The organism is Cellulophaga fucicola, from assembly GCF_900119145.1.
Lineage (GTDB): Bacteria > Bacteroidota > Bacteroidia > Flavobacteriales > Flavobacteriaceae > Cellulophaga > Cellulophaga fucicola.
In genome coordinates this window covers 1-57,671 of sequence record NZ_FPIY01000004.1, presented here as the reverse complement: position 1 = coordinate 57,671, position 57,671 = coordinate 1, and the positions used below count along the sequence as shown (strand labels likewise).

Here is a 57,671-nt window from a genome sequence, read left to right as displayed (position 1 = left end):
CAGTAGTCTCAGAACCAACACCAAATAAAGATAAGCCGTTAAACTCTTTAGAGTTTGTAAAAGTTGCGCCAGTGTACTCTAAACGTAAGTAAGTAATAGAACCAGAATTATCATCTGCAACAGTACCACCATAAGTTAAATCTGCAACTTCAGAAGTAACAGCAGTACCTTTGTTTGTTGGAGCTTTACCACAAACAACTAAACCACCCCAATCACCAGGAGCAGGAGAAGCCTCACCAGAAGTCATAACTACTGGCTCTGTAGCAGTACCATTTACAAATATTTTACCACCTTGTGCAACTGCAATGTAAGAGCTAGTTTGTCCTGTAGCTTCAATAACAGTACCAGCAGGTATAGTTAACTCACCACCATCTAATATTTCTAATTTACTAGTAAGTAAGTATTTTACGTCTGCTTGTAAAGAAACAGCAGAAGTAATTGTACCTTCTAAGTTAGATTCTGTAACACCGCTGTTATCTAAACCTCTTGTCCAACCAGCAGCCCAATCAGGAGCAGCAGCACCATTACCAGCACCAGTTGCAATACCTTCAGATATAAAAGATTGGTTAGCGCCAGTGTAATCTGTTTTTTCAAACCCATCTGCTACACTTGCAAACTGCATGTTAGTAATTTTTAAAGCTTCAGCTTCAATTCTTGTTGCTGCAGGAGTATCTGTACTTTTAACTTTAACACCTAAGTCTGTACCAGCAGTGTAAAAGTTATCTATTGTGAAGTTTCCGCCACCTTCTTTGTAGTAAAGAGCACCTTCTGTAACAGGACCAACAACAGTAATGTTGCTTAATGTAGTTGTAGTTACAGGATCTACACCAGCAGGCTCTTCTGCAAGGTTAGAACCTTCTATACCAGCAAAAGCAGCTCCAGAGATATACCAGAAATCTCCATTACCATTCCAGCCATCAGCAAAGTCAATACCGTCATCACCAGAGTTTGTAGACACTAAGTATTTACCTGTTACAGTACCACCAAAGAATTCAATACCGTCATCACCACCGTTATAAGACTGTACATACTCTACAGTAGTACCAGAACCAACACCAAATAAAGATAAACCGTTAAATTCTTTATCATTAGTAAAAGTTGCACCTGTGTATTCTATACGTAGGTATTTTATAACACCAGAATTATCATCACTAACAGTACCACCATAAGTTAAATCTGCAACTTCAGAAGTAACAGCAGTACCTTTGTTTGTTGGCGCTTTACCACAAACAACTAAACCACCCCAGTTACCAGGAGCAGGAGAAGCTTCACCAGAAGTCATAACTACTGGATCACTAGCTGTACCATTTACAAATATTTGACCTCCTTGAGCAACAGCTATATATGATGCTGTACCACCAGTAGCTTTAATTACAGTACCTGCAGGTATTGTTAATTTACCACCATCTAATATTTCTAATTTACCTTTTAATTCGTATTCTAATGAAGCATCTAAGGTTAATTCATCGCTAATTTCTCCTTCTAATGCTGTAGAAGCACATGGTTGACAAGAAGATCCTCCACAGTCAACTCCTGTTTCATCTCCATTTTGTATGCCGTCAGAGCAAGTATTTTTGTCGCCAGAGTCGTCATCACTACTACATGATACCATTACAGTTCCAAGAACTGAAGCGATCATCATAAATTTTAAGAAAGTTTTTTTCATTTTTCCGTTTGTTTAATAATTTAATGCGAATTAAGACTTTGGTTGTTAACCAGTTGTTAACTCAGTTTTATATAAGTGTAACTATACTATTAATTAAAAGTTATATGACAAAGAAAGTTTTACGTTAGCACCTCTTTTGTAAGATAGTACTGTAACATCTTGTTCGTCTTGGAATCTTTCTACAGATGGGTTTAATATATTTTTAGCAGAAAGTCCAATTCTAATGTTTTCATTTAGTTGTGCTTTTGCTATAAAATCTAAAGAACCAAAACCTTTATCAACCAAGTTGCCTTTTCCTTGTACTCCTAAAGCGTATATTCTGTCTGAAAAATAGTTGTAAGCAATTGTAGTTGTAATGTTTTTGTTTTTACTGTAGTCTTTAGAAAAGCTAATGTCTCCGTTTAGTAACAAATCAGACGCTCCAGTTAAGCCGTCTTCCTCATTAGAAAAGTTTACGCTTAATGGAAAGCCAGCAGCGGTAGTTTCTTCAATTATCTTATCAGGGTTTAGCTCTTGATTTGTATTCATGTAAGATGCATTAAAGCCTGCAGATAATACAGTTTTTAATACGCTGTCTTCAGTATCTTTTTCTGTAGCAAAAAGATCTTTTCTTACTTCTAGTTCTACACCGTATGCTTTTGCCCAGTCACCAGAGTTTACGTAGCTAATTACGTTAGATGCAGAGTTAATTGTAATTTCATTAATAGGGTTTTCAATATATTTACCAAAAACACCTAATGAAATAATTTCACTAGAGTTAGGGAACATTTCCCATTTTAAGTCAAAGTTGTAATCTGTAGAAGCGTATAAACTTGGGTTACCAGTGTAAGTTGTTGTAACATCTTCAAATAAGAATAATGCTCTTTCTTTAAATTGTGGTAAGGTATATGTTTTACTAGCTGCAAACTTTAAGTTTTGCTTATCGTTTAGTTCATATTTTAAAGATAAAGCAGGTAAAAATTCTGTTTTTTCAAATTCATTAGAATCTCCCGCTGGGTCTATAGATGTACTCCAATCTATACTTTGATTAATTTGCTCTACGCGTAAACCTGCAATTAATGTAAATTTAGGATTAAAAGCATACTCTAAATTAGTATAAGCGGCGTGTATATCTTGGTTACCATTATAAGTTTGTGGTTGTAATGCAATTGGGTTATTGGCATTACCTCTAAAGGTACTTAAGCTAAATAAGCCTGCATTTAAGTTCTCTTGAGTAAAATAAGCATCTAAATTGTAAGGGTCAGTAATAATAGGTTGTGGTATTGTAGACCCATCATTATTTCTTGTATTTATATTAAAGTTAAATTGAGTAGCTTCAAAATCAACTTCTTTAAATCTTCCGCTATAACCAACAGTTAATTTACCGTCATATAAATCATCCTCATTTTTCTTAAACTTATAAGTTGCAGATAAATTAGCAGCTAATTCATCTTCAGTTAAGTCTTGATAAAACCTGTGGTTATCAGAGTTACTAATAGATCTACGGAAAGATTTTGGTCCGTTTGGCTCATCCCAATCATCAGGAGATAGTGTAGTTTGTTTTCTGTTAGGAATACTACTTTCTACAGTGTTGTATGATGCTCCCCAATTAACCTCTAATTGTTCTCCAATTTTATGATCTCCTAATAATTGATTTACAAAAAGAGAAGTTCTTTCAAAAGTTCCTCTTTGTATTAAACCACCGCCTTCTGGCGCGTAATCAAAAACATTAATAACACCATTGTATTCTTGTTGTTTTTGAGTAGAAGTGTTTACGTATAAAGAGTTATATTTAATTGATGATCTACCTATTGTATAACCAATATTAGCCATTAATGTAGAGTTTGTGCTATACTCGTAACTAGTATAGTCAAAATCTTTAGCAATTAAGCCACTAGGAGAAGTGCTACCTCTTGCAACACCTTCTTTATATTTGTAGTCGTTATCAAAAGTACCAACAGCAAAAAAGCTTAATTTACTTTGCTCACCTAAGGTATAAGAATCGCCACCAGATAAAGATAGGCTAGTAACTATAGGTGTAGGAGCAGATTCTCTGTCCCAGCTGGTTGTGTAGTTGTAATTGTTTAATGGAAAATCTGGATAGTCATTAGTATAAAAACCATATACATCTGGGCCATCGTTTAAATAAAAATCACTTTCGCCAATAGCTTCAGTGTTAATACCAGTACCAACTCCTAGTTGTAAAAATCCAGATCCTTTATAGTTTTTTGAAGAAATATCAATATTTGCACCTGCAAAGTCACCGTAGTTTTTGGCGTTATATGTTTTATCAATACCAATATACTCAACAATATCAGTAGAAAAAATATCTAAATCAATGTTTTTTCTAGAAGGATTATTGGTTGGTAAAGGCAATCCATTCATTGTAGTAACGTTGTAACGATCTCCTAAACCACGTACAAAAACACTACCAGAACCTTCTTGTTTAGAAATACCAGTTGTTTTGGTAACAGCAGTAGCAACATCACTAACACCTTTACGTGCTAATTCTTGTGCGCCAATTGCAGTTTTCATTTCTACAGCTTTCTTTTGATCTAGTAATAAAGCTGTTTCAGAATCTTTTCTTGTAACTGTTGTAATAACAATTTCATCTAACATCATTCCTTCGTTAGCTGCCATTGGTACATTTATTGTAGTAACCTTGCCCGCAAGAACTGCTACATTTGGTATTTCTACTGTTTCATAACCAACATAACTAAATTGTATAGTGTATGTTCCTGGCTCTAAATTTGCAATCTCATATAGCCCATCAAAATCAGATGTAGCTCCTTTAGTTGTTCCTTTAATTAATACGTTAGCAAATGCCAACGGGTCGTCATTCATTTCCTTGTCTGTTAGTTTCCCAACAATACTTCCGGTTTCTTGTGCCCTTGATAATAAGCATGTTAAAAGGCAAAAAGTCAATAATAAAAGTCTCATTAATTTCGTTTAATAGTTGCGGCAAAGAACGTGTCAACCTGTAAACGTGATGTTACCTACGTGTTAAGAATTTAATTCTTAATTGTTATTTAAATGTTACGATATTAAATGAATGTTAACCGGCTTTGAAGTATAAGTATTATCTTTACTTTTGGCGAAATAACCAATAAGATTTAAAAATGAAAAAGAAGGATATTAAGATACTTTTAGTAGACGACGAACCGGACATTTTGGAAATTGTAAGCTATAATCTATCTGCAGAAGGATACGAGGTTTTTACAGCAAAGAATGGGGTTGAGGCTGTTGCTAAAGCAAAGAAAAAACATCCTCATTTAATTATTTTAGATGTAATGATGCCAGAAATGGATGGTATTGAAGCGTGTGAAATTATTAGAAGTACACCTGGTTTACAAAACACCATTATTACCTTTTTAACGGCTAGAGGAGAAGATTATTCTCAGGTTGCAGGCTTTGATGCTGGTGCAGATGATTATATTACTAAGCCAATTAAACCAAAAGTTTTGGTTAGTAAAGTAAAGGCTTTGTTAAGAAGAATTAAGGAAGACGATGCTGCAGAGCAAGAAGATATAGTACAAGTTGGTAACATTATTATTAACAGAGAAGAGTACAAGGTTATTAATGACGGTCAGGAAATTGTATTGCCTAGAAAAGAGTTTGAGCTTTTAGCATTACTAACCTCTAAGCCTAATAAAGTGTACAAAAGAGAGGTTATTTTAGATAAAGTTTGGGGTAATGAGGTTGTTGTTGGTGGTAGAACCATAGATGTGCACATTAGAAAACTTAGAGAAAAAATAGGAGACGACCATTTTAAAACCGTAAAAGGTGTAGGTTATAAGTTTGTTTTATAATGGCAAAAAGACTAAAAAAGTCATATAAATTCGCTTTTCGTTCATCACTATTTATTGTACTAACACTAACACTGTTTTTAGGATTATATATGCATTACGCAGCTACTATAGAGTGGCTGTTTTTAGTGTGTTTTGCAATAGTAAGTTTTGGCGTATCATTTTTAATAATACAGCATAGAGTAGAGCGCTTCATATATAGAAGAATTAAAAAAATATATGATGACGTTTCTCTGTTAGAGTCTACCTCTTTTTCTTCGGCACCAATTACTACAGATATAAAAACCTTAACAGAGGAAATTGAAAAATTTGCTAAAGGAAAAAAAATTGAAATAGATACTCTTAAGATTAGAGAAGAGTATAGAAAAGATTTTCTTGGTAATGTATCTCACGAGCTTAAAACTCCATTATTTACTGTACAGGGTTATATTTTAACCTTGTTAGATGGTGCTATGGACGATAAAAAAGTAAGAGAGAAATACTTAGAACGTGCTAATAAAGGTGTAGAACGATTAATTTACATTGTTAAAGATTTAGATATGATTACCAAGTTAGAGGCTGGTGGTCTTAGTATGGAGTTTGAAGATTTTGATATTGTAGAATTAATACAAAACGTTTTTGATTTGCTAGAAATGCGTGCTGCTAAAAAGCAAATTACTCTAACTTTTGATATGGAGTACAAAGAGCCAATACTAGTTAGGGCAGATAAGGAGCGTATGCAACAGGTGGTGTCTAATTTATTGGTAAACTCTATTAAATACGGACACATTAATGGTACAACAGAAGTTAGCGTAGAAAACCTTATAAAAAATAAAGTAATTGTACGTGTTACAGATAATGGCGAGGGTATTTCTAAAGAACACTTGTCTAGACTTTTTGAGCGTTTTTACCGTGTAGAAAAAAGTAGAAATAGAGAAGTTGGTGGTTCTGGTTTAGGATTATCTATTGTAAAACATATTATAGAGGCGCACAACGAAAAAATTTACGTAGAAAGTGTTGTAGATGTAGGGTCAGAGTTTTCTTTTACTTTAGAAAAAACAGTAAACAAAGTTGAGTAATCTACCTCGGCTTTAATCTTTTTTAATCCTTGGTAACCCTTAATTTTCTTTAGTAATTCTAAGGTAAAATCTTCTTGGTTGCAGGTTGGTGCAATCCCTTTTTTATCTAAGCGTTGAGCAAGGTATTCTTGCTCAAACTGGCCAGGAGTAGGTATAAAAAAAGCTTTCTTTTCTAGTTTAGCTAAATCCATTATGGTTGTGTAACCAGATCTACATAGGATATACTTACTCTCGTTAATAGCACGTTCTAGTGCTTTAGAGCTCATATAATTGTAAATAATAGTATTACCTCTTAAAGAAGATATTTTTTGCTCATCTTCTATAATTCCTTTTACAAATAAAACATCATCTGGATAACCAATAAGCTCGTCAAATATTTTTTCTTCAAGCATAGATCGTTGTGGCTCTGGGCCAGAGAGAAGCACCATTAAATCGTACTTTTTAGGGGTATCTGTTTTGGTAAATCTGCTTAAAGGCCCTAAGTATTTAATTTTAAGTTTAGTGTTTTTTAAATGTCCCAGCTTGCCCGAAAGATTGGGTTGCTTTTTTGTGTCTGGAACCCAGCACTCATCAAACTTTTTAATAATATTTTGGTGCAACTTAGTCGTCATCCAAGTTGTATTTCCTGTAAGCACGTTTAGTTGATGTGTTATAAAAACACTAGGCACTTTTTTGTAGCATACACCAAGTCGGTTATCAGAAATAATACCATCTATATTAAATTCTTTTACGAGTTTTTTAGTCTGCTTTTTTTCTTTTTGTATTGCTTTTAGCATTTTTGGAGAATCCCAAAGTAGTTTTATTTTAAAGTTCTTACCATTTTTGGCGTATTTTATTTTATACGATGGTAACTCGTGAAATTCTAAGCCTGGAAATTCCTTTTTTAAAAGGTTAAGCGCATCACCATCAGATGCAATTACGGGTGTAAAACCCTCAGACAACAAAGCATTAATTATTGGAATGCACCTAGTGGCGTGCCCTAAGCCCCAATTTAGAGGAGCAACCAGTATACGTTTGCTTTTATTCATAAGCATAAAGAAACTACTATAAAAACATAAATAGATTTCCTTAGCTTTGCCAAATCATTAAATTTATGTTGTGGGAAGTAAAAACAAACTAAAGAGGTTTAAGGAGAATGAAACGTTTGCAAACGTAATTCAGCCAACAAGAGAAGAAATTGTGGACCAAACATTTGCATTAAAAGGCAAGTGGAATACTTTTTTTAAGAACGATAATCCAATTGTATTAGAATTGGGTTGTGGTAAAGGAGAGTACACTGTTGGTTTGGCAAAACAAAGTCCTGACAAAAATTTTATTGGTGTAGATATTAAAGGTGCTCGTTTTTGGAGAGGTGCTAAAACTGCTATCGAGGAGGAGATGAACAATACTGCTTTTATAAGAACGCAGATAGAGTTAATAGATCAGCTTTTTGCAGAAGGTGAAGTTTCTGAAATTTGGATTACTTTTCCTGACCCGCAAATAAAATACAAGAGAACAAAACATAGGTTAACTAACGAGGCTTTTTTAGCTAAGTACAGGCAAATATTAAAGCCAGATGGTGTGGTTAATTTAAAAACCGATAGTGAATTTATGCACGGTTACACATTAGGTTTGTTGCACGGTAAAGGTCTAGAGGTAATTTACGCCAACCATGATGTATATAAAAACGAAGGAAGTCCAAAAGAAGTGTTAGAAATACAAACTTTCTACGAAAATCAGTATCTTGAAAAAGGAAAACCAATAACCTATATTAAATTTAGAGTCAATTAACCAATGACACACTTACTTATTCTTTTTTTTGCTACGTTTTCTGGAGCCTTTATGGCTACAGTGCCCCCTGGCTTGCTAAATATGAACGCTGCAAAAATTAGTGTAGAAAAAGGCAAGTTAAACGGTATTATTTTTAGCATTGGTGTTTCTGTAACAGTAATTTTACAAGCCTACATAGCTGTTGTAATATCTAAGTTTTTACATAATAACCCAGATTTTGTGGGGGTATTGTTAAAAGTAGCTTTGGCAGTTTTTGCACTTTTAGGAATCTATTTTTTTGCAATGGCAAGAGAATGGATAAAACCTAAAAAGAAGGTAAAACCAAAAATTAGTAAACGTAATAGCTTTTTTAAAGGGGTATTTTTAGCAGCAATAAACCTACTTACAATTCCGTATTACAGTGGAATGAACGCAATGTGGAAAGCCTCTGGTTGGATTAAGTTTCAGGTTTGGGATATACTTGTATTTATTTTTGCTGCAGGTTGTGGTACGTTTGCTGTGTTGTATTTATACACTGTTTACTTTAATAAACTAGAGAAAAAATCTAATGGGTTTTCTAAAAACTCTAATTACATTATAAGCGCTTTAATGCTGTTGCTTTTTATTATAACTTTAGTAAGAGTTTACAATCACTAAAAATGGCAGCAGATAATCAGAATTTTTTTGAAAGAGTATATGCTGTTGCAGAGCAAATACCATTTGGCAAAGTAACCTCTTACGGTGCTATAGCAAAGTACTTAGGTGCAGCTCGTAGTGCTCGTATGGTAGGTTGGGCAATGAATGCTTCTCATTTAAAAGACGAAATACCTGCGCATAGAGTTGTAAACCGTAAAGGATTGTTAACAGGTAAACATCATTTTGATGGAACCAATTTAATGCAACAATTACTAGAGAACGAGGGTATTGTTGTTATAGATAGCCAAATACAAGAGTTAGATAAGCACTTTTGGGATCCGTTTATAGAACTAGAATAAAGGACCTGTTATTTTCTAAATAATTAAAAATTAAGGCTTATTAAAGTATAGAGTAAACTGATAAAAGTATGTTATATTTCAATTCTGCGGCTTCATAATCTCACACCTATACACTATCTTTGCAATTTAGAATCAGTTTAAGTAAAAAGCTGAAAAAGAAAGTACTATACATGAAGCTAAATAAACAAGATGTCTATAAGGCATTAGAGAAGATTACGGTTCCTGGTGAAGGTAAGAATATGGTAGAAAGCGGAGCTGTAACTAACGTTATGGTTTTTGGAGATGAGGTAGTTGTAGATGTAACTATTAACAATCCAAGTCTACAAGCACGTAAAAAGACAGAGGTTGAGATTTTAAAAACAATACACGCAGAAGTGTATGAGAAGGCTAAAATTACAATTAATGTAAAAGTTGGTGCTGCAGCCGTTAGTGAAAAACCAAAAGCAAACGAAATAAAAGGGAAGCCACTTCCTGGAATAAAAAATATAATAGCTGTAGCTTCTGGTAAAGGAGGAGTAGGTAAATCTACAGTAACAGCTAACCTAGCAGTAACTTTAGCTAAAATGGGCTTTAAAGTTGGGTTATTAGATGCAGATATCTATGGGCCATCTATGCCAATTATGTTTGATGTTGCTCAGGAAAAACCTTTAGCAGTGAACATAGACGGTAAGTCTAAAATGAAACCTGTAGAAAGCTACGGAGTTAAATTACTTTCTATTGGCTTTTTTACACAACCTAACCAAGCAGTTATTTGGAGAGGACCAATGGCGTCTAAAGCATTAAACCAAATGATTTTTGATGCACACTGGGGAGAAATAGACTTTATGCTAATAGATTTACCTCCGGGAACAGGAGATATTCATTTAAGTATAATGCAAGCAATGCCAGTTACTGGTGCTGTTGTTGTAAGTACACCACAAGAAATTGCTTTGGCAGATGCACGTAAAGGTGTAGCAATGTTTCAGCAAGATTCTATAAACGTTCCTGTTTTAGGAGTTGTAGAAAATATGGCGTATTTTACTCCAGAGGAGTTGCCAAATAATAAATATTATATTTTTGGTAAAGAAGGAGCTAAGCATTTATCTGAAGATTTAAAAGTACCTTTCTTAGGAGAAATTCCTTTGGTACAAAGTATAAGAGAAGCAGGTGATGTAGGTAGACCAGCAGCAATGCAAGAAGGTACGCCAATAGAAGCAGCTTTTGAGGCTCTTACAAAAAATGTAGTGCAAGAAGTAGTAAATAGAAATACAGATTTACCACCTACAGAAGCTATTAAAATAACAACTATGGCGGGTTGCTCGCCTGTTAATAAGCAGTAATAGAGATGACAACAGAAGAGGTAAGAACTAACGTAGAGAAAGCATTAGAAGAAATTCGTCCATTTTTACAGAGTGATGGTGGCGATATTTCTCTAATTTCAATAGATAATGACACTTCTGTAAAAGTAAGGTTGGAGGGTGCTTGTGTTGGTTGTAGTGTTAACCAGATGACACTTAAGAGTGGTGTAGAAATGACTATTAAAAAGTATGTGCCACAAATAGAAGAAGTAATAAACGTAGGTTAATTAAGGCTGATAAATATCATATTATTAGCATAACAACTTCTGTAATTTTACATTTATTTTTTAAGAATATTTTTACATGATTAAGACAGATATACTAATTATAGGTGCTGGGCCAACAGGACTTTTTGCTGTTTTTGAAGCAGGATTATTACAATTAAAATGTCATTTAATAGATGCTTTGCCACAAGCAGGCGGACAATGTTCAGAGATTTATCCTAAGAAACCAATTTATGATATTCCTGGTTTTCCAGAAGTATTGGCTGGTGATTTGGTAGATAATCTAATGGAGCAAATAAAAGCATTTCAGCCAGGATTTACATTAGGAGAACGTGCAGAAACTATAGAGAAACAAGAAGACGGATCTTTTATAGTAACCACAAATAAAGGTACTAAACACCACGCGCCAATTATTGCAATAGCGGGTGGCTTGGGTAGTTTTGAGCCAAGAAAACCATTGTTAGAAAACTTAACTAAGTTTGAAGATAATGGTGTTGCCTATATGATAAAAGATCCAGAGGTTTATCGTGATAAAAAAGTAGTTATTGCTGGCGGTGGAGATTCTGCTTTAGATTGGAGTATCTTTTTGGCTGATGTAGCTGCTGAGGTTACTTTGGTACATAGAAGAAATGAATTTAGAGGAGCTTTAGACTCGGTTGAAAAAGTGCAGCAACTTAAAAATGCAGGTAAAATTAACCTTGTAACACCAGCAGAAATTGTTGGCTTAAGAGGTGGTGATACGCTTACAGCTGTGGAAATTAAAAAAACTGGAGAAGACGAAAATATTATTTTAGAGGTCGACAGTTTTATAGCCTTGTTTGGTTTGTCTCCAAAATTAGGACCAATAGGAGATTGGGGTCTAGAAATAGAGAAAAATGCCATTAAGGTAGATAATGCATTAGATTACCAAACTAACATACCAGGTATTTACGCTATAGGCGATGTTAATACGTATCCAGGGAAATTAAAACTAATATTATGTGGTTTTCATGAAGCTACATTAATGTGTCAAAGTGCATATCAAAAAATATACCCAGACAAAAAATATGTAATGAAATATACTACCGTTGGTGGCGTTACAGGTTTTGATGGAACTAAAAAAGAGTCGCCAAAAGCAGTTGTTAAAGCAATAGAATAATGAGTGATATTAAATTAAAAATAACAGACAGAGAAGGTGTTTTACACGAAGTAGATGCACCAACTGATATGAATATGAATTTAATGGAGGTTGTACGTTCTTATGAACTTGCTCCAGAGGGTACAATTGGTATTTGTGGTGGTATGGCTATGTGTGCTTCTTGTCAATGTTATGTTACATCTAGTCACGATTTACCAGAAATGTCTGATGATGAAGATGCAATGTTAGCGGAAGCCTTTAATGTAAAAGATAATAGTAGGCTGGGTTGTCAATTACATATGACACCAGAACTAGACGGATTAGAAGTTGAGTTGGCTCCAGAGAGTTAATCAATTTAATTTAAAATATAAAAAAAGCTCAAATTCTAGAAATTAAGAATTTGAGCTTTTTTGATTTATATAAAGGCAAGAAATTTAAATTATATTCTTGCTTGGTATGTAAATAAATTAAAATAACGACCTTCTTTTGCTATAAGCTCATCGTGAGTTCCACGTTCTGCAATTTCTCCATTTTCTATAACTAATATCTTATCAGCTTTACGTATGGTGCTAAGTCTATGCGCAATAACAAATGTGGTTCTTCCTTCTGTTAAAGTAGCTAAACTTTTTTGTATTAAAGCTTCACTCTCAGTATCTAAGTTAGAAGTAGCTTCATCTAAAATTAATATTTTAGGATTGGCTAAAATAGCTCTAGCAATTGCAATACGTTGGCGTTGTCCGCCAGATAGCTTAACACCACGTTCGCCAATTAGTGTTTCTAAACCATCATCAAACCTATCTGTAAATTCGTTTACGTAGGCAGCATTAACGGCATTTAATAATTCTTCTTCACTAGCATTTGGTCTAGGAAAAAGTATGTTGTTACGTATGGTTCCTTCAAACAGAAAATCGTCTTGTAAAACAACACCCAAATGTTGTCTAAAACTGTTTAAATCAACCTTAGATAAATCGTTGTCATCTATTGTAATGCTACCATCGGCCGGATTTAAAAAACTAGCAGCCAAACCAGCAATAGTAGATTTTCCTGAGCCCGAACTACCAACAAGAGCAACTACTTGCCCAGAGCTAACTGTAAAGTTTACATTTGTTAGAACTTCTTTGTCTTCTTCGTAAGCAAAGGATACATTGTTAAACGCAACATCACCCTTAATATCTTCTAAAATAATAGTACGGTCTTTTTCGTCTGCCTCAGCGGTCATATTCATAAGTTCCTCTGTACGGTCTAAACCTGAAAGGGCTTCTGTAAGCTGACTACCAACGTTACTCATCTGTACAATTGGCGCTACCATTAAGGCTAATAAAAACGTAAACTGAAAATACTCACCCGTTGTTAAGTCGCCCGTGATTAGTAAATAACCACCATATCCCATCATAATACCAGTTGTGGCAAGTCCTAATAAAAAAGTAGAAGAGCTTGTCATTACAGCAGTTGCGGTTAAGCTCTTTTTTACATTTTCATACAATTTAGCAACACCGTCTTCAAAAATTTTATTTTCTTGTTCCTCTGCATTAAATCCTTTTATAACTCTAACTCCGCTTAATGTTTCTGTTAGCCTACCTTTTACTTCTGCATTTATTTTTCCTCTTTCTCTAAACACAGGACGTATAATTTTAAATGCTTTTAAAGAAATAAAAGCAAACAGAATTAAAGGAATAAAAGCCATAACCGTCATTTGTAAACTAATTTGTACTAGTAAAACAACAGAAACTACAGCGGTAATTGTACCGCCAACTAATTGTACTAGACCAGTACCTATTAGGTTACGTACACCTTCTACATCGCTCATTATTCTAGAAACTAAACTTCCAGATTTATTATTGTCAAAAAAGCTAATAGGTAAAGACAAAACCTTTTTTTGTACTTGTGCGCGCAATTCAGATATTAAATATTGTGCCTGTATGCTTAGTACTTTTGTGAGTAGAAAAGAGGTAACTGCTTGTATAAAAAACGCAGCAATTACAACTGCAACTATAGTTTTTAAAAAGTCAATATCTTTATTTGGTACAATATCATCCATTAAATATTTAAGAGATATTGGAGCAACAAAACTTGCGGCCTTACTTATTACAATTAATAAAAGTCCTATAAAAACAAGTTTGCGTCTTGGCCAAATAATAGTTTTAAATGCGGTTAAAATGCTTACTTTTTTCTCTGCCATCTTTGTATTTTCAATTTATATGCAAGGTAATTTAATTCTGTGTCAATTATAGGGTAGTGCTTTATTAATGCTTTATCAATCTAAAAAAACCATTAAAATTTAGTTTTTAAAACAGAAGTCTAGTATTTTCACACAAACCGTTTTAATAGCTCCATCAAAATGAAAATTTTTCTATCTACTCTGTTTATTCTTTGCTTATTAATTAGTTGTAAAGAAGCTCCTGAAAAAAATAAAAATTTAGATCGTTGGCAAGTACATGCAGATAATACAACTATAATTAGAGATGCTTACGGTGTGCCACATATTTATGGTAAAACAGACGCAGATGCAGTTTTTGGATTGTTATATGCACAATGCGAGGACGATTTTAACCGTGTAGAGCAAAATTACATATGGGCGACTGGTAGGCTGGCAGAGGTAGATGGCGAGGAGGCTTTGTATAGCGATTTGCGAGCTAAGTTATTTATGACAGAAGAACAGGCAATTGCAAATTATAATAAGAGTCCGCAATGGTTAAAAGAGTTATGTAATGCATTTGCAGATGGTGTAAATTATTATTTGCATACACACCCAGAGGTTACACCTAGATTGTTAACTAAGTTTGAGCCTTGGATGCCAATGTGCTTTAGTGAAGGCTCTATTGGTGGAGATATAGAACGAATTTCTACGCGTAAAATAAAGGCTTTTTATGAGGGTGATATGGAAATCCCTGAAGCGACAGAATTAAAAATTGAAGAAGAAAAAGCAGAGTTAGAACCGCAAGGATCTAACGGAATTGCAATTTCGGGCGACTTAACACAATCTGGAAATGCAATGCTTTTAATTAATCCGCATACCTCATTTTTCTTTAGAGGAGAAGTGCACGTGGTTAGTGAAGAAGGCTTAAATGCATATGGAGCTGTTACTTGGGGTCAGTTTTTTGTGTATCAGGGATTTAATGAAAAAACTGGTTGGATGCATACCTCTACTTATACAGACGTTATGGATGAGTTTAAAGAAACTATTCTTAATCTAGACGGCAAATTAAAATACCAATACGGAGAAGAACTTAGAGATGTAGTTGAAGATTCGGTTGCATTAAAATACAAATTGGGAGATAGCATTCATCAAAAAATATTTAAAACATATAGAACACATCACGGACCAATTACACATAAAGCAGATGGGCAATGGACGGCCTCTGCAATGATGTGGGAACCCGTAAAAGCGTTAGAACAATCTTACATTAGAACAAAACAAGATAGTTATAAAGGTTTTAGAAAAATGATGGACATACGCACAAACTCATCTAACAATACAGTGTACGCAGATGCAGAAGGTAACATAGCTTATTTTCACGGAAATTTTGTTCCAGTTCGCGATACTGTTTTTGATTATACCAAACCTGTAGATGGGAGCAACCCACAAACAGACTGGAAAGGTTTACATACCGTAGATGAAAATATTTTGTTGTTAAACCCAGAAAATGGTTGGTTTCAGAATTGTAACTCCACACCTTATACTGCAGCATTAGAGTACAGTCCTAAAAAAGAAAACTATCCTAACTATATGTCTAAAGACCAAGAAAACTTTAGAGGTGTACACGCAATAGCTTTGTTAAAAGACAGAAAAAATTATACACTAGACAGTCTTATAAAGTTAGCACATGATCCCTATTTGCCAGCGTTTGAAAAACTAATTCCTGGATTAGTAGAGGCGTATGATAAAACTGATAGAACAAAATTACTTGGTGCTCCTATAGAAGCTTTGCGTAACTGGGATTTTAAAACCTCAAAAGAATCTGTAGCAATGACACTGGCTCATTATTATGGCACTATGTATGGTAAAAACGGAAAAAGACCAGGTAAAATGACAGATATGGAAGCAATGACTTATTTTGGAACAGCGTCTCCAATGTCTGAACGTTTGTCAATTTTTAGAGCGGTTATAGAAAGATTAGAGTCGGACTTTGGAACTTGGAATATTCCTTGGGGAGAAGTAAACAGGTACCAACGTTTAAATGGTAATATAAAACAAGCTTTTAATGATGATAAACCAAGCGTACCTGTAGGTTATGCTTCTGGTCGTTGGGGAGCTTTAGCAGCTTATGGCGTAAGTTATACCAACAACACAAAAAAAATATATGGTACGCGTGGCAATAGTTTTGTAGCTGCGGTTGAGTTTGGAGATACAATAAAAGCAAAAACTATTTTGGCAGGCGGGCAAAGTGGAGATCCTACTTCGCCACATTTTAACGACCAAACTGATGCGTACATAAATATGCAATTTAAAACCGTAGCTTTTTATAAGGATGATGTTTTAAAACAAGCAGAAAAAACATACCACCCAGGAGAAGTAAAGTAATTAAGTATGATTAGAAAAATAGTTTTTTTAGTTCTTGTTTGTTTTACTGCTATTGGTTTTGCACAAGGCTATGAGTATCCTGTAATTAAAGATATAGTAACTGATAATGCAGTTGTTTTTAGTGCTGAAGAAGCAGCATCTTTACGTGAAAAACTAACCAATTTTGAAACGGAAACTACAACGCAGTTGGTGGTGCTTACTATTAGTTCGCTTAACGGACAAACCATAGAAGATTTTGCAAATAAGACATTTAATAAAAATAAGTTAGGACAAGAAAAAGAAGACAATGGCATTTTAATTCTCTTTTCTAGTTTTGATAGGGAAGTTAGAATTGAAGTTGGTTATGGTTTAGAACCTTATATAACAGATATAGTAGCAAAGTAGATTATAGAAGACACTATGATTCCTGAGTTTAAAGAAGGATCATATTTTACCGGAATAGACAAAGCTACAGACCAATTAATAAACTTTATTAAAAATCCCGAAGCACTAGAGAAATTTAAAGAGCTTATAAAAGAGAGAGATAGTAAACAAGATAGAATAGCAAACATAGTATTATCTATTTTTGGTTTTTTCTTTTTAATTGCAGGTGTATTTGTTATTTATCAGTCTGTAAAAATAGCACTTAAAATTTTTAAAAAGTTTTTTACGGCAGAGATTGGACTTATCTTTTTTACAATAAATATACTAGTATATACACTGTATTTTTGTTTTGGCTTTGGATTGCTCGCAGTTGTTATTTTTGGAATATTGCAAAAATCAGGTTTTAATGTTAAGCCATTTATAGCATCTAATACAGTACTACTTTTGTGTATTTCTGTTGGTGTATTTATTTTAACTTCTACAATAAAAACAGTGGTGAATCTTGTTGTAAAAAATAAAACTAAATTATCTTTTTCGTTATTTAAAAGCGATTATAATTCTTTTATTACAGCAATAAAAAGTATTGGTTCTACAAATGGTAGAAGTGGAGGTTCTTCAAGCAGTACATATAGCAGTAGCGGATCTAGTAGTAGTTCTAGTAGTTTTTCTGGTGGAGGAGGAAGCTCTGGAGGTGGCGGTGCTAGTGGAAGTTGGTAGTTTAACTTACTCAAAATTGTTATCGACTAAAAAACATTAAGGAATTAGCACTCTAATTTTTATATATTAAAATTTATAATGATCTTGTGAATTGGAATAATATCAAGGTTATTCTACATAATACACAAACCATTGCAACAAGAAAAAGCATTAGCATTATTAAAATCTGGTAAAAATGTATTTTTAACAGGTTCTGCGGGTACAGGAAAAACATACGTTTTAAACCAATATATTACCTATTTAAAAAAGAGAAGAATACCAGTTGCTATAACCGCATCTACAGGTATTGCGGCTACGCATATGAATGGAATGACTATACATTCTTGGGCTGGTTTTGGTATAAAAGAACAACTTACCAGAGCTAATCTAAATTCTATGAAGGAGAAAAAATACCTGAAAGAACATTTAGAAAATGCTAAGATTTTAATTATTGATGAAATATCTATGCTGCATAAAAAACAGTTAGATATGGTAGATACTGTTTTGCAATTTTTTAAAGAGAACGATGAGCCTTTTGGAGGTATACAAGTTGTGGTCTGTGGAGATTTTTTTCAGTTACCACCTATTGGTAATCAAAATGAAAAAAGTAAAGACAAGTTTGCTTTTATGTCTAATGCTTGGGTACATGCTAAGTTTAATGTGTGTTATTTAACAGAACAATATAGACAGGCAAATGAGGATGTTTTAAATACCATTTTAAATGAAATTAGAATAGGGAAGATATCTAAACAAAGTATAGAAGAACTTAAAAAAGCAGAACAAAATACGTTTAATAAGGACGATGAGCCTACAAAGTTATTTACTCACAATTATGATGTAGACCAGATAAATAGTGAGCATTTAAAGCAACTAAAAGGAAAAGTAAAAAAATACAAAGCTTCTTTTAAAGGAAACAAGAAACTGGTTGAAACATTGAAAAAATCGGTTTTAGCCAAAGAAGAATTAGAGCTAAAAATGCATACTAAAGTTATGTTTGTGCGTAACAACCAAGAACAAGGATATGTAAATGGTACTTTGGGTACTATTGTTAGTTTTAATAATGATGGGTTTCCGGTAGTAAAAACAGTACAAGGTAAGCGCATAGAGGTAAAACAAGAAAATTGGGGTATACAAGATGATACAGGTAAAGTACTGGCTAGTTTAGATCAGATTCCGTTGCGTTTGGCTTGGGCAATTACAGTACATAAATGTCAGGGTATGACGTTAGATGGTGCACTTATAGATTTGTCTAAAACCTTTGAAAAAGGACAAGGTTATGTGGCACTTTCTAGATTAAAAAATATTGAAAATTTAAAGCTTCTAGGTTTTAATGAAATGGCTTTGCAAGTAGATGGCTTGGCGCATAAAGCAGATAAAAGATTTTTAGAATTATCTAGTGAGGGAGACAAACAGTATGCTATAGACAAGTTAGAAGAAGAGGCAATTAAATTTGTGGTAGACTGTGGTGGGCTAACCAATTTAAAGGCAATAGAAAAGCACGCTAAAAAAATTATAGATAAAAAAGTACAAAGAGATTCTACATATGATGTTACCTTAGATTATTTTAGAAAGAAGCTAACTCTAGAAGAAATTGCAGATCAAAGAGGTTTGTCTACTGGTACAATTGCTGGACATTTAATAAAGTTGTGTTTAGATTATCCTGATGAAGACTTTAGTTTTTATAAGCCAAAAGAACAAATTTTAAACGATGTTAAAAAAGCAAAAAATAAACAGCCAAAAGGAGAGCCAATTAGTTTAAAGGCAATTTACGAGGCACTAAATAAAAAAGTAGATTATAACGATATTAAGTTTGCGTTAGCATTTATTGGTAGAGAATAACTTATTCCTGTATCACAATAATAGTAGCTTTAGATCCTGTAGAAAGTAACCATTTTTTAGAAGAGATTACTTTTCCGTTTTCATCATAAATATTTACTTGGGCAGTATTTGGTCCAGATGTACCTTGGTTTAAAGCTTCAAAATCTATACGGTTAAAGCCTTTTTTTAATGTATGGTTTACTCCTTTAAAAGCACCGCCAAGCATTAAATTGTGCTCTATTACTTTGCCGTCTGCATAAATTTTTACTCGGTCGCCGTCTACATATTCGTGGTCTCTACATACAATACCAACAAACTTGCCAGTTGTTTTTACATCTCCTAAATATTGGTCTCCGTGAAACGATTTAGAATCCTTTTTTTCTTCAAAACCTAAACGCGGATTTAATTTTACATCTCGTCCTGGTTTAACCAGTCTGTTATCTGGAGTCATATCAATTCTAGGTTTCATCATAGAATCTAAAAAATTGACATTCGGCTGTTTCTTTATTTCTGGAATAATGTAAACAGCAGGCGGTGCTGTTTTACTTTCTTTCTTTGCTTCAATTTTTAAAGGTATCACTGTTGTTTCTTGCGCAACAATTGGAGCGGCAAAAAATAGAATAACCAATATTGTAAGTAATGTATATCGCATTAAAAATTGTAAAAATTATAATATAAAGATAGCAAATACCTTGCCACGCCATAAAAAAATGTTGTTAAAAAAACAGTTTAGAGCTGTTTATTAGATAAACTACAGGTCTATTTTAAAGTCCTCATTTTTAATACTAATTTTCTATAGAAGTAGTTTTTTAGTAACGTTTTTATTTTAGCTTAGCCAGCTAATTGTACGCGTATGAAAAAGGCAAGAATTGCTTTGGCTGTGGGAGTGTTATGTATTTCTGTATTCCCTATTTTGGTAAAATTAAACTTAACACCAGGTGTAATTTCTGCTTTTTATAGAATGGCAGTGGCATCTGTATGTATTTTGCCATATGTTTTACTAACAAAACAGTTTAAGATTACGGCAAAGAAACCATTTTTTTACGCTATACTTTGTGGTGTTATTTTTGGTTTAGATGTTGCTGTTTGGAATATTGCAATACAAGAGTCTACAGCAACACAAGCTACACTTTTAACTAACTTATCTCCTGTTTGGGTTGGTATTGGGGCATTTTTATTTTTAAAAGATAAACCTACTAAAAACTTTTGGATAGGCACTATTGTTGCTATTTTAGGGATGATGATGCTTGTAGGCTTTAAGACCTTTATAAACTTAGATTTTAATTTAGCATTTGGCTTTGCGGTACTTTCAGGTATGTTATATGCCGTTTATATGTTATTAAGTAAAAATATTTTAAACCAGATGAATGTGCTTACGTTTATGACCACAAGTGTTGTAGCATCTACTGTATTTTTAGGAGTATTAAGTTATTCTATAAACGAGCCATTTGCAGGTTTTTCTAACGCAGGTTGGTTTGTGTTAGTTGTGCAAGGTTTGGTATGTCAGCTTTTAGCGTGGTTGCTTATAAGTTATGCAACAAAACATATGAGAGCAACAAGAGTATCTGTTAGTTTACTAGGACAAGCTATATTGGCTTCTTTTTTAGCTTGGTTGTTTTTAGACGAAGCTATTTCTTTACAAATGGTAATAGGCGGATTAGTCTTGCTTTTTGGAATACGAATTACGTTTTACCAAAAAGAAGTTTTTGCTAAAAAGAGAATTTTAAAACGAAAATTTTCTTAGTATTTAAACTGCGGTTAAAGCGAGTCTATTAGTTTCAATTAAATTACTAATAGCATCCCACAAATAAATACGTTGTTGTAAAGATTCTTTAGCTACCGTTAAAGTTTCTTGCCATTTGGTATCGTCATCGCCACATAATTCAGAAATCATCTGTAAAGATAGAGGTCCGTGTTCATCTCCATCTAGTTCTATATGTCTTTCTAAGTAATAGGTTAGTTTGTTGTATCGTTTATTTTCTGAATCGGCATTTTTAAGAATTTCAACAAACATATCTGGTATAAGATCCTCTCTACCAAAAGTAAATGCAGATGCAATTAAATGAGGCTTGTTGGTTGCAATAATTTTAAAGCTATAGTTTACAAAATTTGCAACATTTTTATCTAGTTTAGTTTTTTCTAAGGCAGAAGCAACTGGTTCTTTTTCTGTTATAAGTTTGATGAAAGATTCTATGCTAGCAGTATTGGCTTTTATTTGATGCATTGCATCTAAGTACATTGTAAAATGACTCTTAGGCTCTCCAATTTCGTTAATATCGCTTTCTTCTCCGTGTACAATTTCATTGATAAAACGAGCAAGAGTTGGGTTACTAGCAGGAATCCAAGGAATTTCTGTGCACGTTAAATTTCTTTGTAATGCTTTTAAGAGCGACATAAAATCCCACACAGCATATACGTGATTTTCCATAAAAACTTTAATGTCGTTTACGTCTTTTAAACTTGCATAAAGCTTGTGGTTTTGAAGCGCTTGTCTTAATTCAGAAATTTCATTTTCTATGTGTTCAATTCTGTTCATTCTTTCTAAAATTATTTCTAACAATTGGTATTGTACTTTGTATACGCAAAAACAATAGTATTGGTTTTGCGCTGCAAAATTAAGACATAGGTGTTATTTTAGATGAATTTTTAAACAAAAAAAACTCTATTCTTCATCTAGAATAGAGTTTCCTGTAGATTTGTCTCCAGAGGTCCATTGCCATTTTTCATGCAATCGTATTTTTCCGTTTGGTAAAATTTCTGGTGTAGATGTGCATCTTCCGGTCATGAATTGGTTGTCTGTATTTACCTGGTGGTATCTCATCTCTATACAACCATTATCATCAACCAAACCAATTAAATGTCCTTTTTTTATTTTTCCGCCGGCATAATCTGAAGTTAAAATAGCACCATCTTGCTTGTATATAAAAATAGTTTTATTTGTAGTTTCAGAATTAGTAGAACCAGTAACAGGCCTAAATATTTTGCCGTTATAGTTTATCATTTATATTATTTACGACTAAGTTTTTTCATTACAACCCATTGTTTTAGCATATCTCTAGAGTCTTGTGCTGGGTAACCCAAAACAGTTTTGCCTGCTTCTATATTCCCCATTACTCCAGATCCTGCGCCAACTATAGCACCAGAACCAATGGTGGTGTGGTCTTTAATAGATGCGCTACCGCCAATAATAACACCATCTCCTAAGGTAACAGAGCCTGCCAAACCACTATGGCCGGCCATAATACAAGATCTGCCCATAACACAGTTATGAGCTATTTGTACTAGATTGTCTATTTTACAACCATCGCCAACAATTGTAGAACTAAATTTACCACGATCTACACAAGAATTAGCACCAATTTCTACATCATTACCAATAATTACGTTTCCTATTTGCGGTATTTTAACTAGACCTCTACCATCATCACTAGGTCTATATCCAAAGCCATCTGCACCAATACTTACGTTTATATGAAAAGTACAACGACTCCCAATTTCACTGCGTTCTCTAACAACAGTTCCAGACCATAATACGGTTTGGTTGCCAATAGTTGTATCGTCTAATACAGTAACATTTGGGTAAAGTATAACTTGGTCTCCTAAAATTACATTTTTACCAACATAACAACCGGCGCCTATTATAGTGCCGGCACCAACATTAGCAGTACTATCTACAACTGCAGTTGGGTGTATGTCTACATCAAAAACAGGTTTTCCAGGATCGTACGCTTCTAATAATTTGGCTAAAGAAATATCAGCATTTTTAACCTTAATAAGAGCTTTGTTTTCTCCTGGTTCTATTTTTAAATTGTCATTTACAATGGCAACACTTGCGTTAGAATTTTTCCAAAGGCGAACATATTTTACACTACCAATAAATGTAATTTGATTTTTATTGGCTTTTTCAATTTGTTCTGCTCCTTCTATTCTGCTTGTAGTATTGCCTACTAATTCTCCTCCTAATAGGTCGCAAATTTCTTGTACTGTAAATGATTTCATTCTTAAATTATAAGATATTAATGGTTAAGATTATTTATTGTGATAGCTTTAAAAGTACTTATAAAAAGTAATTAAAGTTTAAAATTTTATACTATTTGTTATAAAAACTACAGTTTTTTAGATTTTATTGCATCGTAGATTACAATACTAACTGCATTTGCCAAGTTTAGGCTTCTTATGTGCTCGCTAAAAAGAGGTATTTTGTAAAGGCTGTCTTTGTTGTTTTCTACAACGCTTTTAGGTAGACCTTTAGATTCTTTACCAAATACAAAAAACATATTATCCTCATAGTCAATTTCATAGTAGTTTTTTTCTGCTTTTGCAGATAAAAACGCGAACTTTTTATCAGAATGAATTTCAAAAAAATGAGTTATACTATCGTAAATTTTTAGATCTAAATGTTGCCAGTAATCTAAACCAGCACGTTTAACTCTTTTATCATTTAACTCAAAACCAAATGGTTTAACCAAATGCAGTGTGGAACCAGAAGCAAGACTAAGTCTGCCAATATTACCAGTGTTGTTTGGTATTTCTGGTTCAAATAAAACAATGTTAAAGCTCATATATAGTTTTGTGTTTATAACAAAGAAACGGATTAGATATAGAAAATAAAAAGGTTTGGTTAAAAACAGATAAGGCTTATTTAACCTGTACTTTATTTATACGTTTTTTTATAGACACTAGGAGATTTGCCAAATTCATCTTTAAAACATTTAGTAAAGTATTTTGTGTCCTTATAACCAACCATATATGCTGCTTCTGAGATGTTGTAACCTTGTTCGCAAATTAAAATGGCAGCTTTTTTAAGACGTAGCGAGCGTAAGAATTCAACTAATGTTTTTCCTGTAATGTCTTGGCATTTTCTATAAATTACAGAGTAACTCATATTTAAACTGCTTGGCAAATCTTCTAATTTAAAGTCGGTATTGTCTAGTTGTTTATTTAATTCGTTAACTAATTCTTTAATAAATAGATCGTCTTTAGATGTAGTGTTAATGCTATTAGGAGTGCTTATAGCATCTGTTTTATACTTGGATATTATTTTTTCTCTTGAAGAAATTATGTTATTTACTTTTAAAATTAGCTCGTGTAAATTAAAAGGTTTCTCAATATAAACTACGGCACCAGATTTTAACCCGTCTAATTTAGATTTAGAAGAGTTTTTAGCCGTAAGTAAAATTATAGGGATATGCTGTGTTTTTTTGTTTTTCTGAAGTGTTTTACACATTTCTAAGCCATTCATAACAGGCATCATAATATCACTAATTATTAAATCTGGATTGTTTTTTTCTGCTAATAATATCCCTTCTTTACCATTTTCAGCCAATAAAAGATGATAGTTGTTTTTAAGAATATCCTTTAAGAATATTTGCATTTCTATATTATCTTCAACAAGTAATAAGGTGTGTTTTTTTATGGTAGATTTTGAAGAAACAGGATGTAAATCTAATTCTGAGTTTTTAAGCGTGATAAGTGTATTTTTTTGGTCTTTTGAAATTACATCTGGTGCTAGTTTTTCTTCTTTTGATAATACATTTTCTTGTATTGGTAATTTTACAATAAAGCTAGTTCCTTTTTTTGCAGATGATTTTACATTTATTTTTCCGTGATGTAACGATATTAATTCTTTTGTAAGCGCTAGACCAACACCTAATCCTTTTTGATTTTTTCCCAATTCAGATTGATAAAATAATTTAAAGATATCATCTAATTCATCTTTAGGAATTCCGGGTCCAGAATCTGAAACTAGAATTTTTATACATTCATTTTTTTTAGCGCTTATTTCTAGAGTAATATTGCCTTCTTTTGGTGTAAACTTAAAAGCGTTAGATAATAAGTTGTATAGTATATGTTCTATCTTATCCCTATCATACCAAAAGGTAATATTTGTATCTGAGTAGTGCTGCGTAAAATTAATATTCTTAAAACGAGCTTGTTCTGTAAATGACAATGCAATTTCTTTAGCGTGATCAATAATGTTATTTTTAGAGGCAAGGACTTTTAAAATTCCAAGTTCTCTGTTTCTAACCGTCATTAATTCATTTGCTATTCTAGAAAGTCTTTTAGCATTGTTTTTAAGTATAAATAAACGTTGTTTTAGTAAGCCATTTCCGTTGGAGTCTGCTCTACGTAACATATCGTCTATAGGTCCAAGAATTAAAGTCAAGGGTGTTTGTATTTCGTGAGACATTTTTGCGAAAAAGTTCATTTTTACAGCGTACAACTCTTTTTCTTTCTCGTTTTGCCATGTTTCTTTTACAATTCGTTTTTTTAATCTTAACCAATAAAAAATGCCAATTATAAAAAGTATACCTAAAATAAGATAGGCCAAGTAGGCCCAATATGTATTCCAAATAGGAGGTTTAATGTATATATCTATACTTTTAGGAGTAATGTCCCATTCTCCTTTTTTTGTTCCTGCTTTTACTATAAATGTGTAGTTCCCCGAAGGTATATTGGTGTATGTGGCTGTTCTATCTTTTTTAGCTGTAATCCAATCATTATCAAACCCTTTTAATTTATATGCGTAGTGATAATTAGAATTTAAAACATTTTCTATTGCTGAAAACTGAAATGAAAGCGAAGAATGTTTAGCGTCTAAGTTTAGTTCTTTAATCTCTTCTATAGGTTCTTGCAAGGAGTTTTCAAGAATGGTATGTGCTGGTTTATTTAAAATATCTATAGCATTAATATATACTTTTGCATTTCCTTTACTTTTTTGCATTTGAGAAGGACTAAAAGAATTAAGTCCGTCTTCGCCCCCAAAATATAAGTTTCCGTTTTTGTCTTTATGCGCACTTCTTTTTAAATAAGAATTACCTTGAAAACCGTCTGACTTGTAATAAGATTTTATGTCGTTGTTATAGACCAAATAGTTATGAATTCCGTTTTTACTACTTAACCACAAACTATTAGAGTTTTCTAGTAGCAAAGCAGAAATATCTATATCTTCTAGATTAGGATTGTTTAAGTAAGAAGTAGCTAGTTTAGTCTCTGTATTATATTTTAGTAGAAAACCTGAGTTAGTTAATATCCATAAACTACCATTGTAATCTGGTTGAATCATAATAATATCGAAATTAGTATGATTTGGATTTTCTTTTAAATTATATGAATGCTTTTTAAAGGTAGAATTTTTAAAATCGTTTTTGTTTTCAATAAGTTCATAAAGGCCACCACTATCAAGACCAATCCAAATAGTACCATTTTTATCTTGGTTTATGGCTTGGGAAATAGAACCAATAAAATTATTTTTATTGTAGTCAAAAGTAGCAAGTAAACTATCTGAAGCGTTATAAACGTTTATTGCTGCGCCAGAAGAAACCCAAATTCTGTTTTTGTTATCTTTAAACAAGTGTCTAAAATCAGGGGAATATACTCCATTTGTACTCCTAGCATTAATTTCACTAAATTGTTTATTAGTTGTATTGTATTTCCAGAGTCCGTTTAAATAAGTAGCAATCCATATGTTTTTTTCAGCATCTTCAACAAGTCCTTGTATGTATCTTCCTGAAAAATGATTACTTCCTTTTTTAGTGTTATTGTAGTGTTCTTTTTTGTTTTCTGATGTAACCCTTGTTAATCCTTTGCCATCTGTACCTATCCATAACGATCCATCGGAAGCTTTTAAACTAGATAAAATAGTAGTAGGAGAGCTGTTTTCTAGGCCATTATAATAAGCAATGTTATTTTTATTATTCGGTAGAATATTTATTTCTCCCTTTTTTGCTACCACCCAAATATTGCCATAGGAATCTTCATTAATATGCGTAATTGTATTGTTTGTAATAGAAAATTTATTTAGCTCGTCATGCTTATAAATTTTAATGCTTTTGTTGGTAGCATTAACCTTATATAAGCCATCACCATCTGTGCCTGCCCAAATATTATTATTGCTATCACAGAAAAGAGAGATAAAAAGCGCGTGATTTAGTTTTTCTTTGCCAGCTTGTAGAATATCATATTGTGTAAAGTTGGAGTCTTTTGTGGTGTAATTGTAAAGCCCTTCAGATTCTGTTGCAATCCATAATGTATTAAAAGAGTCGCTTTCTAATAATATATTTTGTTTGTTGTCTTTTAATGGGGTTTTAATTTCCTCAAGAATGTCTGTGGTTAGTATATGTCTGTATATTTTTCCGTGATCGGTACTAATCCACATTTTATGCTTACCTGTAAAAGCAATACTTAATATTATTTGGTTAAAGTTGTTAATTTTTGGCACTGAATTAATACTATCTAAAGAAGAAGTTTCTTCATTGTACTTGTATATAAGACCAGTGCTTGTTCCAAACCAAACTAGATTGTTATGAGGTTTTATTACGGTAACATTTTTTACGTTTGCAAAGGTATTGTGTTGTTCTTTGTTATTAAACTTACTTACACAACCATTATAAGGGGCAACCCATAAATTATTGTTGTTGTCTTTTTCTAAAATAAATTTTTGATTACTAGCATACTTTCCTTGGGTTGTGTCTTGGTATGGAGTATAAGAAAAGTCATAACCATCATATTTATACATGCCATCAGAACCTGTAATCCATATATACCCAAAATGGTCTTCAAGAGTTTTGGATTGAGTATAGAAGTTTTGTTCTAAGTGCAGAAAATTTAATTTTTCTTGAGAATAAATCAAACTAAAATAAAAACAAAATAAGAATAGGCATAACTTAAATTTAATATCTAAGAGGCTAAAATTTTTATAGTTTTTTATAGTTTTGGTGTGCATATTTTAGAGGCCTGTTATTGGTAAGTTAACAAAGATGTTATTTAATATAACTATAATAAATTAAGTTGTTAATATAGTCAATTCTTCTAATTAGACACTGGTAATATAGGTCCATTTTAACATAAATTAAGAGGTAAAATCGTCAGATTAGGGGTGTAAAATCATCACTATCCTTAAGATGCATAATATGTATGGTGTAATTGCCTAAAAACTCCACAGTATTATTCCAGTGTTTTCTCAATTTTGGTTTCTCAGACAAATAACATTTATATAAATCTATTAGGGTTTTATTAATTGATTACAATCACTTGAAAAATTAAGATATGAATAAAAGAAGGAATTTTATAAAAAAAACAGCCATTGTAGGAGCGGGTGCATCTATAGCACCAAGTGTAGCATTTGGTATTACTAAAAGTAAAAAGTCTACCCTTTTAAATGTAGCCTTAATAGGAGTTGGTTTAAGAGGAACAAATCACCTAAATAATTTATTAAATAGAGAAGATGTACTAATTACAGCTATTTGTGATATAGATAAAAATAGAACAGATTTAGCTTTAAAGGCAATTAGTAAGGCTGGAAAAAAAGCACCTAAAGTCTTCGGAAAAAATGAAAAAGATTACTTAAACCTACTAGAGTTATCTAATGTAGATGCGGTGGTAATTTCTACGCCATGGTTATGGCACACCAGAATGGCGGTAGATTCTATGAAAGCGGAAAAATATACTGGTTTAGAGGTTTCTGCTGCAAATACATTAGAAGAGTGCTGGGACTTGGTAAATGTACATGAAGAAACAGGTTCTCATTTAATGATTCTAGAAAATGTAAACTACAGAAGAGATGTTTTAGCAGTGTTAAATATGGTAAAGCAAAATGTTTTTGGAGAGCTATTGCATTTTACTTGTGGGTACCAACATGATTTAAGAGGAGTAAAGTTTAACGATGGAAAAACAGCATATGGAAAGGGTGTAGAGTTTGGGGAAAAAGGAACATCAGAAGCGGCTTGGAGAACACAGCACTCTTTACTACGTAATGCAGATGTTTACCCAACACATGGCTTAGGGCCTGTAGCTGTAATGGCAGATGTAAATAGAGGAAATAGATTGGTCTCTTTAACATCGCACGCAACAAAAGCCATTGGCCTTAATAAGTATATTGTAGATAATGGAGGAAAAGATCACCCTAACGCAAAATTAAAATGGAAACAAGGAGATATAATTACTTCTACCATAGAAACAGCAAACGGAGAAACAATTATTGTTACGCATAATGTAAATACACCACACCCTTACTCTTTAGGCTTTAAAGTGCAGGGAGTGCAAGGTCTTACAGATTTTGATTACCACACACAACGTATACATATAGAGGGTACAACCAAAGGGCATGGTTGGGAAAATATGGATTCTTGGTTTAAGAAATACGACCATCCGTTATGGAAAAAATTTGGAGATGGAGCAACGGAAGCAGGACATGGCGGAATAGATTTTTTTGTTATTAATGCTTTTGTAGAATCTGCTAAAGAAAACGTAGCTCCACCAATGGATGTTTACGATGCAGCTGCTTGGAGTGCTGTAACACCATTGTCTGAATTATCTATTGAAAATAATGGAGAACCTCAAGACTTTCCTGATTTTACCAGAGGTAATTGGATAAAAAGAAAGCCATACAACTGGATGAAAGATACGTACTAACTAACATAACCAATTAAACTCAAAAACTCAATTTATGAAAAAGATAATCTTAAAAAGTTTTCTGCTGCTGCTATTTGTTTTTACAAATACAATGCTAGCGCAAAAAACAACTGTTACAGGTACAGTTGTAGAAATGGGAACCCAGACTCCTGTTTTAGGAGTAAATATTCTAGTTAAGAATACAAGTAATGGTGTAACCACAGATTTTAACGGAGAGTATACAGTAAGCGCAGAGGCTAATGCTGTTTTAATTTTTAGTTATATCGGTTTTAAAACTAAAGAGATACAAATTAATGGTCAAAAAGTAATTAATGTATCTTTAGAAGAAGAGTCGTCTTTATTAGAAGAAGTAGTTGTCGTGGCTTATGGAGCCCAAAAAAAAGAGGCAATTACATCTTCTGTGGTAAGTGTTAAAGCAGAGGAGTTAAAAGATGTTACAACACCAGATGTATCTTCTATGTTGCAAGGTAAGGCAGCAGGAGTACAGGTATCTGCATCTAGTGGATCTCCAGGAGCAACACCAGACATTTTAATTAGGGGTAGAGCATCATTAGGTGGTAGAGTAACACCTTTATGGGTTGTAGATGGTGTTATACAGCACGGTACACCAATAGTAAATCCTAATGATGTAGAATCTATTTCTGTACTTAAAGATGCATCTGCAACAGCATTGTACGGGTCTAGAGGTGCTAATGGTGTTATAATCGTAAACACCAAACGTGGTACAATTGGTAAATCTGAAATAAAAGTGAGTTCTAAAGTAGCTATGAACCAATTTAATTCAGGACAATTTAATGTAATGAATTCGGAGGAGTTGTATAATTATCACTCGCAATTTGGAAACACAAATCCTTGGTACACTCCAGAGTTGTTAGAAAGAGATACAGATTGGATAAATGAAGGTACGCAAACGGGTGTTGTTAGAGATCTTAATGTGTCTTTTACATCTGGGACAGAGGTTCTTAATCTATTTTTAAATGCAGGTTATTACAATGAATCTGGAACTTTAAAAGGAAATGAGTTTGATCGTTACACTTTTCGTATGAATCTTGATTATGATATGTCTGAGCGTTTAAAAATTATGCCTAAAATATCTTTCAGTTTTGATGATAAAGATAGAATTGCAGAAGCGCCACTTTATGATCTTTATTTAAATTTACCTTGGGATGTACCCTATGATGCAAACGGAATTCCTGTTAATGCAGCTAGTGCTTCAGATTGGTTAGGAAGAGATCAGCGTAATTACTTATACGATCAACAATGGAACTACTCTTCAAGTAACGTATATAATACGAGTGCTAATTTAGATTTTCAGTATAAAATTATGCCTCATCTAACATTCAATTCTGTTAATAATTTTACGTTATACCGCTCTTTATCAAAATCGTATACAGATCCAAGATCTATCTCAGGAGAATCTTCTGGCGGTAGTATAAATGATAATACAGCAAATAGACTTACAAGACTTTCTACTCAAATGCTAAAATATACCAACAAATTTGGGGAGCATTCTGTAACTGCATTAGGAGGATATGAGTTTAACGATTATACCTATGAAAGCTTTGGAGCTACAGGAAACGGAATTATTCCTGGAGGAGAAATACTAGATGTAGCTAGTGAACCAGGATCTATAAGTGGTTTTAAAAATGATTATGCTTTACAGTCTTTCTTTTTGTCTACAGAATATGGTTTTAGCAATCGTTATTTTGCAAAAGCATCTATACGTAGAGATGGTGCATCTAACTTTGGATTAAATAACCAATATGGAAACTTCTTTTCTGTTGGTGGTGGCTGGTTAATACACAACGAGAACTTTTTTAATAGCTCTATTGTAAACGAATTAAAGTTAAGAGCTAGTTATGGGTCTGTTGGTAATAGACCATCATCTCTATATCCATATCAGGGAACTTATAGGGTAAATACGCAATATGTTGGTGTACCTGGAGCAGTATTAAATCAGTTTTCTAACCCAGATTTAGGATGGGAAAAATCGTATGAAACCAACGTTGCACTAGATACAAGATTATTTAATACAGTAGACTTAACACTAGAGTACTACAACAAAAACACATCAGACCTATTGTACTTTGTAAGCTTGCCAGATGTTACAGCTTTTAGCGGGTATTGGGAAAATATAGGAGGAGTAAGAAATAGAGGTTTTGAAGCTGTTGTTTCTGCTGATATTATTAAAAATAATGACTTTAGCTGGAACGTAGGTTTTAACATTGGAGTAAATAAAAATGAAGTTACCGAGCTCTTTGAAGCGGATGAATTACCACAGGGAAGTAAAGTCTGGAAAATAGGTAAAGATGCAGATACTTGGTATATGAGAAAATGGTTGGGAGTAAATCCTGAAGATGGCAAGCCGCTTTGGGAAGTAATAGACTCTGAAACAGGAGAAAAGTCAGAAACTAGTAATTATGCAGAAGCTACACGTCAAATTTTAGATAAAAAATCGTCACCAGATTTTATAGGTGGTTTTAATACAAGCTGGTCTTATAAAGGGCTTTCATTGGCTGCTAATTTTGATTTTTCACAAGGTGGATATATTTATAACTCTTCTAGAGAGTTGTTTGATTCTGATGGTTTTTATGCAACATTTAATCAACAAAGATTAGCAGACGATTGGTCTAGATGGCAAAATCCGGGAGATATAGCTACACACCCACAAGCAATAGAAGGAGGTAATAATAACTCTAATAAGCCATCGTCTCGTTATTTAGAAGATGGTAGTTATTTGCGTATGCGTAATGTAACATTATCTTATAATTTATCTAAAAATGCATTAAGTAAGTTAGGAGTTAATAGTGTTAATATATATATGTCTGGAGATAATTTATTTACGCTTACAGATTATAGTGGTGTAGATCCAAGTGTTGGTGGTTTAGGAGGTAGTGCTAGTTTAAGTTACCCTGTGCCAAAACGTTATGCGCTTGGTGTAAATGTATCTTTTTAATATAACAGTATTTAAAATTTAGAATATGAAAAAGTTAATAATATTATTTCCAATTATAGCATTATTGTTGGGTTCGTGCGAGCTAGAAAAGAACCCATACGATCAAATATCTGTAGACGAATTACTATCAGATCCAGGTTCTATACAAACAGCAACAGTAGGTAACTATGCCTTGTTAAAAGGTAATGTAGGTTATGATGGTTGGGTAGATGATTTGCATAGAATATCTGAATATGCAGGTGATAACATAGCATTAAGTGGCGGTACTACAGACCATTTATTTTATTTATACAACTACCAATCTATACCAACAAATTCCAGAGTTGCAAGATTTTGGAGTAACTCATACAAAATAACTGTTGGTTGTAATGTAATGATAGAGAAGATTCCAGAAGGAGAATCTGAAGAAACAGATCAATTATTAGGTGAAAACTACTATTTAAGAGCTTTAGTTTATTTTCAAATGGGAAATGTTTTTGGTAGACCTTACAATCAAGGACCTAGTAACCTTTCTATTCCTCTTAAGTTAACATCAGATACAGATGATAGGCCAGACAGAAATACAGTTCAAGAAGTTTATGACCAAGTAATTAAAGATTTACTTAAAGCCGAAAGTTTAATGTCTATAAATAAAGGAGCTTCTTATGCTTCTAAAGAGTCTGCACAAGCATTACTTTCTAGAGTTTACTTGTATATGGAGGACAATGTTAATGCAGAAGAATATGCTAATAGAGTAATAGCTTCTGGAGAGTATAGTTTGTTGTCTAATGGAGAGTTTAAAGAAATGAATAAGTTAATACCAGACAATAATGCAGAGGCAATTTTTGCAGTTACATTAAGTAAAGATTCAGATCTTTTAGGACAATGGGATGATTGGTATACAATTGGTTCTTTTTATGCTACAGTAGATGGTGCTGGTTGGGGAGAAATGTATGCGTCAAAAACGTATATGGATTTGCTTAATAAAAATGCAGCAGATGCTAGAAGTGCTTTTATTGCACCACAATATTTAGAAGATGAAGAAGGAGATAAAATCCCTGCGGTATATTGGGTAAATAGCGATTATAAGTACGAGTTTAGAAATACAACAGAAACTGCAGGCGTAACAACTTTTACAGATGGTGGCGTAACATACACTGTACAGTCAGAGAATATTAATGGTACTACAGTTTATTACTTTAACGGACCAGACGGAAGACAAGATGTAACCAAAGATTTCGATTTAAAAAAGAGAAATGGGTATCCTAAATTTTATATTTTAAAAGCATCTTTACAAGAAGATGATGTACATATGTGGTCTCCTATGGTGTCGCGTTTAGCAGAAATGTACTTAAATAAAGCAGAATCTTTTGCTAAAAGAGGTTTAGATCAGTTGGCTTTAGATAATATAAATATTTTAAGAGTGCGTGCAGGAGTGCCAGAATATGAGTTGTCTTCTTTGCCAGCTGGCAAAACGGTTTTAGAGTTGGTTGCAGAGGAAAGAAGATTAGAGCTCGCATACGAAGGCCATAGACGTTATGATGTGTATAGAAATGGAGATACTATGGATCGTCGTTACCCAGGAACACATTTAAACGGAGCAAATGCTTATTTAGAAATTCCGGCATCTGCATCTAGAATAATAGAGTACATACCAGAACAACAAATTATTTTGCAACCATCACTTATTCAAAACAATTAGTAGTGTTTTAGTTAAGTTTAACAAGGCTCATTTTGTTAGTTTTTAAGGGCCTTGTTTCAACTAAAAACAATATGCTTTTAACTTATTAAAATAATATATGTATTTTAAATTCTCTTTTTATTTTTTGATGTTTTTCTTAATTGTATCCTGTAAATCTAATGAAGATTCAGAGGTAGAAGATAACGAGAATATAACTTTTTCTAAAACAATACCTGTTACTGGTAATAGTTGGGTTGTAAATGCAATTGATGAAAATAAAAAAATAATTACTGATGAAGGAATAACCAACTGGACCAATAAAAATAATATAATACAAACCTACTTTAAGACAACAAGTACTGGTAGTATAAACATAGGTTTATATGCAAAAGTGCCAAAAGGAACATCTAAAATTAAAGTTACATTAAACGGTGTAAGCAAAGAAGTAGAGATTTTTAATTTAAATTATAAAGAGATTATTGTTGGTTCTTTTAATTTAAAGACTATTGGTTATCAAACATTAAGTATTGAAGCGTTAGAGAATTCTTCTAGTGTAATTGTTGATGTAAAAAATGTATTAGTAGGAGGTGATGTTGCTAAAGAAGAAATAACATTTGTAAAAGATGATTTTTATTGGGGACGTAGAGGACCTTCAGTTCATTTAACATACGAAACACCTAAGGATTTAGATATTGTTTGGTTTTATAATGAAATTACTGTTCCAATAGATGAAGATGTTGTAGGCTCTTATTATATGGCAAACGGATTTGGAGAAGGCTATTTTGGTATGCAAGTAAATTCAGAAACAGAAAGAAGAGTTCTGTTTTCTGTATGGAGTCCCTATGAAACACAAAACCCAAAAGATATTCCTGAAGATTATAAAATTATTTTGTTAGATAAAGGAGAAGAAGTGACAACAGGCGAGTTTGGTAATGAAGGTTCTGGAGGGCAGAGTTATAAAGTTTTTAATTGGAAAGCTGGCAATACCTATAAGTTCTTATTAAAAGGAATGCCTTCTGTTAATGGTTCTACAGATTATACTGCTTACTTCTTTGCTCCAGAAGAAAATAAATGGAGTTTAATAGCTAGTTTTAGAAGGCCATATACAACCACATATTTAAAAAGACCACATTCATTTTTAGAAAATTTTGTTACAGAAACAGGTTATAAATCTAGAATGGCTAGGTATGGTAACCAATGGGTGTATGGTCTGGATAAAAAATGGCACGAGTTAACCAAAGCTACGTTTACTGCAGATGCAACAGCAAGAAAAGGAGCTAGGTTAGATTATGCAGGAGGAGTAGAAGGAAACGTTTTTTTTATGAAAAACTGCGGATTTTTTAATGAAAATACCGAAATAGACTCTAAACACCAACGAAAAGCAAATACAGTTCCCCCCAACATAGATTTTTCTAATTTACCTATAAAATAGAAAAACTTAAAAATTAAAAGACTTGTTTTAGATTGTTAAAACAAGTCTTTTTTATATAAATTAGTTGAGTTTTTCCTTTAGAGTAGCATTCATATAATCAATATTATCTAATGCTTTTTTAGAGAAGTTAAAAAGACTAATACACCTGTCTAAATTCTGATTTGCATAAGCTACTTTATAATAAGTATCATTATTTAGATAATCTGTTAGTGCACGTAACCCGTGAATAAAAGGCATAAATACTGCGCCAAGGGGTAAAGATGCTATTTCTTCTTTGCTTAATACATTTTTATTGGTACTTAAGCCATCTACAAAAGAGCTAAAAAGTTCTTTGTTAAAAGTTATTTTTGATAGGTCTTTTTCATCCTCAGGAGCTGTATTTACAATAGTACGTATTGCATCACCAAAATCATAATAAAAATAACCTTTCATTAAGGTGTCTAAATCTATTAAACATAGAGCTTTATCTGTAGTTTTAGAAAACAGAATGTTGTTTAACTTAGTGTCGTTGTGGCAAACTCTAATTGGTAGTTCTGTAAAACAGAAGTCTAATAGATCTGGTAACAACTCTTCAGCAAATTCTATAGCATCTCTTGCGGCAGCTGTACGTTCCTTTTTAGCTTTTTCCAAAGCATCAAAAAACTGATTATTTCTATCTATTAAATTATGAAAATTAGGTATAGTCTCTTCATAAGAGTCTATATCTGTAGCTTGTAAAAGTTTATGAAATTCACTAATAACTTTACCAGCTTCAAAAGCAGTTGTAGAACTTGTTGTGGTGTCGTAAGTAGTGCTGTTTTCTATAAAGGAAAGTACTCTCCAGTATCCGTTTTCTGTATGGTAGCTTTTGTTTTTAGTGGTTTTAACTAAGTTAATACTACTGTAATTAGAACTTTTTAATAAAGGCAATGCTGTTGCTATATTTTGCATAACAGCGTTTATGTTTTTAAATACGTTAGAGTTTATGCGTTGTAAAATATAAACAGCTTGGTTGTCATCTAAAACCAAAAACGTATCATTAATAAGTCCGTTAGTTATAGACTTAAAAGTATAGTCTTTTTTAGGAACAGAAAAACTATTAAAAATCTCGGCTGGATCTGTTTTCATCACTACTGGTTTATGTTCCATAAGTTAAATGGATAATCCTCATTTTTTGTCATTTCAACTAGCTTAGAAACAGCCATAGTTCTGTCTTCTGCATAGGTAACACCAAACCAATTACTCTCGGAGTTTAGTACGGGTACTTTTAAGTTTTCTTTAGAAATCATTTCTTGTACTATAAAAGGTAAGAAAATCTCGCTAGATTTAATTTTTCCTTCATCTTTTAAAAATAACTTAAAGGCATTTGTTATATAGTTAAAGATTGATGTGTCACATACCCAAAAATTCATACTTGCTTCTTCTTCTCCTGTAAATACAATACCCGAGTCTGTGTCTATAATAGAATTGTTTTGTTTTTCAATTTTTAAACGTTCTTCAACCTTAGTTAAAATTCCGTTTTCAATTTGGCAAACACCTCTAGAAACAGATCCGTGTGTAGATAAGGTGTCTTTTAAGGTGTAAGATATAAGTCCAAATGTGTTTTCTGTTTCAGAATTCATAATTCTTGCTGCATTTTTAAAAGCAAGTTCACCGTAAAAATCATCGGCATTAATTACTGCAAAAGGGCCTTTTATTACATTTCTTGCGGTCCAAACAGCGTGTGCAGTTCCCCAAGGTTTTAATCGTTCTGTAGTGTAATTGGTGTGCTCAGGAACATCAGAAATTTCTTGAGCTAAAACATCTAATTTAATACCATTTGGTAATCTTTTAGATAAGTGTTCTTTTAAAAAATCTACTTTGTCTTTTTTTGTGATAGCAACAATATGTGTAAAACCATATTTTATAGCATCAAAAATACTAAACTCCATTAGAAATTCGGAGTGTGGTCCAAGATCATCAAACTGTTTTAATTTTCCGTATCTACTACCATTTCCGGCAGCCATTAAAAGTAATGTCATTTTATAGTTTTAGTCTAACAAAAATAGGGTTTTAGTAAAAGGTAAGTGGTGATATAATCGTTAAAAAATATGGTCTAAATCGTCTTTAGCAGCAAAATGTAGGCTTGGGAAAATAGGTTTTACTACTTAAAAGATTAAATATTAAAAACCTTTACTATATTTGCTATGTTGTGTTGTGTCTCGATTAATTTTGAGGCAATGTTGAAAACCATTTTAGATGGTATCAACCAATGAAAGGCTTTCCTATCGGAAGGCTTTTTTTATGCAATAAACTCTTCAAATTATTAATTATATAATTTTAGGCTTATTTTTTAGATAAAGTTCAAATTATTGTACTTTTATTGTCTACTTACAAAGAACAATAGAATATGCCTTTATATCATAAACTAGGGAAAATACCACCTAAAAGACATACCATTTTTAAAAAGGATGATGGTACACTGCACTATGAGCAATTGTTTGGTACCATTGGTTTTGACGGAATGTCTTCTCTAATGTACCATATGCACAGACCAACTATGGTTAAAGAAGTAGGAGAAACAATAGATGTGTCTCCTAAAGCAGCTGTAGCTCACAATATAAAATCTAGATTATTAAAAGGGTTTGATATTAAGCCAGAAGATGATTATTTAGATAGTAGAAAAACGGTATTGTTTAACAGCGATGTACACGTTGGCTTAGCAGCTCCAAGAAAATCGTTGACAGACTATTTTTATAAAAATGCAGATGCAGATGAGCTTCTTTTTATACACAAAGGAACTGGGACATTAAAAACGATGTTAGGTGAAATTCCGTTTGAATATGGAGATTACATTGTTATTCCTCGTGGTATGATTTATCAGATTGAGTTTGATACAGAGGACAATCGTTTATTGGTAACAGAATCTTATCATCCAATTTATACACCAAAAAGATACCGTAACTGGTTTGGGCAGCATTTAGAGCATTCTCCTTTTTGTGAGCGCGATTTTAAACTGCCACAAAATTTGCAAACTTATGATGAGACAGGCGATTTTTTAATGAAGGTTAAAAAGCAAGGACAATTACATCATTTAACATATGCATCTCACCCGTTTGATGTTGTTGGTTGGGATGGATACAATTTTCCGTATGCATTTTCTATTCATAATTTTGAGCCAATAACAGGGCGCGTACACCAACCGCCACCAGTACACCAGACATTTGAAACAAGCGCATTTGTTGTTTGTTCTTTTGTACCTAGAATGTACGATTATCACCCTGAGTCTATTCCTGCTCCATACAACCATTCTAATATAGATTCTGATGAGGTTTTATATTACGTAGATGGAGATTTTATGAGCAGAAAAAGTATAGATAAAGGTTATATTTCTGTGCACCCTGCAGGCATACCTCACGGTCCGCACCCAGGAACATATGAAGCTAGTATAGGTAAATCTAAGACCGAAGAATTGGCAGTAATGATAGATACTTTTAAGCCATTGCAATTAACACAATTGGCTTTAGATATAGACAACGGTACGTATTATCAATCTTGGATGAAGTAATAGGTAAAATAATATAATGTAAAAAAGGAGGCTAAATAAGCCTCCTTTTTTTATATAGAATGTAGTATAGTGTGAGCCAAAGAAGCAGCTAATTTTGCTGTTTGGTTGTCAATATCGTATTCGGGATTCATCTCTGCAATATCTACACTAATAAGCTTACCAGATTTTATAATCGTTTGCAAGCATTGCAATGCAATATCAGGAGAAAAACCCATTGGTGATGGTGCACTAACACCTGCAGCATAGGCAGAAGAAAAACCGTCTAAATCTATAGTTGTGTAAACTACATCTACATCATTTATAAAACTATAAATTTGTTCTTGTATGTTTTTAGTTTGATGTAGATTAAAATCTTCATTTTTAATTACCGTTACACCAAGTTCTTTAGCTGTTTTAAAAAGAGAGGCATCATTAGCATCTTCTCTAATGCCTAAAGTAAGATATTTAAAAGGTCTGTTGTTGGTTTTGCAATCTTCCGCTATTTGAAAAAATGGAGTGCCAGAATTGTTTCCGTTTGTATTGGCTCTTAAGTCAAAATGGGCATCAAAATTAATAATACCAATAGTTTTACCTTTTTCAATAGCATTTAGAATACCATTATAATGTCCGTATGCAATATCATGACCACCACCTAAAACAATAGGGAAGCTGTTATTTTTTAATAAATTAGTTACAGTTTTAGATAAGGTCTGTTGTGCTTGTTCCATATCATTATCAACACAAAAAACAGCGCCGACATCTAAAAGTTGTGTGTTGTTTTCTAAGTGATTTGGCATTTTAGCCAGTTGCTTAATAATTGCTTCAGGACCAGTAACGGCACCAACTCTACCTTGGTTACGTTTAACACCTGCGTCACAAGCATAACTTAAAATAGTAATTGTTTTTTTAGTTTCTTTTTTAAGAATGTCTGTACAAATTACTTTCTCGTGTAAATACAAGTAGGCATTAGATTTTCGACCTTGCCAAAGAGAGGCATCTGGTTTTTTAAAGTTATTCATAACTCAATTTTATACAAACAAAAATAGACGGTTACTTTTGTTTTTAATACTCAATTTTAATAAAAAATAGATTAGAGTTATAAATACAATTGTTTTGGAGTAAAACTTTTTAATTTAGTAGTTACTTTAGGCTTTTAAATAAATAAGATGGAGTTTATGCGCAAATACAGAGTTGCATTAGTAGTTCTTCTGCTTTTTTTGGTATTAGGATGTAAAAACAAACAAGAACAAAAGTCACTTTTGTTGTATTGTGCAGCCGTTGTAAAACCAGTTTTAGAAGAAGTAACTAAGGATTATTATAAAGAAACAGGTGTGCAAATAGATTTGCAATATGGAGGCTCTGGAACATTACTTTCTAATATAAGAGTTGCTAAACAAGGAGATTTGTATTTGTCTGCAGATATTAGTTATATGCATGATGCTATAAAATATAACTTAATAAAAGAGAGTAAACCTTTGGCGCCAATTACACCTGTGTTAGCTGTTTTAAGTGGTAATCCTAAAAACATAAAACAATTGAAAGATGTTTGCGCTAAAGATATTAGGTTTAGTATTGCAAATCCTAATGCGGCTTCTATTGGTAGGGTAACTAAAAGTATGTTAGTAACATCTGGAGATTGGGATATTGTTAAAAATTGTATTTATGTACAAATGCCTACAGTGTCTGATGTTGCAAATGCATTAAAATTAAAAACGATAGACGTTGGTGTTATTTGGGATGTTACAGCAAACCAATACAAGGAAATAGATACTGTAGAGGTCGATTTTTTTAAAAGGTATACAGAAAACGTAACCGTTGGTGTTTTAAAATCATCTAAGCAGCCAAATGAAGCTTCAAAATTTATGGATTATTTAGCGAAAAGTCCAAAAAGCAAGAGCGTATTTAAAAAGTTAGGATATACAGAGTTTGAGTAATACTAAGTTAATTGCTATCAAAAAAGAAAACAAACATATAAAAAAGCATACTGTAAAATCTAATTTACCTTTTTACTTGGTAATGGGGATAGTAGCATCTACCTATATTATTTTAATATTGGCAATGGTATTGGCAGATGTATTTTACACCACTCCAAAACATATTTTTAAAGCTTTAGCAAGCACCGAAATTCAGTATGCAATAAAACTTAGTTTAATTAGTAGTACAATTACAATGTTACTTAGTGTAGTTGTTGCAATACCTATTGGCTATTTTATGGCGCGATTTAATTTTAGATTTAAAAAAATTATAGATGCTATTATAGATATTCCAATTATACTGCCTCCATTAGTTGTAGGTTTAAGTTTGTTATTGCTTTTTCAGACAGTGTTAGGGCAATTTATAGAAAGTCATTTACGAGTTACATATACAGTTTATGGTGTTGTATTAGCACAATTTATGGTTGCTTGTGCTTTTGCTGTACGTACAATGTATGTTACTTTTTCTCAGATAAATAACAGGCAAGAACAGGTTGCATTAACGTTGGGGTGTAACGAGAAACAATCCTTTTTCTATATCTTATTACCACAAGCAAAAAGCGGAATTTTAACTGCTGCTTCTTTAGCTTGGGCAAGAGCTTTAGGAGAGTTTGGACCTATATTAATTTTTGCAGGAGCTACTAGAATGCGAACAGAAGTTTTGCCTACTACGGTATTTTTAGAAATGTCTGTAGGTAATATAGAAGCAGCAGTAGCTGTATCTTTAATAATGATAGCGTCTGGCTTTTTAGTGTTGTTGGTGGTTAGATTGTACGGAACCAAAAAAAATACAATTTAACTATGTTACAGTGTATAGATCTACATATAGAACAGGGAAATTTTATAGTTTCTAATATTAATTTTAAGATTGATAAAGGAGAATACGTTGTTCTTATGGGAAAAACAGGTAGTGGTAAAACAACTATTCTTGAAGCTATTTGTGGCTTGCGTAAAGTTAAAAGCGGACAAATAATATTAAACACAATAGATGTTACCCATATGACTCCTGGGCAAAGAGAAATTGGTTATGTACCGCAAGATGGGGCATTATTTGTAACAATGACAGTGGCAGAAAACATAGGTTTTGCCTTAAAGATAAGAAAGTGGTCTAAAACTAAAATTAAAGATCGAGTACAAGAATTGGCTCTTTTACTAGGAATAGATCATTTGTTAAAAAGAAGTGTTGCCAACCTAAGTGGTGGCGAAAAACAACGTGTTGCATTAGGGAGGGCTTTAAGCTTTTATCCAGAGGTTTTGTGTTTGGACGAACCTTTAAGTGCTTTAGACGATGCTACTAAAGCAGATATTATAACATTGTTACAAAAGTTAAAAAATAGTTTAGACATTGCTATTTTACACATATCTCACTCTAAAGAAGAAGCTAAGGAATTGTCCAGTAGTATATTATATCTATAGGCTAATAGATGTTATTTTTATTTAATCTTAATATTTTTGACTTACATAGGCAAAGCTATACTTGTAATCCTTATACTATAAATAAATAATCCTTACTTTTGAAGTTCATAAATTGTAGATAGTCATACTATTACACTAACCAATGATTTTTTATGGATGACATTTTGATTAACATTGGCAGACAGCTAAAACTGGCTCGCCAAAAGAGAAACTTGACCTTGCAGCAAGTCGCCAAAAGAACAGGTGTAAGCGCAGGTTTAATTTCTAAAATTGAGAACCTTAGGACAACTCCGTCTTTACCGGTTTTGCTAAAAATTATGCAAACCCTACAAATAGAGCTGTCCGAGTTAGAATTATCTTCTAGTATAGATGGCGATTATATTCTTGTAAAGAATGGAGCCGGAGTTAAAGAAGAACGAGAAGACTCTGAGCAATTAGAGTACACTCATTTACTGTCTAACACTTCTAAAGGAGAGAGTATACGTGTGTACCTTATTACGGTACAGCCAAATGCAGCAAGAAAACCAATTTCTACCAATGCAAATGAACTTGTTTATGTATTAAGTGGTTCGCCAACATATACATTAAAGAACGAGGAAATTACGCTAGACAAGGGAGATTTATTGCTTTTTGATGGTACTGTGGCTCACGGTATTTCTAATAAGTTTAATGAACCAGCATTATTGTTAAAAATATACTTGTTGCATTAAATTTTTAAAGTCGTAAAACAAAAAAACCTTCAGAAATGAAGGTTTTTTTGTTATTGTATAAATCTGTTTTTAGTGTTTGTCTTTCTTTTTGCCAAATAACTTTTTAAGCAAACCAATTATTGGTATGGTTAAAAGACCAATAACAAGACCAAGAAGAAACTCCTTTAGCATTCCTGGTAATGGTATATCTTCTATTAAATGGTGTAGGTAATCTATATTGTGTGCAAATACACCACCAGCAACAGAAAGTAGTGCAAGTGTACCTACAACAGCTAAAAATTTAATAACCCAAGGTAATGCGTTTACTAAAAGGTTTCCTACTTTATCAGAAAAGCTATCGTCACGTTCATTTAGGTTAATTAGTTTTAAACCAAATTCATCCATTCTAACAATTAAAGCAACAATACCATAAACCCCAACAGTAGCTATAATTGCAATTACGGTAACAACTATAATTTGGGTTGTAATAGGTTCGCTGGTAACAGTGCCTAATGCAATAATTACAATTTCTACAGATAAAATAAAATCTGTAACTATAGCAGATTTAATACGTTGCTTTTCAAGAACCATAAGTTCTTCAATAGTAATATCATCATCTAAAAGTTCAGAGGTATCGTGTTTGTGACCAGATACAAACTCGTATATTTTTTCTGCCCCTTCATACGCCAAGTACAAACCACCTAAAACAAGAATAACTGTTACGGCAACAGGAATAAAAGCACTTAATAAAAATGCAAAGGGTAGTATAATAAGCTTATTTAAAAAAGATCCTTTAGTAATTGCCCAAAGTACTGGTAATTCTCTGTCAGAGATAAATCCTGATGCCTTCTCTGCGTTTACTGCTAAATCGTCTCCTAGTATGCCTGCTGTCTTTTTAGCAGCAACCTTACTCATTACAGCAACGTCGTCCATAAGAGCTGCGATATCATCTAATAATGCAAAAAAACCTGAAGCCATATATATGTATGTTTTAAAAGTCTAAAATTATAGTTTTTCTTTAAACTGACTATAACGCAAATATAATTGATTAAAATAAAGTGTGATTTGTAAATGTTATTCTTGTTGAGGTTTATAAAAAATAAAAATCAACAACTAAAAATGATTGCTATGTTCTTAATTAAGAAAAGAGGATTACAAAAGGTATAAAACCAAAAAAACCTTCAACAAATGTTGAAGGTTTTTGCGGTCTGGACGGGACTCGAACCCGCGACCCCCTGCGTGACAGGCAGGTATTCTAACCAACTGAACTACCAGACCGTGGCGTTTAGCGGTTGCAAATATACAGAGGTTATTTGGTTCTGCAAAACATTTTGAAAGAATTTTTAATTTTTTTTTAAAATTTTTGTCGCTCCACCATATAAGTATTAAAAACTGAAGCAAAATTTTGGGCAACATCTACAGCCACGTATTTTATCTTGTATTGCGCGCACTTTAATTTGATGTCTGATAGATAAGAAGTTAACTCTTTTTGGTAAGCTTCTTTTACGTTATCGGCATACAAATCTATTTGTTGGTTAGTCTCTACATCAACAAAACGTTTGGGTGCATCATCAAAATTAAAAAAAAGTTCTTTTTCTTTATCTAAGAGATGAAAAAGTACAACTTCGTGTTTATTATATTTTAAATGTTGAAGCGCATCAAACAATTTTTCATCCTCTTCTGCTGTCTGAAACATATCTGTAAATAGAAACACCAAACTACGTTTGTGCATTTTTTCGGCTATTTGATGTAAATAGGTATAGGTTTCTGTTTTTTTAGCTGGGTTTGTATCTGTTGCAACCTCACTTAGCTTTGCTAATAACATTTGGTGGTGGCGTTCGCTACTTTTTTCTGATGAATAAAAGTTATAAGCATCAGAATAAATACTTAAACCAACAGCATCTCTCTGTTTTTTTAAAATATTCATTAAACCAGCAATAGCTAATACACCAAATCCTATTTTATTTAAATTATTTACGTCTAGCTTTTTTACTTCAGGATAATACATAGAGGCCGAGTTGTCTAAGATCATATGGCACCTTAAATTGGTTTCTTCCTCGTACCTTTTAGTATACAGTTTGTCTGTTTTTGCAAAAAGCTTCCAATCTATATGTTTAGTGCTTTCTCCTTTGTTATAAATTTTATGCTCTGCAAACTCGGCAGAAAACCCATGAAACGGACTCTTATGTATTCCGCTAATAAACCCTTCTACTACTTGCTTGGCTAAAAGCTCTAAGTTTAGTAGTGGTTGCGCATTTAAATTGTCCTTTAGGTTCATGAATTTATAATTTTATGGTTTGCGCCTTTTCTAAATCATCTGTGGTTTGCAATAATTTTTTTAATAGAATAGGATTAAAGTTAGGGTTTTTAGCTAAAAAATCTTCAAGTATTTGGTAGGCATCTTTAGATGTATACTGGCCAATAGAACTTGCTAACCAATTTTTAGGAAAAAATATATCTCCTGTTAGTTGTATTTCTTCTAACTTATTTAAACATTCCTTTAAGTGTTTTTTACTTTCGTTTTGGCGTAAAGGATGGTGTATGTAACCTAAGGCTGCTAATACCCAAGATTCTTTTTCTCTGTTTTTAGCATCAAATAAAGAAACCATAAAAGCATCTCTTTCTGTAGTTGTATTAGATAATGATGGTTGCAACCATTTAAACCTTTCTAGTTTATCTGGATTGGTAATACGTGTTTCTTGCTCTTTTAAAACATCAGCAGCTTTTGCATATTGTTTTATGGCTAGTTCTGCAGCAATACTAGTATAATCATCCTCATTTAAAAATAGCTTAGGTATGTTTACCTCTTTGTTCCAAATGGCATATAAATTAGCAACTCCTTTAGGAGACCTAACTATAGATTTATAAACATTAAATATAGTTTTCTTAAATGAAGCCGGAGTATTGCTTTTAAGTAAAGCAAACAAAGTACCTTCTGTTGTTGTTTGTATTTCTTTTTTGCTTTTTTCTGATAAAAAACTCCAATATAAATCTCTAGTTCTACTAGAAACATAATCTAGAATAAGTTCATTTTTTTCTGAAGCCATTCCGTTTAAAAATACGTTATAGGTATCTAAAGCAGGAACTTTGTTATTTAAAAATACTTCGTACAAGTTAATATAGCTGTAAGCACGTGCAGTATCATCTTTAATATCTTTTATTTTAGAAATACTAGCTGCATCAACCGGAAAAACACCATAACCAAAACCATTGGCATTGTAAATAATTTGCTCTGGTTTGGCAAGTCCTACAGCTTCTTTAATCTCTAGAGTTTCACTATTAGTGGCAACATTTAGAGTTTTTATACTGTCCTTATATACAAACTGTATGGTAAAAGTCTGTGGCCATATTTTGTGTATACCATCTTCTGACTTTTGTGTAAGTGTAAAACTGGTTATTTTGTCTTCATAAGACATAAGGTTACCCGTAAATACGGGTCTACCAGATTGGTTTACCCAAACGTCTGACCAGTTTTTTATGTCTACATCAGATTTTTTATCTAAAATAGAAACCAAATCGTTCCAATCTGCATTACCATCGGCATAAGTTTTTATATACTCTTGCATACCTTCTTTAAAGGCATCTTTTCCTAAAACAGCTTCTAATTGCTGCATCATTATAGGTGCTTTGTTATAAATGATTCTACCATATAAAGAACCTGCATTTTTTAGGTTATCTAAATTTTGCCTAATTGGGTTAGTGCCTTTGGTGCGATCTTCTGAATAAGCACTAGGGTAGTGCGTCATCATAAATTTTAATTGATGATCTATATCTGGGAAAATAGGATTCATAATCTTATCTGCCATAAAATTAGCAAACACTTCTTTCATCCAAACATCATTAAACCATTGCATAGTAACTAGGTCTCCAAACCACATATGCGATGTCTCATGTGCTATTAATTTAGCACGAGATAATTTCTGATTCTGAGTAGCATTCTTATCTAAAAATAAAGACGATTCTCTATACTGTATGGCACCTACGTGTTCCATACCGCCATATTGAAAAGGAGGAATACTTGCAAAATCCATTTTTTGGAATGGAAATTTATAGTCGGTATAATCTATTAAGAAGTCTAAAGACTGTTGGTGAATGTTAAAAATCTCATTTGTACTCTCTGCAATTTTTTCTTTATTGTTTTCTCGGTATAAAAAGCGCATATCAAAAGCACCTGGATTTTTTATCTCTTCAGAAAATTTACCAGCAACAAATGAAAACAAGTAGGTACTCATCTTATCTGTAGTATTAAAAGTATGAGTAGTGTACTCTTCTTTTTCTATTTTTGCTTTTTCTGTACCACCGCAAAGTACTTTCCAATCTTTAGGAGCTGTAATGGTTAAGTCGTAAGTTGCTTTTAAATTAGGCTGATCTAAACAAGGAAACAAAGTACTAGCTCTATCTGGCACTAATAACGTATATAAAAACTCTTTGTTTCTGTTAAGTGATAACTCGCCTGCATTAAAAGAAATATCAATTTTATTTTCTCCTATTATTAATGCGTTACTATCTATAATTAAATGCTCGTTGGTATGGTTAATTGGTGTGTTTACACCATTTACGCTAAGCGTTTTTAAATGATCTTTGTCTTCATTAAAATCTAAAATAAGATCGTATTGTAAGTCAGCAATGTATGCCGTAATTGTTAAGGTGGTAGGTATTGGGTCTTCTAGGTTTTTAGGAATAGAAAAATCTAACGCATAGTGTAAATCTTTAATTTGTTCTTTTCTGTAGTTAGCAAGATTTAAAGAAATACCTTTTTCTATAGGTAGGGTAGTAGGCCTTTCTTTTTTTTGAGGACAACCAACTAAGGTTAAGGCTAGTAAAACAAGGAGCGTATATTTTTTCATATAAGAAAGATAGATAAGTAGTAAAAATAAAAAAGGGTTTGACAAACGCCAAACCCTTTTTTATAATTGTATGCTTTAGACTATAATAAAGCGTCTATTGCGTCTGTGTAAACTTGTTTTGGAGAAACACCAACTTGTCTGCTAACCATTTCACCATTTTTAAATACTAATACCGTTGGTATGTTACGTACACCGTATTTTGCAGCAAATTCTTGATTTGCATCTACGTCTACTTTACCAACAATAGCTTTTCCTTCGTACTCAGAACTAACTTCGTCAATAATAGGACCAACCATTCTACATGGACCACACCAAGCTGCCCAAAAATCTACAACAACTGGTTTGTCACTTTTTAAAACAACTTCGTCAAAAGTTGCGTCTGTTATTTCTAATGCCATAATTTTATTTTTTAATATTATACAAAGTTAGTCAAATAAATTCCTATTTCCTTAACAACGAGTTATACCTATTATCTATTGTTCTATTAGATATTTTTATAGAACTGTGTTAGGGTAATTCTTTGTAAGAGGTTTTAAAAATAATTGTATTTATACCGCTACGCAAATAAATTATCTAATAATTGATCTTCAACAAGGTTAGGAACAGTAACCTTTAACTCTGGTGTTCTTTCCATTTCTCTTTCTATAGCAAAAATAGCTTCCTTATTACGTGCCCAGCTTCGTCTAGATATACCGTTATTTACATCATAAAAAAGCATATTTTTTAATTTTCTAGAAGCTTCCGTAGAGCCATCTAACACCATACCAAAGCCGCCATTTATAACTTCTCCCCAGCCTACGCCGCCGCCATTGTGTATAGATACCCATGTTGCGCCTCTAAAACTATCGCCAATTACATTATGTATGGCCATATCTGCGGTAAACTTACTACCATCATAAATATTACTGGTTTCTCTAAAAGGAGAATCTGTACCACTAACATCATGATGGTCTCTACCTAAAACTATAGGAGCAGAAAGTTCTCCTGTTTTTATAGCTTGATTAAATGCTTCTGCAATTTTTGCTCTACCTTCTGCATCTGCATATAAAATACGTGCTTGCGAGCCTACAACCAGTTTGTTTTGTTCAGCTTCTCTAATCCAAGTAATATTATCTTGCATTTGTTGCTGAATTTCTTTTGGAGCTGTTGTTTTTATTTCTTCCATTACTTGCAAAGCAATAGCGTCTGTTTTTTGTAAATCTTCAGGTTTGCCAGAAGAACATACCCAACGGAAAGGTCCAAAACCATAATCAAAACACATAGGTCCTAGAATATCTTGTACGTAAGATGGGTACTTAAAATCTATATTGTTTTCTGCCATAACATCGCCGCCTGCACGAGATGCTTCTAGTAAAAAGGCATTGCCATAATCAAAAAAGTAGGTGCCATTTGCAGTATGTTTGTTAATTGCAGATACTTGTCTTTTTAAAGATTCTTGTACTTTTTGTTTAAAAGCATCTGGATTGGTACTCATTAACTCGTTAGATTCTTCAAAAGAAATGCCTACAGGGTAATAACCACCTGCCCAAGGGTTGTGCAAAGATGTTTGGTCGGATCCTAAATGAATAAAAATATTTTCATCATAAAAACGTTCCCAAACCTCTACAATATTCCCAATGTAAGCAATAGAAACAACCTCTTTATTTTGCTGTGCTTTTTTGGTTCTTATAACTAGATCATCAATAGTATCTATTAAAACATCTACCCAACCTTGTGCGTGTCTTTTTGTTGCGGCAGCTGCATTAACCTCTGCGCAAACTGTTATACAACCAGCAATGTTACCCGCTTTTGGTTGTGCGCCACTCATACCACCTAAACCAGCAGTTAAAAATATTTTTCCAGCTGAATCTTCATTTGGTTGCAATACTTTTCTAAACGCATTCATAACCGTAATTGTGGTTCCGTGCACAATACCTTGCGGGCCAATGTACATATAAGAACCAGCAGTCATTTGTCCGTATTGTGTAACACCAAGTGCATTGTATTTTTCCCAGTCGTCTGGCTTAGAATAGTTAGGAATCATCATACCATTAGTAACTACAACACGTGGAGCCTCTTTAGTCGATGGAAAAAGTCCCATTGGATGACCAGAATAGATATGCAAAGTTTGCTCGTCTGTCATTGTTGCTAAATACTGCATTGTTAGTAAGTATTGCGCCCAATTCTGAAAAACAGCTCCATTACCACCATATGTAATTAGTTCCTCTGGATGTTGTGCAACCGCAGGATCTAAGTTATTCTGAATCATCAACTGTAAGGCAGCTGCTTGTGATGTTTTAGCAGGGTATTCTGATATTGGTCTTGCGTATATTTTATAGTCTGGCTTAAACCGAAACATATAAATACGACCATAGTTTTGTAATTCACTCGCAAATTCTTCTGATAATTCTGTATGCCAAGCAACAGGAAAATAACGCAATGCATTTCTAAGCGCTAACTTTTTCTCTTCTAAAGAAAGAATGTCTTTTCTTTTTGGAGCATGATTAGCATCTAGCGCATATACTTTTTTGACAGGCAATGAAGATGGAATACCTTGAAGAATTTGAGATTTAAAATCCATTTTAATCTATTTTAATATTGAAATATTTTTAACTATCTTATTGATCTAAAAATCAATTTTAGCACCGTTTTTCCAAACCATTTCTGGTTTTAGTTGTCCTTGTTGGTATAAAATTTCTTTATAGTTTGATGTAGGAAAGGCGGAAAAATCTGCTAACAAACCACTTTTTAATACACCTCTATCTTTAAGGTTTAAAGCAGCAGCAGCTCTAAATGTAATACCAGATAAAATTTCGGCATTACTTAGTTTTTGAAAAGTTCCTAAAATTGAAGCTTGTGTAAGTAAATCTCCCATAGGAGCAGAACCCGGATTATGGTCACTGGCAATAGCAATTGCACCTCCAGCATCTAATATTTTACGAGCAGGTGTAAATGCACATCCTAAACCAATACTTGCACCAGGTAAGGCGGTAGCAATAACTGTACTCTTTGCTAATATTTCTATTTCTTCAGCGGTACTAGCTTCTAAATGATCTGCGCTTATTGCATTAAAATCTACAGCTACTTTACTACCACCAGTAGAGAACTGATCTGCGTGTACTGTAATTGTAAAACCCATTTCCTTTGCCTTTTTAAAGTAAGGCGCAATTACTTCTGCAGTAAATGCACCTTCTTCAATAAAAGCATCAATTCTGGTTGTTAAACGTTCTTCTTTTAAAAGGGGGAAAAGGGAGATGCTTATTTCTTCTAAATACTCACTTGCCGTACCAGAGTAATCTTTAGGGTGCATATGTGCAGCCAAGCAAGTAGAGATTAAATCTGCTTTAATTCTGTTATCTACATTTTTTATAGCGCGTAGCATTTTAAGTTCTTCATAAACCGATAAACCGTAGCCACTTTTAACCTCTATAGTAGTAACGCCATTTTTTAAATGTTTGTTAGCTCTTTTAGTAATGCCATCTTCTAATTCTAAAATACTAGCTTTTCTGGTTTGTGTAACGGTATCCCAAATGCCACCGCCAGCTTTAGAAATTTCTAAATAAGTTTTGCCGGCATTACGCATAGCATAATCATTAGCTCTGGTGCCACCAAAACAAATATGTGTATGTGAATCTATAAAACCAGGTAGGCATACAGAGTCGCCCTTTACTTCTTCAAGTAATGTGTCTTTTATATCTATCTGTTTTAATAAATCTTTGTACTGGCCAATAGCAATTATAATATTATTCTCTACTATAATACCACCATTTTCTATGACTAATAATTGCTCGTCTTTTACTGCTCCATTAACAGTAATTCCTGTCATCGGTAATAATTGCGTAAAAGGGCCTATAAGTTTCTGTTTCATATTAATAGTTTTCAAATTCGTCAGCAAACGGAATTTCCATTGTAAGTTGTTCGCGTTCTTTTACTTTTTCTATAGCGTTTAAAATAGTTCTGTTTTGTATCATTTCTATTCCTGCTTCTATATCCGTAGAAAAAACACGGTCTTTATCTGCAAAAGCAACTTTTTTACGTATTTCGCTATGTACTTCTTCTAAAAATAATCCAGATTTTAGCGGTTTTCTAAATTCAAATGCCTGTGCTGCCGTTAGCATTTCTATAGCTAATATTTTTTCTACATTACCAATAACCTGTAACGCTTTACGTCCGCCAATAGAACCCATACTTACGTGGTCTTCTTGTCCTAAAGACGTTGGTATACTATCTGCGCTAGACGGAAAACAAAGTCCTTTATTTTCACTAGCCAAGGCAGCAGTAGTGTATTGTAAAATCATATAACCAGAATTAATTCCGGTTTCATTCATTAATAGTTTAGGAACTCCAGGACTATTACCTTCTAGAGCTAAGTATATTCTTCGGTCAGATATGTTACCAACTTCAGATGCTGCTAAACAGGCATAATCTAAAGCCATAGCTAATGGTTGCCCGTGAAAACTACCACCACTAATTGTTAGTTCTTCATCTATAATAATAGGGTTATCTGTAACCGAATTTAATTCAATCTCTAACAATTCTTTTAAATGTAGCCACGCATTTCTAGATGCACCGTGTACTTGTGGTATACAGCGTAAAGAATAGGGGTCTTGTACACGATCACAATTTGCATGATCTTCCATAATTTCTGACCCTTTTAGCAAACGTTTCACTTTTTTTGCAACATATAAATTACCTTTAAATGGACGTAATGCGTGTAATTCGTTATAAAAAGGTTTAATAGAACCTTGCAAACCTTCAATCATCATAGCGCCAATAATATCGGCTTGTGCAAGACAACTTTGTAGTTTTTCTACCACTTTTACTGCGTGTGCTGCAATAAACTGTGTGCCATTAATTAAGGCTAAACCTTCTTTAGGGCCTAAGTCTACACTTTCCATCTCTGTTTTTTCAAACAAAGAAGAAGTCTCCATAATATAACCATTATAGTCAACCTTACCTAAACCAATTAATGGTAAAAATAAGTGGGAAAGTGGAGCTAAATCACCAGATGCACCAACAGAACCTTGAGACGGTACAATAGGAATAGCGTTATTATCTATATGCCATAAAATACGGTCTAAAGTTGTTTCTGCAATGCCAGAATATCCTTGAGCAAGGCTATTCATTTTTAAGATAAGCATAAGTTTAGCAATCTCCTTATCTATTGGTTCTCCAACCCCAACACTATGACTTTTTAAAATATTAGATTGTAATATTTTAGTTTCTTCTTTAGATATTTTAGTAGTACATAAGGGACCAAAACCAGTGTTTATACCATAAACAGGGTCTCCTTTTTCTACTATGTTAGCAACAGTTTTACTGCTGTTTCTTATTTTTATACGAGAAAAATCTGAAATTAATCCTTTGGTTTTACCTCTAGCAATAGATAATGCAATACCTGCGGTTAAGTGATCTTCTCCAAAATTAAATGTCTTAGGTGCTTTAAGCATGGCTTATATTTTAATACTATAAATTTATTGATTAAGTTTGATAATTACCAATATCATATTTATCAACTACTAATAACTATGGGTTATCAAATAGAGCTTCGTCATTTTCATTATTTTTTAGCTGTTGCAGAAGAATTACACTTTAGAAAAGCAGCAGAACGTTTATTTATATCGCAACCCGGATTAAGTAGGCAAATAAAACAAATGGAAGAAATTTTAGAGACACAGCTTTTTATCAGAAATAAAAAAAAGGTCACTTTAACAGCTGCTGGGGTTTATTTAAAAGATGAAATAGAGTTTATTTTAAATCACTTAGAGTTAACAAAACGACATATTAAACTGGTAAGTCAGGGTAAATTTGGAGAGCTTAATATAGGTTTTCTAGGCTCTGCAATGCAAACCGTAATTCCAGATTTGTTATTAAAGTTGAAAGATACTTTCCCAGAAATTAATACAAGTTTAGAAGAACTCTCTAACAATGCACAGTTAAATGCTGTTTTAAAAGATGGTTTAGATATTGGTTTTGTACGTATGGTTAGGGTACCAAAGGGTTTGTGTATTAAACCAGTATTTAATGATACATTTTCTGTTGTTGTACCAGCAAACCATAAAATAACAGAAACTAAATTTAATGGAATGGAACAGTTTAAAGGAGAAAATTTTATTCTGTTTTCACAAGATTACAGTCCGCTGTATTATGATACGGTAATGAGTATTTGTGAAGATGCTGGGTTTACGCCAAAAGTATCTCATAAGTCTGTACACGCCCAAACTATATTTACGTTGGTAGAAAATAATTTGGGAGTGGCAATTGTACCTACATCTTTACAGCAAGGTTTTAATATGAATGTGAAATTTATAGAACTTAAAAAAATACCACAGCGAGCAGTATTGTCTGTTATTTGGAAAGAAGATAATAGAAATCCGGTTTTAAAACATTGTATGCAGTTGTTGTTGGGTGATGAAAAATAGATGCAAACAATTAACAAATACTTTTAAAACGTATACTGTCTTAACTTATATATTTGTAACACTTAAAATTGAATTATGATTTTTGATATAATAAAGAAGAGGAGATCTGTATTTCCTGCACAGTATAATGATAAGCCAATAGCTAGAGAATTAATTGAAAAAGTATTGGAGGCTGGTAATTGGGCACCATCGCACAAAAAAACAGAACCTTGGCGTTTTAAAGTAATTCAGGGTGAAACCAGAGCAAAATTAGGAATGTTTTTGTCTTTAAAATATATGGAGAATGATCCTAAGCCAAAGCAGTTTAAGGTTGAAAAACTAATAAACAATCCGCAAAAGGCAGGAGCAATAATTGCTATTTGTATGCAAAGAGATCCTAATGAGTCTGTACCAGAATGGGAAGAAGTTGCAGCAACTGCAATGGCAGTGCAAAATATGTGGCTTACGTGCACGGATTTAGGTATTGGTAGTTATTGGAGTTCTCCTGGCTTAATAAAACATATGGGAGAATTTTTTGCAATGGAAGAAGGGGAAATTTGTTTAGGTTTCTTTTATATGGGGTACACAGATGATGAGTTACAAGATGGTGAAAGAGGAGCTGTTGAAGATAAAACAACTTGGCTTTAACTATTAGAGTTCCTTAATAGTAATATACAGTTGCTGAATAACGGCACTCATTTTATTTATGTTTAATGTTTCAAGAGAATCTTTATTTGTGTGGTAATTCTTGTTGCGGTAAAAAGAGGTATTGGTGATCATAACTGCTGGGTAATTTAAATTCCAGTAGTTTAAATGATCTGAAAAATCCACGCCAGTAACAAGAGAAGACCCTTTAAAAGATACAGTAGGTATCAGTTTCTGTTTCTTCATTAAGTTTTCAATTTTAGAACCAAAATTGCCACTTTTTTCATTTTGAACAACAGTTATAAAATTAGCACGATTGCCATAAATGGCGCTCATCTCTTTAATTGGGCAGGTTTGTGTATTGGCTTCGTCCTTATAATAACCAATCATCTCTAAGCAAATCATACCTTTTACGGTTATGCTGTTTTCCTTTAAGTAATTTGCATGCACATAACTTCCCATTTTCTCAGTTCTAAAAAAAGGAGGTTCTTCTAGAGTATAGGCAACAAAATCTATTCTATAATCAAGTTTCTCTTTAGCTAATAACCGCGCCAATTCTAATAATCCTGCAACGCCACTTGCGTTATCATCTGCACCTTCTTGATCGCCGTATACATCATAGTGGGCACCAATAATTAATCGTTCTTTATGTTCTGTGCCAATAGAGCCAAGGACATTTTATAAGTTTCATTCTCAACCTTATATTCTTGGTAGGTAGTAGAATCGCACACCTTAGCAAGTTCCACTTTAATGTAGCTCGCAATTGAGTTAAGTGTTTTTATATTTTTATAATTCCGGCTATTTTGTGTTTTTGTAATTTTTAGCAAGTCTTTTTTAATACGTATCGTATCTATATTAGTTACAGTTTGGGTGCTACCCTTTTTTTGTCCACAAGAAATTAAAAGGGAAAGTAGTAGAATGGCTGATAGTATTTTTTTCATACTTATGGTTTTAATTGTAGAAAAACGGAAAAAGTTCTTCGCTAAATTCCCAAACTTTAGCAATAAACAGACCTATATATATTATAGAGAGCATAAATTTTAAAAAAGTACCAGTTAAAAAGCCAATAAAAGAACCAAATGCGGCTTTAAAAGCTGTTTTTTGGTCGGCTTTATTTATAAGTTCCCCTACAAAAGCACCTACAAAGGGCCAAACTACAATTCCAAATATACCCAATACAGGAAAAAATATAGCAACCAATAAACCAATAGTTGTACCTATCATACCAGCTTTTGTACCTCCAAATTTTTTAGTTCCAATTGCGGGAATAATATAATCCAAAGCAAAAACTACTAATGCTATTACCAATGTTATACCAAGAAAAACCCAGTCGTAGGGTATTGCTTTTGTTAAGTATAGCACTAGTAAACCTAGCCAACTTATTGGTGGCCCAGGTAAAACAGGTAAAAAACTACCAATAATACCAGTTAACATTAGAATAATACCTAGTACTAAAAGTGCTATATCCATTATTTAATTTACTTGTTTGACGAATATAGTGACAATTTGTTACAAATTTTTCACCTAAAATATTAGTTTAAACTAAAATATTAGTTATATTAGCGGGAGAATATCAGATAAATAGTACTAAATTAATATTCACAGTATTCTAGAATTTACATAAATTAAAAAAGAATGAAGCAGTTAACTAAGGCAGAAGAAGAGATTATGCAGGTGCTATGGGAGTTAGAAAAAACGAGCGTAGCAGATGTAATAGAGGAGTTGCCAACACCAAAGCCAGCATACAATACAGTATCTACTATTGTACGTATTTTAGAAAATAAGGGCTTTGTTGGTCACGAAAAATTAGGAAGAGGCTATTTGTATTTTCCTTTGATAAAAAAGGCCGATTATAGCAATCAGTCTATTAATAAATTAATGGAGGGTTATTTTCAAGGTTCATTTAAAAGTATGGTATCGTTTTTTATGAAAAAGAACGATATGAGTTTATCTGAATTGGAATCTATTTTAGAAGATATTAAAGAAGACGATAAAAAATAATAGTTATGGTACAGTATATAGTTTTATTGGTAACATTTCAGTTGTTGTTTTTAGCAATTTATGATTTGTTTTTAAAAAAGGAGACTTTTTTTCAGAGCAACCGGGTGTATTTAATAGGTACGTTTTTAGTGTCTTTATTTTTACCTTTTGTAAAGTTGCCAGTATTTAAAACTGTAGTGTCACAACAATATGCAGCCATTGTTTTAGATGAAATTGTAGTAACAGCAAATTCATCACAAGCTGCAGCAGAGAGCAGTTTTCCTTGGCTTAAAGTGGTATTTGTAATTGGAGCAGTAATATCATTCGCTTTATTTGTTTATAAAATTTATCAAATTATAAAATTGAAGCAATCGGGAGAAAAGCAAAAATTCACAGACTATATAAAAGTTACAATCCCTAAAAGCAATAATGCCTTTTCATTTTA

The 57,671-nt window shown here is 32.8% G+C and carries 49 protein-coding genes, 1 tRNA gene and 1 pseudogene (1 of these 51 running past the window's edge); 27 read left to right on the top strand and 24 right to left on the bottom strand.

Translation table 11 applies throughout. The features are described 5' to 3' along the window. Positions 1–1,666, bottom strand: the 5' portion of a protein-coding gene (locus tag BT107_RS17630; protein WP_211435265.1) for a hypothetical protein. It extends 560 nt beyond the left edge of the window; only the first 1,666 of its 2,226 coding nucleotides appear in the window; its start codon is at positions 1,664–1,666; the stop codon falls past the left edge of the window. Positions 1,667–1,759: 93 nt separating this feature from the next. Continuing rightward, positions 1,760–4,585 carry a TonB-dependent receptor gene (locus tag BT107_RS13240; protein ID WP_072304302.1) on the bottom strand — a complete coding sequence of 942 codons (2,826 nt, stop codon included), beginning with the start codon at positions 4,583–4,585 and terminating at the stop codon, positions 1,760–1,762. A gap of 179 nt (positions 4,586–4,764) precedes the next feature. Between BT107_RS13240 and BT107_RS13235 the strand changes: the two genes are divergently transcribed. Both BT107_RS13235 and BT107_RS13230 read left to right on the top strand, forming a co-directional pair. Next, entirely contained in the window at positions 4,765–5,454 is a 690-nt protein-coding gene (locus tag BT107_RS13235) for a response regulator transcription factor (RefSeq protein ID WP_072304301.1), read from the top strand. After that, on the top strand, positions 5,454–6,509 hold the full coding sequence (locus BT107_RS13230) for a sensor histidine kinase (RefSeq protein ID WP_072304300.1): 1,056 nt from the start codon (positions 5,454–5,456) through the stop codon (positions 6,507–6,509). Before BT107_RS13235 ends, BT107_RS13230 begins: the two co-directional genes overlap by 1 nt. On the opposite strand, the gene BT107_RS13225 is transcribed toward BT107_RS13230, so the two are convergent. Continuing rightward, positions 6,434–7,537, bottom strand: a complete 1,104-nt coding sequence (locus BT107_RS13225) for a glycosyltransferase (protein ID WP_072304299.1) — start codon at positions 7,535–7,537, stop codon at positions 6,434–6,436. The two genes, BT107_RS13230 and BT107_RS13225, sit on opposite strands and share 76 nt — an antisense overlap. 70 nt (positions 7,538–7,607) lie before the next feature. On the opposite strand from BT107_RS13225, the gene trmB reads away from it, so the two are divergent. The 7 genes from trmB to BT107_RS13190 all read left to right on the top strand — a co-directional run bounded on the left by trmB (position 7,608) and on the right by BT107_RS13190 (position 12,281). After that, on the top strand, positions 7,608–8,279 hold the full coding sequence (gene trmB, locus BT107_RS13220) for a tRNA (guanosine(46)-N7)-methyltransferase TrmB (RefSeq protein WP_072304298.1): 672 nt from the start codon (positions 7,608–7,610) through the stop codon (positions 8,277–8,279). A gap of 3 nt (positions 8,280–8,282) precedes the next feature. After that, positions 8,283–8,915: a LysE family transporter gene (locus BT107_RS13215; RefSeq protein WP_072304297.1), complete on the top strand. Its 633-nt coding sequence runs from the start codon at positions 8,283–8,285 to the stop codon at positions 8,913–8,915. Between the two features lie 2 nt (positions 8,916–8,917). Next, entirely contained in the window at positions 8,918–9,253 is a 336-nt protein-coding gene (locus tag BT107_RS13210) for an MGMT family protein (protein ID WP_072304296.1), read from the top strand. Positions 9,254–9,423: 170 nt separating this feature from the next. Beyond that, a complete protein-coding gene (locus BT107_RS13205) occupies positions 9,424–10,572 on the top strand; it encodes an Mrp/NBP35 family ATP-binding protein (protein ID WP_072304295.1) in 1,149 nt (382 codons plus the stop codon). Positions 10,573–10,577: 5 nt separating this feature from the next. Beyond that, the gene (locus tag BT107_RS13200) at positions 10,578–10,817 is read left to right on the top strand and encodes a NifU family protein (protein WP_072304294.1); all 240 of its coding nucleotides are present in this window, start codon (positions 10,578–10,580) and stop codon (positions 10,815–10,817) included. A 76-nt stretch (positions 10,818–10,893) separates the two neighbouring features. Beyond that, positions 10,894–11,952 carry an NAD(P)/FAD-dependent oxidoreductase gene (locus BT107_RS13195; protein ID WP_072304293.1) on the top strand — a complete coding sequence of 353 codons (1,059 nt, stop codon included), beginning with the start codon at positions 10,894–10,896 and terminating at the stop codon, positions 11,950–11,952. Next, complete coding sequence (locus BT107_RS13190) at positions 11,952–12,281, top strand: 2Fe-2S iron-sulfur cluster-binding family protein (protein WP_072304292.1); 330 nt, start codon at positions 11,952–11,954, stop codon at positions 12,279–12,281. Before BT107_RS13195 ends, BT107_RS13190 begins: the two co-directional genes overlap by 1 nt. A gap of 89 nt (positions 12,282–12,370) precedes the next feature. On the opposite strand, the gene BT107_RS13185 is transcribed toward BT107_RS13190, so the two are convergent. After that, the gene (locus BT107_RS13185; protein WP_072304291.1) at positions 12,371–14,110 is read right to left on the bottom strand and encodes an ABC transporter ATP-binding protein; all 1,740 of its coding nucleotides are present in this window, start codon (positions 14,108–14,110) and stop codon (positions 12,371–12,373) included. A gap of 159 nt (positions 14,111–14,269) precedes the next feature. On the opposite strand from BT107_RS13185, the gene BT107_RS13180 reads away from it, so the two are divergent. The 4 genes from BT107_RS13180 (at position 14,270) to BT107_RS13165 (ending at position 19,351) form a co-directional block, all read left to right on the top strand. Beyond that, positions 14,270–16,453 (top strand): acylase, encoded by a 2,184-nt coding sequence (locus BT107_RS13180; RefSeq protein ID WP_072304290.1) that lies wholly within the window; start codon positions 14,270–14,272, stop codon positions 16,451–16,453. Between the two features lie 6 nt (positions 16,454–16,459). Then, positions 16,460–16,837, top strand: coding sequence for a TPM domain-containing protein (locus tag BT107_RS13175; protein WP_072304289.1), 378 nt, complete (start codon positions 16,460–16,462; stop codon positions 16,835–16,837). A 15-nt stretch (positions 16,838–16,852) separates the two neighbouring features. Further along, positions 16,853–17,533, top strand: coding sequence for a hypothetical protein (locus BT107_RS13170; protein ID WP_072304288.1), 681 nt, complete (start codon positions 16,853–16,855; stop codon positions 17,531–17,533). Between the two features lie 132 nt (positions 17,534–17,665). Then, positions 17,666–19,351: a helix-turn-helix domain-containing protein gene (locus BT107_RS13165; RefSeq protein WP_072304287.1), complete on the top strand. Its 1,686-nt coding sequence runs from the start codon at positions 17,666–17,668 to the stop codon at positions 19,349–19,351. 1 nt (position 19,352) lies between these two features. Here BT107_RS13165 and BT107_RS13160 read toward each other — a convergent pair whose 3' ends face one another. After that, positions 19,353–19,982, bottom strand: coding sequence for a hypothetical protein (locus BT107_RS13160; RefSeq protein ID WP_072304286.1), 630 nt, complete (start codon positions 19,980–19,982; stop codon positions 19,353–19,355). A 201-nt stretch (positions 19,983–20,183) separates the two neighbouring features. Between BT107_RS13160 and BT107_RS13155 the strand changes: the two genes are divergently transcribed. After that, positions 20,184–21,074 carry a DMT family transporter gene (locus tag BT107_RS13155; protein WP_072304285.1) on the top strand — a complete coding sequence of 297 codons (891 nt, stop codon included), beginning with the start codon at positions 20,184–20,186 and terminating at the stop codon, positions 21,072–21,074. Positions 21,075–21,077: 3 nt separating this feature from the next. On the opposite strand, the gene BT107_RS13150 is transcribed toward BT107_RS13155, so the two are convergent. The 5 genes from BT107_RS13150 to BT107_RS13130 all read right to left on the bottom strand — a co-directional run bounded on the left by BT107_RS13150 (position 21,078) and on the right by BT107_RS13130 (position 27,962). Further along, positions 21,078–21,866, bottom strand: a complete 789-nt coding sequence (locus BT107_RS13150) for a DUF3050 domain-containing protein (protein WP_072304533.1) — start codon at positions 21,864–21,866, stop codon at positions 21,078–21,080. A 126-nt stretch (positions 21,867–21,992) separates the two neighbouring features. Beyond that, a complete protein-coding gene (locus BT107_RS13145) occupies positions 21,993–22,331 on the bottom strand; it encodes an avidin-fold protein (RefSeq protein WP_072304284.1) in 339 nt (112 codons plus the stop codon). A gap of 5 nt (positions 22,332–22,336) precedes the next feature. Beyond that, the gene (gene lpxD / locus BT107_RS13140) at positions 22,337–23,329 is read right to left on the bottom strand and encodes a UDP-3-O-(3-hydroxymyristoyl)glucosamine N-acyltransferase (protein WP_072304283.1); all 993 of its coding nucleotides are present in this window, start codon (positions 23,327–23,329) and stop codon (positions 22,337–22,339) included. Positions 23,330–23,436: 107 nt separating this feature from the next. Beyond that, on the bottom strand, positions 23,437–23,892 hold the full coding sequence (locus BT107_RS13135) for a tRNA (cytidine(34)-2'-O)-methyltransferase (protein WP_072304282.1): 456 nt from the start codon (positions 23,890–23,892) through the stop codon (positions 23,437–23,439). 92 nt (positions 23,893–23,984) lie between these two features. Further along, positions 23,985–27,962 (bottom strand): ATP-binding protein, encoded by a 3,978-nt coding sequence (locus BT107_RS13130; RefSeq protein WP_170854738.1) that lies wholly within the window; start codon positions 27,960–27,962, stop codon positions 23,985–23,987. Positions 27,963–28,378: 416 nt separating this feature from the next. Here BT107_RS13130 and BT107_RS13125 point away from each other — a divergent pair, with 416 nt between their 5' ends. The 4 genes from BT107_RS13125 to BT107_RS13110 all read left to right on the top strand — a co-directional run bounded on the left by BT107_RS13125 (position 28,379) and on the right by BT107_RS13110 (position 35,791). Continuing rightward, positions 28,379–29,743, top strand: coding sequence for a Gfo/Idh/MocA family protein (locus BT107_RS13125; protein WP_072304280.1), 1,365 nt, complete (start codon positions 28,379–28,381; stop codon positions 29,741–29,743). Between the two features lie 34 nt (positions 29,744–29,777). After that, entirely contained in the window at positions 29,778–32,699 is a 2,922-nt protein-coding gene (locus tag BT107_RS13120) for a SusC/RagA family TonB-linked outer membrane protein (protein WP_072304279.1), read from the top strand. 25 nt (positions 32,700–32,724) lie between these two features. Next, a complete protein-coding gene (locus tag BT107_RS13115; RefSeq protein ID WP_072304278.1) occupies positions 32,725–34,380 on the top strand; it encodes a RagB/SusD family nutrient uptake outer membrane protein in 1,656 nt (551 codons plus the stop codon). Positions 34,381–34,507: 127 nt separating this feature from the next. Beyond that, a complete protein-coding gene (locus BT107_RS13110) occupies positions 34,508–35,791 on the top strand; it encodes a DUF3472 domain-containing protein (protein WP_244543133.1) in 1,284 nt (427 codons plus the stop codon). Between the two features lie 60 nt (positions 35,792–35,851). On the opposite strand, the gene BT107_RS13105 is transcribed toward BT107_RS13110, so the two are convergent. Continuing rightward, the gene (locus BT107_RS13105; RefSeq protein ID WP_072304276.1) at positions 35,852–36,898 is read right to left on the bottom strand and encodes a phosphotransferase enzyme family protein; all 1,047 of its coding nucleotides are present in this window, start codon (positions 36,896–36,898) and stop codon (positions 35,852–35,854) included. 2 nt (positions 36,899–36,900) lie between these two features. Next, the gene (locus BT107_RS13100; protein WP_072304275.1) at positions 36,901–37,791 is read right to left on the bottom strand and encodes a sugar phosphate nucleotidyltransferase; all 891 of its coding nucleotides are present in this window, start codon (positions 37,789–37,791) and stop codon (positions 36,901–36,903) included. Between the two features lie 368 nt (positions 37,792–38,159). Between BT107_RS13100 and BT107_RS13095 the strand changes: the two genes are divergently transcribed. Then, entirely contained in the window at positions 38,160–39,317 is a 1,158-nt protein-coding gene (locus tag BT107_RS13095; protein WP_072304274.1) for a homogentisate 1,2-dioxygenase, read from the top strand. Between the two features lie 50 nt (positions 39,318–39,367). Here the strand turns inward: BT107_RS13095 and hutG are convergent, their stop codons facing one another. Then, the gene (hutG, locus tag BT107_RS13090) at positions 39,368–40,315 is read right to left on the bottom strand and encodes a formimidoylglutamase (RefSeq protein ID WP_072304273.1); all 948 of its coding nucleotides are present in this window, start codon (positions 40,313–40,315) and stop codon (positions 39,368–39,370) included. A gap of 156 nt (positions 40,316–40,471) precedes the next feature. Here hutG and modA point away from each other — a divergent pair, with 156 nt between their 5' ends. The 4 genes from modA to BT107_RS13070 all read left to right on the top strand — a co-directional run bounded on the left by modA (position 40,472) and on the right by BT107_RS13070 (position 43,395). Then, positions 40,472–41,230, top strand: a complete 759-nt coding sequence (gene modA, locus BT107_RS13085; RefSeq protein WP_170854737.1) for a molybdate ABC transporter substrate-binding protein — start codon at positions 40,472–40,474, stop codon at positions 41,228–41,230. Further along, the gene (locus tag BT107_RS13080; RefSeq protein WP_244543129.1) at positions 41,223–42,068 is read left to right on the top strand and encodes an ABC transporter permease; all 846 of its coding nucleotides are present in this window, start codon (positions 41,223–41,225) and stop codon (positions 42,066–42,068) included. Before modA ends, BT107_RS13080 begins: the two co-directional genes overlap by 8 nt. A 2-nt stretch (positions 42,069–42,070) precedes the next feature. Next, positions 42,071–42,685, top strand: coding sequence for an ATP-binding cassette domain-containing protein (locus BT107_RS13075; RefSeq protein ID WP_072304271.1), 615 nt, complete (start codon positions 42,071–42,073; stop codon positions 42,683–42,685). Positions 42,686–42,837: 152 nt separating this feature from the next. Continuing rightward, the gene (locus BT107_RS13070; RefSeq protein ID WP_072304270.1) at positions 42,838–43,395 is read left to right on the top strand and encodes a helix-turn-helix domain-containing protein; all 558 of its coding nucleotides are present in this window, start codon (positions 42,838–42,840) and stop codon (positions 43,393–43,395) included. Between the two features lie 69 nt (positions 43,396–43,464). Here the strand turns inward: BT107_RS13070 and BT107_RS13065 are convergent, their stop codons facing one another. The 8 genes from BT107_RS13065 to hutH form a co-directional block, all read right to left on the bottom strand. Beyond that, the gene (locus BT107_RS13065; RefSeq protein WP_072304269.1) at positions 43,465–44,352 is read right to left on the bottom strand and encodes a DUF808 domain-containing protein; all 888 of its coding nucleotides are present in this window, start codon (positions 44,350–44,352) and stop codon (positions 43,465–43,467) included. A gap of 226 nt (positions 44,353–44,578) precedes the next feature. Next, a tRNA-Asp gene (locus BT107_RS13060) sits at positions 44,579–44,652 on the bottom strand. A gap of 76 nt (positions 44,653–44,728) precedes the next feature. Beyond that, positions 44,729–45,652, bottom strand: a complete 924-nt coding sequence (locus tag BT107_RS13055) for a DUF58 domain-containing protein (protein WP_072304268.1) — start codon at positions 45,650–45,652, stop codon at positions 44,729–44,731. Between the two features lie 4 nt (positions 45,653–45,656). Beyond that, on the bottom strand, positions 45,657–48,221 hold the full coding sequence (locus BT107_RS13050; protein ID WP_072304267.1) for a M1 family metallopeptidase: 2,565 nt from the start codon (positions 48,219–48,221) through the stop codon (positions 45,657–45,659). Positions 48,222–48,301: 80 nt separating this feature from the next. Beyond that, positions 48,302–48,619 (bottom strand): thioredoxin, encoded by a 318-nt coding sequence (gene trxA / locus BT107_RS13045; RefSeq protein WP_072304266.1) that lies wholly within the window; start codon positions 48,617–48,619, stop codon positions 48,302–48,304. A gap of 158 nt (positions 48,620–48,777) precedes the next feature. Further along, positions 48,778–50,781: a urocanate hydratase gene (locus tag BT107_RS13040; RefSeq protein ID WP_072304265.1), complete on the bottom strand. Its 2,004-nt coding sequence runs from the start codon at positions 50,779–50,781 to the stop codon at positions 48,778–48,780. A gap of 45 nt (positions 50,782–50,826) precedes the next feature. Further along, positions 50,827–52,068: an imidazolonepropionase gene (gene hutI / locus BT107_RS13035; protein WP_072304264.1), complete on the bottom strand. Its 1,242-nt coding sequence runs from the start codon at positions 52,066–52,068 to the stop codon at positions 50,827–50,829. A gap of 1 nt (position 52,069) precedes the next feature. After that, positions 52,070–53,650: a histidine ammonia-lyase gene (gene hutH / locus BT107_RS13030; protein WP_072304263.1), complete on the bottom strand. Its 1,581-nt coding sequence runs from the start codon at positions 53,648–53,650 to the stop codon at positions 52,070–52,072. Between the two features lie 78 nt (positions 53,651–53,728). Here hutH and BT107_RS13025 point away from each other — a divergent pair, with 78 nt between their 5' ends. Together BT107_RS13025 and BT107_RS13020 are read left to right on the top strand one after the other, a co-directional pair. Then, on the top strand, positions 53,729–54,622 hold the full coding sequence (locus tag BT107_RS13025; protein WP_072304262.1) for a LysR family transcriptional regulator: 894 nt from the start codon (positions 53,729–53,731) through the stop codon (positions 54,620–54,622). A 75-nt stretch (positions 54,623–54,697) separates the two neighbouring features. Continuing rightward, complete coding sequence (locus tag BT107_RS13020; protein ID WP_072304261.1) at positions 54,698–55,249, top strand: nitroreductase family protein; 552 nt, start codon at positions 54,698–54,700, stop codon at positions 55,247–55,249. Between the two features lie 3 nt (positions 55,250–55,252). On the opposite strand, the gene BT107_RS13015 is transcribed toward BT107_RS13020, so the two are convergent. Genes BT107_RS13015 through BT107_RS13010 form a run of 3 tightly spaced genes read right to left on the bottom strand, consistent with a single transcriptional unit; the run spans position 55,253 to position 56,716 of the window. After that, positions 55,253–55,879 carry a M28 family peptidase gene (locus BT107_RS13015; protein WP_244543132.1) on the bottom strand — a complete coding sequence of 209 codons (627 nt, stop codon included), beginning with the start codon at positions 55,877–55,879 and terminating at the stop codon, positions 55,253–55,255. A gap of 2 nt (positions 55,880–55,881) precedes the next feature. Further along, on the bottom strand, positions 55,882–56,187 hold the full coding sequence (locus BT107_RS17625; protein ID WP_084639236.1) for a hypothetical protein: 306 nt from the start codon (positions 56,185–56,187) through the stop codon (positions 55,882–55,884). 10 nt (positions 56,188–56,197) lie between these two features. Further along, entirely contained in the window at positions 56,198–56,716 is a 519-nt protein-coding gene (locus tag BT107_RS13010; protein WP_072304260.1) for a DUF456 domain-containing protein, read from the bottom strand. Positions 56,717–56,881: 165 nt separating this feature from the next. On the opposite strand from BT107_RS13010, the gene BT107_RS13005 reads away from it, so the two are divergent. Then, complete coding sequence (locus tag BT107_RS13005; RefSeq protein ID WP_072304259.1) at positions 56,882–57,247, top strand: BlaI/MecI/CopY family transcriptional regulator; 366 nt, start codon at positions 56,882–56,884, stop codon at positions 57,245–57,247. Between the two features lie 5 nt (positions 57,248–57,252). Beyond that, positions 57,253–57,671: pseudogene (locus tag BT107_RS13000) on the top strand (M56 family metallopeptidase); the annotation flags it as partial.

Coding starts and splice junctions, on each gene's coding strand:
- BT107_RS13240 (WP_072304302.1), bottom strand. CDS start 4,585: ATGAGACTTTTATTATTGACTTTTTGCCTTTTAACATGCTTATTATCA.
- BT107_RS13235 (WP_072304301.1), top strand. CDS start 4,765: ATGAAAAAGAAGGATATTAAGATACTTTTAGTAGACGACGAACCGGAC.
- BT107_RS13230 (WP_072304300.1), top strand. CDS start 5,454: ATGGCAAAAAGACTAAAAAAGTCATATAAATTCGCTTTTCGTTCATCA.
- BT107_RS13225 (WP_072304299.1), bottom strand. CDS start 7,537: ATGAATAAAAGCAAACGTATACTGGTTGCTCCTCTAAATTGGGGCTTA.
- BT107_RS13215 (WP_072304297.1), top strand. CDS start 8,283: ATGACACACTTACTTATTCTTTTTTTTGCTACGTTTTCTGGAGCCTTT.
- BT107_RS13210 (WP_072304296.1), top strand. CDS start 8,918: ATGGCAGCAGATAATCAGAATTTTTTTGAAAGAGTATATGCTGTTGCA.
- BT107_RS13205 (WP_072304295.1), top strand. CDS start 9,424: ATGAAGCTAAATAAACAAGATGTCTATAAGGCATTAGAGAAGATTACG.
- BT107_RS13200 (WP_072304294.1), top strand. CDS start 10,578: ATGACAACAGAAGAGGTAAGAACTAACGTAGAGAAAGCATTAGAAGAA.
- BT107_RS13195 (WP_072304293.1), top strand. CDS start 10,894: ATGATTAAGACAGATATACTAATTATAGGTGCTGGGCCAACAGGACTT.
- BT107_RS13190 (WP_072304292.1), top strand. CDS start 11,952: ATGAGTGATATTAAATTAAAAATAACAGACAGAGAAGGTGTTTTACAC.
- BT107_RS13185 (WP_072304291.1), bottom strand. CDS start 14,110: ATGGCAGAGAAAAAAGTAAGCATTTTAACCGCATTTAAAACTATTATT.
- BT107_RS13180 (WP_072304290.1), top strand. CDS start 14,270: ATGAAAATTTTTCTATCTACTCTGTTTATTCTTTGCTTATTAATTAGT.
- BT107_RS13175 (WP_072304289.1), top strand. CDS start 16,460: ATGATTAGAAAAATAGTTTTTTTAGTTCTTGTTTGTTTTACTGCTATT.
- BT107_RS13170 (WP_072304288.1), top strand. CDS start 16,853: ATGATTCCTGAGTTTAAAGAAGGATCATATTTTACCGGAATAGACAAA.
- BT107_RS13160 (WP_072304286.1), bottom strand. CDS start 19,982: ATGCGATATACATTACTTACAATATTGGTTATTCTATTTTTTGCCGCT.
- BT107_RS13155 (WP_072304285.1), top strand. CDS start 20,184: ATGAAAAAGGCAAGAATTGCTTTGGCTGTGGGAGTGTTATGTATTTCT.
- BT107_RS13150 (WP_072304533.1), bottom strand. CDS start 21,866: ATGAACAGAATTGAACACATAGAAAATGAAATTTCTGAATTAAGACAA.
- BT107_RS13145 (WP_072304284.1), bottom strand. CDS start 22,331: ATGATAAACTATAACGGCAAAATATTTAGGCCTGTTACTGGTTCTACT.
- lpxD (WP_072304283.1), bottom strand. CDS start 23,329: ATGAAATCATTTACAGTACAAGAAATTTGCGACCTATTAGGAGGAGAA.
- BT107_RS13135 (WP_072304282.1), bottom strand. CDS start 23,892: ATGAGCTTTAACATTGTTTTATTTGAACCAGAAATACCAAACAACACT.
- BT107_RS13125 (WP_072304280.1), top strand. CDS start 28,379: ATGAATAAAAGAAGGAATTTTATAAAAAAAACAGCCATTGTAGGAGCG.
- BT107_RS13120 (WP_072304279.1), top strand. CDS start 29,778: ATGAAAAAGATAATCTTAAAAAGTTTTCTGCTGCTGCTATTTGTTTTT.
- BT107_RS13115 (WP_072304278.1), top strand. CDS start 32,725: ATGAAAAAGTTAATAATATTATTTCCAATTATAGCATTATTGTTGGGT.
- BT107_RS13110 (WP_244543133.1), top strand. CDS start 34,508: ATGTTTTTCTTAATTGTATCCTGTAAATCTAATGAAGATTCAGAGGTA.
- BT107_RS13105 (WP_072304276.1), bottom strand. CDS start 36,898: ATGAAAACAGATCCAGCCGAGATTTTTAATAGTTTTTCTGTTCCTAAA.
- BT107_RS13100 (WP_072304275.1), bottom strand. CDS start 37,791: ATGACATTACTTTTAATGGCTGCCGGAAATGGTAGTAGATACGGAAAA.
- BT107_RS13095 (WP_072304274.1), top strand. CDS start 38,160: ATGCCTTTATATCATAAACTAGGGAAAATACCACCTAAAAGACATACC.
- hutG (WP_072304273.1), bottom strand. CDS start 40,315: ATGAATAACTTTAAAAAACCAGATGCCTCTCTTTGGCAAGGTCGAAAA.
- modA (WP_170854737.1), top strand. CDS start 40,472: ATGCGCAAATACAGAGTTGCATTAGTAGTTCTTCTGCTTTTTTTGGTA.
- BT107_RS13075 (WP_072304271.1), top strand. CDS start 42,071: ATGTTACAGTGTATAGATCTACATATAGAACAGGGAAATTTTATAGTT.
- BT107_RS13070 (WP_072304270.1), top strand. CDS start 42,838: ATGGATGACATTTTGATTAACATTGGCAGACAGCTAAAACTGGCTCGC.
- BT107_RS13065 (WP_072304269.1), bottom strand. CDS start 44,352: ATGGCTTCAGGTTTTTTTGCATTATTAGATGATATCGCAGCTCTTATG.
- BT107_RS13055 (WP_072304268.1), bottom strand. CDS start 45,652: ATGAACCTAAAGGACAATTTAAATGCGCAACCACTACTAAACTTAGAG.
- BT107_RS13050 (WP_072304267.1), bottom strand. CDS start 48,221: ATGAAAAAATATACGCTCCTTGTTTTACTAGCCTTAACCTTAGTTGGT.
- trxA (WP_072304266.1), bottom strand. CDS start 48,619: ATGGCATTAGAAATAACAGACGCAACTTTTGACGAAGTTGTTTTAAAA.
- BT107_RS13040 (WP_072304265.1), bottom strand. CDS start 50,781: ATGGATTTTAAATCTCAAATTCTTCAAGGTATTCCATCTTCATTGCCT.
- hutI (WP_072304264.1), bottom strand. CDS start 52,068: ATGAAACAGAAACTTATAGGCCCTTTTACGCAATTATTACCGATGACA.
- hutH (WP_072304263.1), bottom strand. CDS start 53,650: ATGCTTAAAGCACCTAAGACATTTAATTTTGGAGAAGATCACTTAACC.
- BT107_RS13025 (WP_072304262.1), top strand. CDS start 53,729: ATGGGTTATCAAATAGAGCTTCGTCATTTTCATTATTTTTTAGCTGTT.
- BT107_RS13020 (WP_072304261.1), top strand. CDS start 54,698: ATGATTTTTGATATAATAAAGAAGAGGAGATCTGTATTTCCTGCACAG.
- BT107_RS17625 (WP_084639236.1), bottom strand. CDS start 56,187: ATGAAAAAAATACTATCAGCCATTCTACTACTTTCCCTTTTAATTTCT.
- BT107_RS13010 (WP_072304260.1), bottom strand. CDS start 56,716: ATGGATATAGCACTTTTAGTACTAGGTATTATTCTAATGTTAACTGGT.
- BT107_RS13005 (WP_072304259.1), top strand. CDS start 56,882: ATGAAGCAGTTAACTAAGGCAGAAGAAGAGATTATGCAGGTGCTATGG.